Source organism: Atopobium sp. ICM42b, assembly GCA_000564995.1.
In the GTDB taxonomy this organism is placed as follows: Bacteria; Actinomycetota; Coriobacteriia; order Coriobacteriales; family Atopobiaceae; genus Lancefieldella.
Genome location: JDFH01000005.1, coordinates 1 through 57,671 on the forward strand (window position 1 = coordinate 1; position 57,671 = coordinate 57,671).

The window sequence follows — 57,671 nt, forward strand, 5'->3', positions numbered from 1 at the left end:
CGTGCCTTAACAACATGCGCGCCTGAAAAGTGCAAAGAATCTGTATTTTGAATACAGATTCTTTGACAAAATCAGGCAAATCCACAGATTCTTTTACTTATTTAGGCAGAAGTTACAGATTCTTTGAAGAAATCAGGCACGTTCTAACTAGGGTGCTGTCTCCAAATTTTGCGAGCCTGAAACCCCCACCATGTCTGAGTAAAACAGCTCAGACTTGGCGAGAAAAACCGGCAAATAGCTCAGACTCGGCGTGTTTTTCAGGCAAATCGTTCAGACTTGACGAGAAAATCAGGCTTGCAGCAGGCTCACACTCAGCTCACGCCACCCACCTGGCGAGAAACCCCATCCACTAGCAGCATTTACGCACAAGAAACCCGGCATCCACACGAAATAGATACCGGGTTGAAATCGACTTACGACCTGTACTCGCGCGCGTCCTAGCGCATCATCTTGACCAGGCGAACAATGGTACCGTTGCCGGAAGGTTTTTCCTGGATAGACACGGCGTCCATAAGCAGACGCATCAGCTTAACGCCGCGTCCACGCTCGGCAAACTGGCCGGTCTCGGGAGGCTCTTCCTCATCGGAGATGCTAAATCCACCACCGCAATCCGAGACGTCAATGACCACCCTGTCTGGATACGCGGAAACCGTGGTCAGCACGCCCTTCTCGCACGCGTGATCAACAGCGTTGCCAATAGCCTCGCCAACTGCAAGTTCAATATCAAACTTTTGATCCGAGGTAAACGGCAGCGTCTTCAGCAGCGCAATAGCCCTTGAGCGCGCATCGCACATTTTATTGGGATCAACTCTAAACGTTGTCTGAAACGATGGATGTGTGCCCGGTGCAAGCGGAGTCACGCGCGACTTAGCGGCGCAGGTACTTATAGGCATGAAATCGATAAGACCCATGCGCACCAAGGCCTTAAACGCCGTCGGTTGCACGTTGGTCAAGCTCATAAGACCGCCGAGCGTCTTCATGCGTCGAACAGCGCACACAATAAAGCCCATGCCGCAGGAATCAATGTACGAAACCTCCGCCATGTTCAGCACAATTCTTCTGCAGCCGCTATCAATGAGCTGCTCAATTTGAGCCTTCACGCGCGGGACTCCCCTCACGTCAAGGTCAGTATTGACTGAAACAACTGCTATGTTTGGCTGCGTATACATACGTTTCTTGTTCCCGCGCAGCAACAAGAATTTCAGATATCTACACTTTTTAGCGAGAAAATCGTTTCCTTGGCGAGAAAATCGTCTAGTTGTTCTTCTCGCCAGAGTCGCCGCTGCCAGACACGCCAGAGTCGCCGCTGCCAAACGCGATAGAGTCAGCGCCGCCGAGCGCGCTAGAATCGACGCCGCCAAGCTCGTCAAAGCGCAAGGCAACCATGGCAACGTCGTCGTCAAGCCTTCGGCCGGTATAGCGATCAAGCGTGCTCAAGAACCTATTGAGCAGACCATCAAAGCCACGAGGAACCTCGTTCATAATCATGTCTCGCAGGCCAGTTTCGCCAAAGAACGCGCCTTCGGGACTGCGAGCCTCTGTGGTTCCATCGGTGTAAAGCAGCAGGATATCGCCCTCGTGCAAGCGAATCGTACCGTTTTTGTACTCCATGTCGTGAAACGCGCCCACAACGCCCGACTGTACGTCCAAAAGCTCAGCGTCGCCCGATTGAGCAGACACCAAAATCGCAGGTGGATGACCAGCGGAGCAGTAGGTCAGCGATGAAGTTGTGAGGTCAACAATACCAACAAAGAGCGTTGCAAATGTTTCTACTCTCGAGAAGCCCAACAGGAATTCATTCAGCGTTGCCACCATACGAGCGGGAGTCCTTCCCTCCCACGCGTATGCGGAAAGTGCCGTTTTAACTGCGGACGAGATAGATGCTGCCTCAATACCCTTGCCAGAAACGTCACCCATAATAATGCACGCGCGACGACCTGGCAGCTTAATCATGCTGTAAAAATCGCCACCAACAAACGCGTCGGCGGTTGCAGATGAATAAATTCCCTCGGCAGAAATTCCTTTTACCTTCTGTAGGTCATTTTTCATGCCCGACTGCAGCGCCTGGGAGATATGCTTATTTTGCTGGCTCTCTTCGGCACCAACGGCCAGAGAATGAACCAGGAGCATCACGCGGTCCAAGAAATCAAGCTCAATGTCGCTTAAGGGCTCAGCGTTTTCTTCTCGCAAGAAAAGCCAGGTATGCTGTTCTCCTGCAAACTTACCCAAGAAAAGCACAGCTCCCTTGCAGGGCAAACCTTGTGCAGCAAGCGCGCGACTCAGCTCAGATTCAAGCTCAACCTCTTTGACTGACGCCTCGCCCTCTCCTGTCTTGAGTCCCTCAACCGTCGATGGAAGCGCAATCTGGTTGCCGCCGGCCTCCGCCGCAGCCTGTGCGCCACCGGCCTCCGCTACGGCCTGTGCACTGTCTTGCGCACCGTCCTGAGCGTCGTCAAACGCTTGCTCAGCACCAAGCGCATGGAGCGTAATGTTGCCTGTAACCTCACAGCAATCTACCGAGAAAACCTGTACATTTAGATCGGTACCCACCGACCTCATAACCTGCTGTAATCGCTCACCAGAGATCTTCTCGCCTTCTGCAGCGCTGTGGAGAAGTCCTTGGCGCACGCGAGCTAATGCCTCGCGAAGCGTGTCTCTACGCTGCGTTCTCATGGCCGACAACGCGCCTACAAGCTGCACCGAGAGGTAATTTGCAATGGAGTCCAGAAGTCTTGCGTCTTCAACCAGAAGTGCACGTTTGCGCTCCCAGCCCACTTCAATCAGGGCAACAATGTGTCCACCAAACCACACTGGCACCACAAGAAAGCTGGTAAACGGAGGCAAATGACTTGCGTCAACGGTTATGACCTCACGAGTTTCTTCGTTAACAAGGTTGCGCTTTTTAACTCTTCCCTGCTTGAGCGCTCTAGAGTTCAAAGGCATGGTATGCAAGCGAAGTGCGTGCTCGGAATAAAACGTCAAACGCTCCAGAGAGCTGTTAAATGCAAAGTAGCGAGGAATTCTATCCAATGACGCACTTCTCAAAGACTCCGTTGCACCATGAAGGTGGTACCCGTCTTGCTCAGCAAGATAGATAAGCGCACCATCAGCCTCGACAGTCTCTGAGAGCTCTTCTAACACGCGCTCGATAAGCTGACCCATATCTTCCGAGTCAAGCGTGTCCAAAACAATCTGAAGCGCTCCTGAGAGCCTCTTATTGGCTCGGCGAAGGTCCAACACCATTCGTTCATCATCGTGCATAGGGCTAGCCATGTCACGAAGCTTAGAGGCAGTCAAAACAATAGCTTGTGTAGGCGCACCAACATAATCTGCACGCACACTCAAAACCTGCGACGTTCCGTCATGAGCAGGAGCAGCCACCATGGAAGTGGAGCCATCAATCGCAAACGGCAACAACTCTACAGAAAACGGCTTCTGCAAGTTTTCTTGATTTGCAGGGGTAAACAAAAAGCGAACATCCAGACCAGCAATGGTGCCGTCTTCCTTAGCAAATAGGCTTTCGGCCTCTTCATTGGCGAGAAGAACCATGCCCTCCATATTAAAAACAATGACTGCATCGCTGGTCAGGCGCAGCAACTGAGACAGAGTTGCGGCAACGGTTCCGTCGACAACTCCCTCAACACGCCTTACACTCAGCTTGTTATCTGCCACAGTCACTCCTTACCAACAAGGAAAAACAAATCACATTGCCTAAGTATACGAAAAAGGCGGACCTCCGAAGAGATCCGCCGAAATTTCGTGGTGTCGGAGGCGGGACTTGAACCCGCACAACCGTTAGTAGGTCACTAGCACCTCAAGCTAGCGCGTCTGCCAATTCCGCCACTCCGACTTGCTTTGCAGCGAGGGATATACTAACACATCTTCAAGCAACTTTACTGAGAAAAATTAAAAACTTTTCTCAAAAGAACTTTGCGAGAAGATCGCCTTGTCCCTTGCTTACTTCTGCCAACCAACAATGGTTGCTGGTGTGCTCTGGAAGAGTGAAGGACCAAAGTTAGCAAGACCCTTCTTGACAACGTAGCAGTCTGGACCAGTGTAGACAGGAAGATATGCGTAAGTCTGCATCATCTTCTTCTCAGCCTCATTCATGAGCTTCATGCGCTCATCAAAGTCCTTGGTAGAGACAACCTTTGCAAACATCTCATCGGTCTCTGCGGAGCCCTGCTGACCAAAGTTGGAACCAGACTCAGAACCATAGAGCTGGCCACCGTTGTTGTAAGAAGTTGAGGAGCCAACCCAACCAAAGAGGCAGACATCCCAAGAGCCAGAGGTAAGAACATCAGAGAACTCAGAAGATGGGTGAGAATCAAGGGTAAGGTTAATACCAGCATCCTTGCACATCTTCTGGATTGCAGCAGCACGGTTCTTGACAGTAGTACCGTCACCGAACAGTGTGTAACTAAAGGTTACCTGCTGACCGTCCTTCTCGTAGTAATCACCATTGAGCTTATAGCCTGCGTCCTCAAGGGTCTTCTTTGCAGCAGCCTTGCGCTCGTCAGCAGACTTGAGATTCTTGATATCGTCTGGGAGGTTATTGTCATAACCAGCTGCCCAGTAAGGCCAAAGCATAGAACCTGGTGCATCCTCTTTCCAGTTAACACCCTGGAAGACAATGGAAACGATAGTTGCAGGATCAACAACCTGGCAGAATGCCTTACGAACTGCAACATCCTGAAGAGCACCGCGAGTAGAGTTAAGCTCGATAACAGCAATAGACATACCAAGACCACGACGAATCTGAGCCTTATCACCAAGACCGGTGAAGTTAGAGAGGAGCTCAGCAGAACCTGCGACGGAAGTACCAGTAGTATCAGTCTCTTCGTTCTTGAATGCGTTAATGGAAGCCTGGGTATCCATCTGCTTGTAGACAAGGGTATCAAGCTTAGGAGCGTCACCCCACCACTTTGGATTTGGCTTGAAGGTTACAGCAGAGTCATCGAAAGAATCAACAATATAAGGACCAGAACCAAGCTCGTTGTGTGGCTCATTGTTGTAACCATTGTTGAAGAAGTCTGGATCCTGAAGCTTTGGGTGCAGAGCATAGCTCAAGATGCTCTCGATTGGATAGACTGCCTCCTTCATGGTAATAACAGCAGTCTTAGCAGTATCACCCTGCTCAACAGACTCATACTTGTCATAACCATCAGTTGAAGAAACCGCAAACTTTTTATTCTGACCACACATAGTGATGAATGCGGTCTGAATTGCGGTCCAATCAATAGCGGTACCATCGTTGAAGGTGGCCTGATCAGTGAAGGTCAGGGTAGCAACCTGTTTGCCGTCCTTCTCCTCTACCTTGAAGTCCTTGATGTAATCCTTGTTTGGCTCAAACTTATCGCCATCAGCATTGTTAAGGAACAGGTCACGAGGGTTGATAAGACCGTGAAGGATGTTCATGTAAGAGGTATTACCAGCAAGTTGGTAATAATTCCACTGTGGACCAATCTCGTTGATTGGCTGAGTCAGAGTACCGCCATCCTTAACCTCATCACGAGACTTAGGATTGTTGTACGTCTTGCCCTTCTCTGGAAGTGGAAGCTGATCCAGAGGAGTGTTTGCAGGAGAGCCGTCCTGTGGCTCAGTACCTGTGGTGGTAGAGCTGCTCTGAGGATTTGATGGAGCACAACCAGCAAGGCCAAGACCTGCGGCGGTGATTCCAGTCAGAGCAAAGAACGAACGACGGGAAAAACTGTCAGCCATATGATCACCCATTTCGTTAAAGGCCTACAGATATTCACTTAACTATACGAAATTGCCTGAAAATACTCCATAGCAGAAACATTCCCGTAACAACCTCGTTCACTATTTGTAACAAAGAAAAACCCACACCTAGTTTTAAGTGCGGGTTTTCAGAAAATTTATTGAATCTTTGTTACTCGTTAGAGATGTGAGTAGCAGGAACCAGCTTACCATCCTGATAAATCATGCGCTCACGGGTACGCTCAATCTTTGGATCAGGAATTGGAATAGCCGAGAGAAGCGCCTTAGTGTAAGGATCTTGTGGGTTAGTAAAGACGTCTTCAGTCTCACCGTACTCAACAATCTTGCCCAGGTGCATAACAGCAACCGTGTCAGAAATATGACGAATAACAGCAAGATCGTGAGCAACAAAGAGATAAGAAATCTTCAACTGAACCTGAAGATCCTCAAGGAGGTTAATAATACCTGCCTGAATGGAAACGTCCAGAGATGCAATTGGCTCGTCCAAGAGAAGAATCTTTGGACTTGTTGCAAGAGCACGAGCAATAGCAATACGCTGACGCTGACCACCAGAGAACTGGGATGGGAAGCGGTCAACATAGTCTGGGTTGATACCAACCAGACGCATAAGCTCGCCAATACGAGTATTAATATCCTCTTTGTTCCAACCCTGTGCCTGAAGTGGCTCAGCCAAAACGTCATAGACAGGCATACGTGGGTCCAGAGAACTCATTGGATCCTGGAAGATAACCTGAAGATCTTTACGCAGCTCTCTACGCTGTGCAGCGTTCTTAAGCTCAGCAACATCTTTGCCAAGGACCGTAATACGACCATCCTCAGGCTTCAGCAAATCCATAATCTGCATCAGAGTTGTTGATTTACCAGAACCGGACTCACCAACCAGTGCAAGAGTTTCTCCCTCATGGATCTCAAAGCTTGCACGGTCAACAGCAGTCATAGTGCCCTTGCTGCGCCTAATAAAGCCCTTACCCTGAACAGGGAAAGTCTTGGTAAGATTCTCAACCTTGAGTACAACAGGACGCTCGTTACGAGGTACATCAACCCACTTTGGAAGGATTGGCTCAAAGTCTGGATACACCTCAGCGTAAGTGAGGTTCTTCTCGCAAATCTCCTGAAGGTGATGGCAAGATGCCAAGTGACCCTCGGCAGCATTTGCAGGAAGCAGCACTGGCTCTTTCTTGGAGCATTCCTCGGTAGCCATAGGACAACGTGGGTTAAAAGGACAACCAGTTGGAATAGCAGCAAGTGATGGTGGATTGCCCTTAATAGGAACAAGCCTATGCTCTGCCTGAAGGTGAGGTTTTGGAACAGCACCCAGAAGGCCCATGGTATAAGGATGACGAGGCTCAGCAAAAAGCGTATCAACACTTGCGCGCTCTACGCCACGACCTGCATACATAACCATAATGTCATCAGCGGTACCTGCAACAACACCAAGGTCGTGAGTAATCAGAACAACTGCTGCGCCCGTCTCTTTCTGTGCAACCTTCAAGACGTCAAGAATCTGAGCCTGAATAGTTACGTCAAGAGCGGTGGTTGGCTCGTCTGCAATGATGATGTCAGGATTGTTTGCAATTGCAATTGCGATAACAACACGCTGGCGCATACCACCAGAGAACTCATGTGGGAAAGAATCCAGACGATTCTCTGGATCAGTAATACCAACAATGGAGAGAAGCTCAATACAACGCTTACGAACGTCTGACCTGCTCATATGAGGATTGTGGGTAAGCAGAGCCTCTGCAAGCTGATCTCCAATAGAGAACATTGGGGTCAAAGCAGACAGTGGATCCTGGAAAATCATAGAAATCTTAGTACCACGAAGCTCTGACATCTCTTCGTCGGTCTTACCAATGAGCTCCTCATTACCAAGCTTAATAGAGCCGGTAACGTGAGCATTGTCATCAAGAAGACCAATAAGAGACAGAGCGGTTACTGATTTACCAGAGCCAGACTCACCTACGATACCAAGAGTACGGCCGCCCCAAAGGTCAAAGTTAACACCGCGAACTGCGTCTACACGACCAGCCTCAGTATTAAAGGAAACCTTAAGGTTACGAACAGAAAGAACTGGATCTCCTGTTGGAGCACCCTTTGGACCGTTTGACTCAAGCAGCTCGTAGCGAAGGACATCGTCCATCTCTACACTTCCCTGCTTTGTTGAAGTAGTAGTAGTGTCAGACATTATGCACGCTCCGTAGTTTCTTCAGAAACGATGCTACCCTCAAGATCGCCGAGCTGAGCGTCATCCTTGGAAGAATCCTCTTCCTGATCTTTGACGCTACCAGCAGCGCGTGAATAAGGGTCAAAGGCATCGCGAAGGCCATCGCCGATGAGCTGCAGGCCAACACAAACAACAATCAGAAATGCCGATGGAATCAGAATCATCCATGGAGTAGTAAGCATTGCAGAAGAACCAGCACTCAGAAGGTAACCAAGAGAAGTATCTGGTGCTTTGATACCAAGACCCAAGAAGCTGAATGCAGTCTCAGAGTTTACGCCGCCAATAACAGCCAAGACCAAGTCAATAATAAGAATTGAACCAAGGTTTGGAATAAGGTGACGAACAATGATGGTAAATGGTGGAACACCCATATACTTAGCAGCCTTGACGTAATCTCTCTCACGCAAAGACAGAGCCATGGTGCGGATAGTACGCGCGCGGCCAATCCAACCAAAAGCAGTCAGACCAAAGATAAGCATGAGCCAACCAGACTCACCACCTGCTGCACGAACAATCATAGCAACCAGCAAGAAGCTAGGAATGACCATGAGCATATCAAGAAGCCACATACCAATCTTCTCTGGAATGCCGCGGACATAGGCAATGGCAGTACCAATAATTGCAGAGATGATAGTAGTCAAGATTGCGTAGCTAATACCAATGGTCAACGAACGACCAAGGCCGTGGACAACGCAGGCATACAGGTCAATGCCAGCACCATCAGTACCAAACCAATGCTTTGCATTAGGAGCCATGTTAATTGCAGTAAAGTCAGCATCTGTGTAATTAAACGGAGTGGCATATGGTCCAAAAACTGCAATGAGAACCATAATTCCAAGAATAATCAAACCGATTACTGCAGAACGCTGGCGGAAGAAACGCCTTGCAATCAGGCCAGCATAGCTAATTCTTTTAACTTCTTTATTGTCAGACTTAGCATCTGCCTGAAGCTCACGCTCAGCGTTAGTAAGACCTGCATCAATGGAGACGTTTTTCTCGTCTTTGTTCTGAAGCTCTTCTTTAGACATGTCCGCCTCCTTAGCTCATCTTAATTCGTGGATCAAGAGCAGCAGCAAAGAGGTCAGCCAGAAGAGCGCCAACAAGAGTCATTGCGCCAGAGAATGCTGCAACTGCAACTGCACCGTGAATATTGTTGTTGTTAATACAGTTAATGAAGTACTCACCAAGACCGTGAATTGCAAAGACCTTCTCGGTCATAACAGCACCTGTGAAGATACCTGCAAGAGAGAAAGCAACTGAAACAGCGGTTGGAATCAAAGAAACGCGAAGAGCGTGCTTACGAATTGCCTTCTTACGAGTAAGTCCCTTTGCGCGAGCAGTACGGACATAGTCTGCGTGCATCTCGTCAAGCAGGTACGTACGCTGAGAGAGGTGGTAACCAACGGAGCTTACGATAGTAAGAACAATGGTTGGAAGAATAATGTGCTGGAGGAAGTCAATGAGCCAAGTGAAGAAGTTTCCGGTATCTCCACTGGAAAGATCGGTAACGTAGAAAATACGAGAACCGGCACGTGCGTTAATCTCGATTGCTGCAAAAACAATCAAGATTGCCATAACAACGGTTGGAATAACCAGCAAAACCGAAGCAACACCACTTAAGAAGCGGTCCTGCCACTGATACTGACGTTGGGCGGTATAAACGCCCAGGCTAACACCAATAACAACTGACAAAATAGTTGCTGGAGTCATGAGCTCAATGGAAGCCATAAACTTTGAGCTCATCTCACGGTTAACATTATCGCCTGTTGGAGTCATACCAAGATCAAACTTGGTAAATAGATTGGTAACCCAAACCTGATAACGTTCAATAACTGGAGTCTTATCATTCAGATTAGTCCTATACAGGTTTTCCTCAATAGACTCCTGTGGAGGACGTGGAGTACGCTGCTCAAAGTTGGAGCGTGGGTTCATAAATGATGATGCGAGGAAGAATGTGAGCGAAGTTGCAACAAAAATCATCACAATGTAGCTCAAAATCCTCTTTGTAACGTACCAAACAAACCGTGCCATTGACTCTCCTCACCGCCTTGCGCTTATCCACCCGATAAGCGAGGTTTTCTCGGTATGGCAACCTAGCATTCCTACAACAAACATGCCGTGAATACACAGCAAAGTGCAATTTTACCATGGATAAGCTGCTTAACCCAAAAAATATCTCTTAGATAAGCAAGATTATGCATACCAATCCCAGTAAAACGTATCCACATATAATGACTGTTTGACTCCAGCGTACAGGTCACAATCAAATTTGTTTACATATGAGAAACGTTATTGAAAATTCTGTTAAGAAGTAACAGATAACTTCTATCTGCCGCACACTGCTTTTTTTGCTGGTATTCCTAACAGCAAATTTTCACATACTCCGCAGACTACGAATAAAAAATGCCGAGAAACTCGGGTTTCTCGGCAGGTAATTCAAAAGTAAAAGGAGCTGCTTAGCCAATAGCGCCAACAGGGAACGTCAAAGCCATCACAATAGCACAGACCAAGAAGATGGTTGTAGTGATGACGGTAAGGCGATCAAGGTTCTTCTCCATAATGCCTGAACCAGCGCTTGCGTTATACATAGATGCAGCAATCATGTCAGAAACGCCGGTGCCCTTTCCGGAGTGTGCCAAAACAAGCAGCACCGTCAAAATGCCAGAAAGTACAAACAGCACTAAAAGAATTGTATTCAGAACGCCCACGAGGTTCCCCCTCTTGCTGGCGAGAAGATCCAGCCCTAGTTATTTTCACGTACAAGAGAAAAGAATAGCACACGCCACTCCCCTTTGGGAATGACGTGTGCCAAGTTGCAAAACAAACAAGAACTTAACAGATGGGAAAACCACCTCACCGGTGGTAAGAAGCTTTGCCAAAGTTTAGTTCATTGCGCTCTTTACCATTGCAACGAAGGAATCGGCTTTGAGAGATGCGCCACCAACAAGTGCGCCGTCGACGTCCTCTTTCTCGAGGAAGCCACCAACGTTCTCTGGCTTTGCAGAACCACCGTAAAGAATACGGATACCGTCTGCAATTTCTGCGCCAAAGATCTCTACCAGGGTCTTACGGATTGCGCCGCAGACTTCCTGTGCGTCATCAGCAGTTGCAGTCATACCAGTACCAATTGCCCAGATTGGCTCATAAGCAATAACGTACTTGGAAGGATCTGTAATCTCTAGACCCTTGGTATCTGCCTTAATCTGGTCAACAACAAACTGAACGTGAGTACCAGCGTTGCGAACCTCAAGAGACTCACCGCAGCAAGAAATAGGAACGATGTCATGAGCCATCAGTGCCTTTGCCTTGCGATTAATGTCCTCGTCGGTCTCGCCAAAGTAGCCACGACGCTCGGAGTGACCAATGATGCAGTAAGCTGCACCAACAGAGGTCAGCATCGCTGGAGAGGTCTCACCAGTAAAGGCACCAGACTCCTCCCAGTACACATTCTGTGCAGAGAGAGCAACAGAAGAGTTGGCCTGGGTAAGAACCTCAGAGACGCCCTTAAGGTCTACAAGAGGTGGAGCAATAACAACATCAACGTTTCCGGTGCCGGAAGCAAGCTGATCGACAATTCCCTGAGCAAGCTCAACGCCCTCAGCGAAAGTCTCATTCATCTTCCAGTTACCTGCGATCATACGATTACGCATCGAGAAGCGCCTCCACTCCTGGAAGTGCCTTACCCTCAACGAGCTCCATGGAAGCGCCGCCGCCAGTGGAAATCCAGCTCATCTTGTCAGCAAGGTGGAACTTGTTAACTGCTGCAACGGAATCGCCGCCGCCGATGATAGAGGTGCAATCAGCATCTGCAACAGCACGAGCAACAGCCTCGGTGCCCTTTGCAAACTGGTCAAACTCAAAGACGCCCATAGGACCATTCCAGAAGACGGTCTTTGCGCCCTTGATAGCCTCAGAGTAAAGCTCAACAGTCTTAGGACCAATGTCCATACCCATGCGGTCTGCAGGAATCTGATCGGAAGGAACTACCTCGCCAACAGCGTCCTCACCAAAGTGATCGGTAACAACGTTGTCAACAGGAAGCAGAATCTTAACGCCCTTCTCCTCAGCCTTCTTGAGCATCTCACCTGCGCGCTCAATCCAGTCTGGCTCCTGAAGAGAAGTACCAACGGTATAACCCTTAGCCAGGAAGAAGGTGTATGCCATACCGCCGCCGATGATAAGGGTATCAGCGGAGTCGATAAGGTGATCAAGAACACCAATCTTAGAAGAAACCTTGGAGCCACCAACGATAGCTACAAGTGGGCGCTCTGGGTTAGAGAAGATAGAGGTAAGAGTATCAACCTCTTTCTCAAGCAGGAAGCCAGCATATGCAGGAAGGTAAGCTGCTGGTCCAACAACAGAGCCCTGTGCACGGTGAGCGGTACCAAATGCATCAAGAACAAAGATGTCACCATAAGATGCAAGGGTCTTTGCAATCTCTGGATCGTTCTTCTTCTCACGCTTGTCAAAGCGGACGTTCTCAAGAACAAGAACCTCGCCGTCCTTGAGTGCGTCTACAGCCTCACGGGCCTTCTCGCCATAGGTGTCCTCAACAAACTTAACCTCGTGGCCAAGAAGCTCAGCAAGCTTCTCTGCAGCTGGGCGCAGGGAAAGCTCTGGCTGGAAGCCGGTGCCATCTGGACGACCAAGGTGGCTCATCAGGATGACCTTTGCGTTGTGGTCGAGAAGATACTGGATGGTTGGAAGTGCAGCGCGAACGCGGGTGTCGTCAGTAACAACGCCGTCCTTTAGAGGCACGTTGAAGTCAACGCGCATAAGAACGCGCTTACCATCAACATCTGCATCGCGGACAGTCTTCTTTGTAAAAGCCATGTCACTCCTTTAAATACGTTTCCAACAAAAGAAGGCGCGATCGCGGCAGATGCTGCGACCGCGCCTAAGGCGTCTATGTAACTAGAACTTAAGCAACGAACTTCTCGAAGTACTTGATGGTGCGGACCATCTGAGAAGTGTAGGAGTTCTCGTTGTCGTACCAAGAGGTGACCTGAACAAGAGTGGTGCCATCGCCAAGGTCAGAGCACATGGTCTGGGTTGCGTCGAAGATGGAGCCGTGGGTCTCACCGACGATGTCGCGGGAAACAATGTCATCCTCGTTGTAACCAAAGGTCTCTGGGATGGTCTCTGCATATGCCTTCATTGCAGCGTTGACCTCGTCAACGGTGACCTTCTTGTCAACAACAGCATAGAGGTTGGTGAGGGAGCCAGTTGGCGTAGGAACGCGCTGAGCAGCACCAATAAGCTTGCCGTTGAGCTCAGGAAGAACAAGGCCGATAGCCTTAGCAGCACCAGTGGAGTTAGGAACGATGTTCTCTGCACCAGCACGGGAACGACGGAAGTTACCCTTGCGCTGTGGGCCGTCGAGGATCATCTGGTCACCAGTGTATGCGTGAATGGTGGTCATGATACCGGACTTGATAGTTGCGAAGTCGTTGAGGCCCTTTGCCATAGGAGCAAGGCAGTTGGTGGTGCAGGAAGCTGCGGAGATGATGTTGTCATCTGCAGTGAGGGTCTCATGGTTAACGTTGAAGACGATGGTTGGGAGGTCATTGCCTGCAGGAGCAGAAATGACAACCTTCTTAGCACCAGCGTTGATGTGAGCCTGTGCCTTGTCCTTAGAAGTGTAGAAACCGGTGCACTCAAGAACAACGTCAACGTTGAGATCGCCCCAAGGCAGGTTGTTAGCGTCTGCCTCCTTGTAAATAACAATCTCGTGACCGTCAACGATGATGGAGTGGTCAGTTGCCTCTACCTTGTGATCGCGGGAATAGTTGCCCTGAGTAGAGTCATACTTCAGAAGATATGCAAGCATCTCTGGAGAAGTAAGGTCGTTGATTGCAACAATCTCGGAACCCTCGTGACCAAACATCTGCCTAAATGCAAGGCGACCAATGCGGCCAAAACCGTTAATAGCAACCTTTACTGCCATACGTAATGCTCCTTTCGGTGACCCAGAGCCATTCTCCGGATTCATTAACATTTAAACCGTACACCGAGTATTTTACCGCACTCGCCGATAACTTATGCATCTTTTTCTAAATCCTGAACGATTTTTTCCAAACGAAGCAATCGGTGATACATAGCGGACTTGGATACGGGTGGTACAAACGACTCCCCTAGCGCTGATAACGACAGCTCAGGGTTATCTTTTCGTGCAAGACAAAAATCTCTGACCGCTGGCGGCAGAGCTCTGAGTCCAACGAGTTTCTCGGCCTTTTCTATGAGCGCTAACTGGTCTGCCGCTGCATTTGAAGACCGCGTTTGATTTGCCATCTCTGCGTTGACAACTCGGTTTACGTTGTTGCGATAATGCTTTTGTACGCGCGTAAACGCGATAGCGCGCGCCATGGTGGGCGCACCAATCTCTCGCAAAAACTTGATGATGTCGTCAGAGCTCTTAAGGTAGACGGCATAAATTTCTCTGGTACGCATGAGCGCATTGGTATGGCGGTTACGATGATTAAGACGCGCCTTTACACCAATGGATCCCATAAGTTTTACCAGCTCAGTGGCAAATCTTTCTCCCGAGACAGCAATCTCTAAGTGAAAATCTTTTAAGGGATCGGCCAAAAATCCGCCCGCCATAAACGCTCCGCGCAAAAAAGCTCGCTGCGCCTGTTTGGTGCGGATAACGCTTTTAGGAATGCCACTTACCAGGCCTTCTCCCGGTATATAAATGCCAAGAGCGGACAGTGCTTCTGCAAGTGAATCCTGGTTAGAAATCTCAAGCAAATAGTTACGTTTTTTATGCATGATAGAGCGACGGTACTCAACGGAAGTACCCAGATCAAACAAACGGCGAGAAGAACTAATAACGGTACGGGCAACCGTGCCAGTCTCGGTAACAATGCGAACGGCAAATTTACCAGGACCGTGCATCGATAACGTGCCGGAAACACGAATAAGCGCAGAAAGCTGGGCTAATTCACAGTCCGTCTGAAGTTCTGGTACGCTGACCAGCTCATTTTTTACCAAGGCAGTATAGGACATAACAGACTAACTTCTACTCAGCCTGCTGAGACTTCTTCTGAGCCGCATCAAGATCGCGATGGAAAAGCGTTACGCGATAGCCCTGGCTATTAAGGTGCTCTGCCGTAGCACGTGCGATTGCAACACTTCTATGCTGGCCGCCCGTGCAGCCTACCGCAATAGAGAGCAAGCTCTTGCCTTCCTGTACGTAACCAGGCATAACCACGTCAAGCAGCTCAAACCAAGACTTAAGGAATTTCTTGGTAGTGCCATGCGTAAGGACAAACTGAGCTACTGGCTCGTCAAGGCCGGTAAGTGGCCTGAGCTCTGGATCATAGTAAGGATTGGGCAGGAATCGCACGTCAATCATAAGGTCAGCCTCAACGGGCAAACCATTTTTGAAGCCAAAGGAAAACACGCTAACATCCATAAGCTGCTGTTCAGCAAGCTCTGAAAATGCACGACGAAGACGACTCTTGAGCGTATTAGTACGCATAGATGAGGTGTCTAGGACAACATCTGCCAGCGCTTTTATGTCTTGAAGCTGTGCGCGCTCCTTAGAAATTGCAGATGAGAGATGTTCTCCCTCCTGCGCTAAAGGATGACGACGGCGATTCTCGCTATAGCGACGCATAAGCACTTCGTCTGAGGAGTCCAGATAGACAATCTTGTAGGTGAGCTCGTGATCTGCAAGAGACTTCAGCGCTTCAGAAATGTCATCAAAAAGACCTTGCGAGCGCAAATCGCAGGTAACGGCCAAGTGGCGGCCAACACCCGTGTTAATGCCTACAAGGTTAGAAAGCTGCAAAATAAGAGCTGGTGGCAGGTTATCAATGCAGAAATAACCCATATCCTCAAACACGTGAAGCGCCTGCGTACGACCCGATCCAGACATACCCGTAATAATGACAATGTCGGGAATAACTGAAGATGTAGGATCGTTTTTCTTCACAGGCGCTCCTTAAATACGTGACGAGAAAACCTTACCGCTCCAAGCGTTAATCCTCAAGTGCTGCAGCAAACCAAGAGGTAATTGAAGTTGGATGTGTAATGGCTGTACCTGAAACAACCGCCCAAGCGCCTGCATCCAGAGCATCTTTTGCGTCTTGTGGTGTATGGACGTGACCCTCGCAAATAATGGCGATACCTGGGAATTCAGTAGTTGCCTGCTGAAGAAGGGCAATATCAGGGCCATCATCGAGCGTTGTATCAATAGCGGCCTTGTTGTGAGAAAGTGTAGTTGAAACAAGGTCACAACCAGCGGCAACAGCGCGACGGATGTCATCCATAGTCATGCAGTCAGCCATAATCAGCACGTCAGACTCTGCGCGCAGAGCTGCAACGGTCTCTTCAAAGGTTCTACCATCTGGCCTTGGACGGTCTGTTGCATCCAGGGCAACAACATCTGCGCCAGCGTGAATACAAGCACGCGCATGACGAAGCGTAGGAGTAATGTAGACGCCTTCGTGACCCTCTTTCCAGAGGCCAATAACAGGAATTTCAACCCTACCCTTAATGGCAGAGATATCAGACAAGCCCTGGCACCTAATAGCTGCAGCGCCGCCAAGCTCACAGGCGCGCGCAATCTGAGCCATGGTCTCTGGATGCCTCATAGGCTCACCAGGATACGCCTGGACGCTGACAATGAGCTTTCCTTTAAGTGACTCAACAAGCTCTGAATATGCCACGGTATTCTCCTCACAAGAATGTACGTACGTTAAAGGTGTGTGTCTTTACTGCGTGCTAGATCAGCAAGCCAAGTCAGCAAGCTTTTTTGTGACTTGGCGCCTCTTGCCTAAAGACGCGTCTCTAAATAGCCAGGTAGAACAAGGTTTTCTGCAGCTCCAATAAGAGGGGCTTCTCCACCAAGCGTGCCCTTCACAATAGGCGTTGCCTGAACAGGAGGCATGGCCTGCAACTTAAATGCAGCTTCAAGTGCCTCATGCCAGTACTTGCCACACTCTGCAACGGAGCCAGACAGAATGATGACAGAAGGGTCAAGCATGTTGCACATGCTGCCCAAGACCTCACCAAGTGCGCGGCCTGAGCGCTCCTCTGCAGCTTGAGCGATCTTCTCGCCATCAAGAGCCCTGCGGTCAATCTCTGCGCCATCAAGAGCGGATCCATCTTCAAGCGTATCGGAGCCTCCAAGACGGACGTACTCGCGGATAATGCCAGGACCTGCAGAAACAGGCTCGAGGTGAGAAGTTCCACCACAAGGGCAGTCAACGCCGGCTGCTGCTGGAGTTGCAACGTGACCAATGTGACCAGCCTCGTCGTGAGCACCCAGCATCAAGATGCCGTGGTTCACAAAGGCGCCACCAATGCCCGTGCCAACTGCTACGGTAAGAACGCTATCTTTGCCGTGACCAGCACCGTGGCGAGCCTCGCCCAGAGCGTGAGCATGAACGTCATTAAGAACGCTGCACGGAAGGCCAAACTCACTGGTAACTGCAGAGCCAAGAGCGGTTCCACCCCAGCCGGGCATAAGCTCATTTGCATAGGTGATGTCGCCCGTACGAGGGTCAACAACACCAGCAGAAGAAATACCCACGCCAGAGATAGTAAGGCCCAGCTCTTCTGCGCGAGCAAGTGCCTCTCTAATTGCCTGGAGAACGGTGGCAAGAACCTGCTTGCCACCCTCTTTTGCGTTAGTTGGGACCTTCTTTACGGACTGGACGTTTGGAACGTCAGTGCCGTTAAGGGTGACTATGCCACAGGCAATTTTTGTGCCGCCAATATCAACGGCGCAAACATGTGTTGGAGAAACAAACTTAGAGTCCATGGTGTCCCCTCTTGTTTAGAGAAGGCCGTTTGCAATAAGAACCTGCTTGACTGCCTCACGGTTCTGGCCATCAAGTGGCTTAACAGGGCGAGGCATCTGGTCAGAATCAAAAATGCCCATGAGGTTAAGTGCGCACTTGAATGCTCCAACGCCAGCGCCATAGCCCTGAACGCCTGAAGTGACATCAAAGATGTGGGAAATCTCGTTAAGTCGGTCCTGCTCACGCTTGACCTCTGCCCAGTTACCTTCCTGAGCTGCCTTCCACATGCGGACGTATCCCTCTGGCTCAACATTAGCAAGGCCAGGAACAGAACCGTCTGCACCAGACAGAAGAGCGCCGTCAACAACAATCTCATGGCCGGTCAGAAGGGTCAGAGGGTGACCGTTCTTCTCGTTTTCCTGAACAAGATACCTGAAGGAGACGTCATCGCCAGAAGAGTCCTTAACGCCTGCAAGAACACCCTCTGCGCCCAGACGAGCAAGCATCTTCCAAGGAAGCTTAGTGTGAACACAGACAGGAATGTCATACGCAAACAGAGGTGCATCCAGCTCCTGGTGAAGAATGCGGAAGTGCTCCTCAACATCAGCTGGGCCACCAAGTGCATAGAAAGGAGCGGTTGCTACAAGAGCATCTGCGCCCAGTGCGAGGGCACGGCGACCGTGCTCCAAGACACGCTCGGTCTCGGTATCGATGATGCCCACAAGGACCGGAACGCGGTGGTCAACAATGCGAACAGCCTCGCGCACAATCTGATCGCGACGCTCATCTGTTGCAAAAACAACCTCGCCAGAAGAGCCAAGGAAGAACAGGCCGTCTACGCCAGCCTCAATGAGACGATTAATAGAGCGCTCAAACGACACAACATCAAGCTGATGGTCTGGGGTATCTGGGGTTACAACTGGTGGAACAACACCGCTAAATGGTACGTTACTGGACATGCTTTATCCTTTCACACGTTGGAAAATCCAACTGGTTTCATACAACAATGTACTGAAGTAGCCGACCAAAGCATTGATCAAAAGCAACTTCAAAGAACCTACGTAATTATAGTCCGCTTAGTTATGACAAAGCCCTGATATAACCTCGCAGAGATAGTTGATTTGCTCGTTCTCAAACTGATTAATACGCTCGTGGCCAAACTTGGGATACACGCGCATTTCCTTCTGTCCTGGCAAGCGATTGTACAGCGCAAACGTTCCTTCAGTTGGAGCGCTCTGGTCCAGCAGGGCCGTACCGATAAGCGCAGGTACACGCACCAGCTCTGCCGCGCACGCGCTGTCGAGAAGACCGACCGCGTCGATAGCTGCATCTGACTGCGGGGTGTCTCCGCACCCGACATGCGCTCGCAGGGTTGTTGCGTTGTCGGCAAAGAGCGGGTTCAGTGCCATGGTAACGCTCACTTCCTTGGGCAGAAGCGCTGCTGCAAACAAAGCCTGCGAGCCGCCTAGACCTTCTCCCCAGGTGACGATTGTGCGCCCGAGGAAGCGCGATGCAACCGCGGCGGTTACCAGTGCGTCATCGATGAGCTGCTTGAGCGTGGAGGATGCGGCGTCATCTGGGTTGCTGAGCGCGCGGGCAAGCTCCTCTGCCGTCAACACTCCCCTCCAAGCGTCTTTGAGTGACGCTTCGCACGGGCGAGCCTCTAGGGCTACAACAGGCATACCAAGCGCCGAGAAACGCAATAGGTGCAGCCAGCTACGCACTCCCCGACCAAGATCGGAGAAGAGCACCACCACTGGTAGCTTTGCCGAGGCGGACAGCTCTGCCGAAGCTAGCGGTTCTGCCACCGATGCACCCGCTGGGAGAACGACGCGAGCACGCAGCTGCGTCTGGTCAGTTGAGGTGAATGTGATTCGCTTAAACGTTGCCGCCTGGGTAGCAGACGGAAGCTCAACCACACTCTCTACCTGAGCGTTTTGTGCAAACGTTACAGGCGTCTGCCAAAATGATTCAAAGTTTGATGGTCTAAGCCACGCACCGCGATAAGAACGGGCATCTTCAAGCCTTTGTGTTAAACCCCTCATGCTTTCACCTCGCCTTCTGCTTGAGCAGGAAATGACGAGTCCAGCGCTTCAAGAGCTTGCTCTCCCTTGTCTGAGCAGAAGAAATCAATGATCTTATCGTCAAAATCGCCAATCTCTTCATGCGCATATCCGGGATAAAGAAGATGTCTCTTTGGGCAGGTCAAGGCATTGTAAGCCGCAAACTGAGCCTCGGGAGGAACTACCGGATCATCAAGCCCAGTACCAAAAAGCACAGGACAGGTAACCAGGCGTGCAAAATTAGCTGAATCAATATAGGCAAGCTTTGCAAAGACCTCATCAGCGCGAGAACCATCTGCGTCAAACCAGCGGGAATAATAACGGATGCCCTCGTAGGCCACCTCATCAGCATTAAGCTCCCACACGCACCTAAAATCAGTGAGGAAGGGGTAAAGAATTGCCGCCCTATTAATCAGGTCTTGATTGAGTGCGCAAGTGGCAAGGCCAATTCCGCCTCCCTGCGAGGCGCCGTTTACAAAAACGCGGTCTGTATCAATTCCTTCGAGCTCGCGGACAATCCTGCAGAGCAAGTGAATGTTCTGATACAAATGAACAAAGTAAAGGTCCTCTACAGGTCCATCTAGTCCGAGCACCAAGTGACCAGAGACGGTAGTGCTCTTATATGAGCTTCCGTCCAAACTGCGGCCACCCTGCCCAGGATTATCAAGCGCAATCAGTGAGCAGCCCAAGCCTAGAAATGAGCTCTGCTCAAACCAACTGCGAGAAGCCCCTGGATAACCGTGGAACTGTAGAACAAGCGGAGTTTGTACGCCCGAGGCAGTCTGTGGGCGCAGATACTTTGCGTAAACTTCCGCGCCATCAATTCCCACAAACGTCAAATCAAAAAAATGAGCTGAAGCAGATGACGTGACTTCTGTTGAAGGTACAATCTGCCAGCTAAGAGGAGCGTTATCCGCTTCCTCCATACGTGCCTTCCAAAACGCCTCAAAATCTGAAGGATAAGGCGTCAGAGCATGAGCTGCCTTCAATTCTGCAAGCTCAAGCGTTTCTTGGTGCATTGATCCACCTAACAAGCTAAAAGAGCGCAGCCTAAGCTGCGCTCTGGTCAAACAAAAACGTAAGCGCTACTCACCCAGTTTAGGATGAAGCAAAGATGGCGCAGCACCCAAAAGCGTCTTAGTGTAAGGATCTGTTGGATGCTCAAAGACCTGCTTAGCAGGACCATCTTCCATAATCTGACCGTGATTCATGACAATGATGCGGTCAGAAACATAGCGAACGGTCTGGATATCGTGCGAAATAAAGATCATCGAGAGGCCCAGCTCAGACTTAAGGTCAGTAAGCAGGTTCAAGATTTGTGCACGAACAGAAACGTCCAGTGCGGAAGTAGGCTCGTCAGCAATGATTGCCGATGGGTTCAGAGAAAGCGCACGTGCAATAGCAACACGCTGACGCTGACCACCAGAAAGCTGACCAGGAAGGGCGCGAAGTGCCGAATGTGGAAGTCCTACCAGACCGACAAGCTCATTAATACGGGCTTCTCGCTCCGCCTCTGTGCCTACCTTATGCACGAGCAGTGGATCCATGAGCTGGTCTTTAACAACCATACGAGGGTTAAGAGCAGTTGCTGGGTCCTGGAAGACAACAGAGACAACGCGGCCAATCTGCTTCCTAAGCTCTGGAGTACGTTTGGTAACATCCATTCCCTTGAAGTACACATGGCCGGATGTTGGTGACTGAAGGCCACACATGACATTTGCGGTAGTAGACTTTCCGCAGCCAGACTCACCAACAATACCAATGGTCTCACCAGGCATAAGCTTAAGCGAAACATTTTGTACTGCGTGAACCTTATTAGGCTTAAAGATTGAGCCCGTACGCGTCTTAAACGTAACCGAAATATCGTCGAGGAAGATAATTGGCTGCTCTTCAGTTGTTGTAGCCATTTACCTCACCTCCTTTTGAGAACGCTCAAGGTAAGGCACAAGACCATGCTCCTTCAGATACTCATCAGGCAGCTCGGAGAAACGATGGTGCTTACCAGGAATCTCCTTAATAACAGGATGTACCTCAAGACCCAAGTCTGGATGGCTTGAACGAGGAGCAAACCTATCGCCTGTTGGGAAATCCTCTGGAGAAGGAACAGAACCTGGTACCTGGTGAAGTCTGGTACCGTCCTGTGCGCCTTCCTCAATGGAAAGAACAGAGCCGAGAAGACCGCGGGTGTACTCGTGAACAGGATTGGTCAGAAGCTCAGTAGTAGCTGCCTGCTCAATAACCTGACCTGCGTACATAACGGTAATCTCAGAAGCAACCTCTGCAACAAGTGCAAGGTCGTGGCTAACAAAAATCATTGCAAAGCCAAGGCGACGCTGGAGGTCATTCAAGAGCTTGATAACCTGCTTCTGAACAGTAACGTCCAGAGCGGTTGTTGGCTCGTCGCAGATAACCAGAGAAGGATCGCGGGTAAGAGCCATAGCAATCAGAACACGCTGACGCTGGCCACCAGAAAGCTCGTGTGGATAGGACTCAAGCGTACGCTTTGGATCCAGGCCTACAAGCTCCAGAAGCTCCTCTGCAGAACGGGTGCCTCCCCTGCTGGTAAGCTGCTTCATCTGAGAAGAGATAAGCATAGAAGGGTTCAAGGAAGACAGTGCGTCCTGGTAGACCATTGCAAGCTCGTGTCCAAGCAGCTTACGGTGCTCTTCTTTGGAGAGCTTCAGGAGGTCTTGGTCTTTGTAGAGAACCTCGCCAGTAATGGTTTCCTTTGGATCAGTCAGACCCATGATGACCTTAGTGGTAATAGACTTACCGCAACCAGACTCGCCAACCAGTGCCATGCACTGACCAGGACGAACATCAAAGCTTACGTGGTCAACAACCTTAACGTCTCCGTGAGACTCAAAGCTGATGCAAAGATCTTTAACACTCAGCAATGGCGCAACATCAAAGTCTGGCTTACGCCTATCAGTTCTGGAAAGCTCAACTTCTTTAAGTGCGTTGAGTCTGCGCTCAAGAGACTCCGCCTGCTCTGCGTAGGCACGAACTGGATCAGATGCAAGGATGTCATCTGCACGCCTGGAGTCAGAGTTCTCTGTATCAACAGGAGCGCCAGGTGCTGCTGCCATAGCGTCAGTAAGACCCTCGGAGAGGATATTCAGCGCCAGGCAGGTCATCATAATGGCTAGGCCTGGGAAGAATGCCTGCCACCAACGGCCAGCAAGAACGCCAGCACGAGCATCAGCCAGGATATTACCCCATGTTGGAGTTGGCTCTGCAATACCTGCACCAATGAAGGTCAGAGATGCCTCAAAGATGATTGCGTCTGCAACAAGCGTAACGGTAAAGACCATGATTGGAGCAATGCAGTTACGAAGAACATGCTTCCACAGAATCCATGGTGCACGAGCACCAGAAACAATGGTTGCCCTTACGTAATCCTCGCCGTACTCGCTTACGATGTTTGCACGAACAATACGCGCAATCTGTGGCGTGTACATAAAGCCAATGGCAAAGATGATTGAAGGAACGCTGTTACCAAGAATAGAAACAAAGACTGCTGCAAGAGCAATGCCTGGGAACGACATGATGATGTCGAGCACACGCATGATGACCTCAGAGACAGCCTTTCTAGAAACAGCTGCAATTGCACCAATAATTGAGCCACACAGCAGTGCCATACCCGTAGCGCCAAAGCCAATGACCAGTGAATACTGACCACCATAAAGCATACGAGAAAGAATATCGCGGCCCTTATCGCCAGTACCAAAAATGAATCCATTGCCTGGAGCCTGACGAGCGTTGAAAATCTCAAGTGGGTTATGTGGAGCAATAAAGTTTGCAAAGACAGAAGCAAGAACAACAAAGACAAGAATGACAAGAGCAATCTTGGAAGCTGTCTTCATCTTCTTAAAGCCACCAAAGGTTGAACCCTTTGCTGCAGCTTCTTCGAGCTTCTCGACTTGTTTTTTTCTCATTTGTACCATCGCACTACACCGTCCTAATGCGTGGGTTAATCAAGATGTACAACATATCAACAACAATGTTGATGATGATGAAGGACAGTGCAACGACAACAACAACGCCCTGAACAAGCATTGCCTCGTTACCCTGGATGCCCTCGAGAATAGCGGTACCCATGCCAGGAAGGTTAAAAATAACCTCAATGACAACGGCGCCACCCATGAGGTAACCAATCTTCAGACCAAGCGTGGTTACAGGGGTAATAAGAGCGTTGCGAAGTACGTTTCTTGCGATGACAATTCTCTCTGGAATACCAGCGCCGCGAGCAGTGCGGACGTAGTCCTTATCCAGCTCCTCAACCATTGCGGTACGAACAATACGGGTCATCTGACCAGACATTGGAACCGCAAGTGCAAATGCCGGCATAATCATACGAGCAAAGTAGCCGCCAAGATTTACCGTAGGATCTGGTAGTGCTCCAGAGGCTGGTAGCAGTTTAAGCGTAGACGCAAAGACCAGAATCAAAAGAACTGCCAACCAAAATGATGGCGTTGCAAGACCGGCAATTGAGAATACGCGGATGATTTGATCGGGCCATTGATCTCTATAGAGAGCCGCAATAACGCCCAACGTAAACGAAACTATTGCGCCAATAAAGAGACCCATAAAGGTCAACTGCATAGTTACTGGCAGAGCCTTTGAAATTCTTTCAGCAACTGAATAGTGAGAAGTGCCGTAGGTACCCAAGTTTCCATGAGCAACATCACCGATATAGCGTACATATCTCACAGGCCATGGATCATCAAGGCCATTCTCAATGTGATACTGCTGGATAGCTTCTTCAGAAGCAGACTCTCCCAAGGCATTGTATGCAGGATCAACATGCGAGAAAGACATTAGGAAGAATACGAGAAAGGTGACGCCTAGAGCCATAATCGGCAGCGCAATAAGACGGCGTCCGATAAGACGTAATAGGTTGTTCACTATCTCCCCCTCTCTCTTTAAAACAAACCGTACAAATAAAATTTGATGAGACTTTGCACATCTCAGGACTGAATTTTGCGAACAAGAGCCCGAGCGTTATAAGTAAAACGCTCGGGCCCCAATGTATGAGATGCTAAGCGCGTGACGACAACAAATTAGCTAGCAGTAACTGTGTTGACATCAATGAAGGACAGGCCGGTGGTTCCAATGCCCTTGAAGCCCTTGAGAGCAACGCCGTTGCTGTTTGGCTTCTCGCTCCAAGAAGCGGTGAAGGTCTTAGCAAAGAGAACTGGGTACAGAGGTACGTTCTCAGCGATAATGTCGAAGCACTCGTTCCAAGTGGACTGCTGATCAGCACCAGACTGGCCAAGAGCCTTGGTCATAAGATTGTGGAGCTTGGTCCACTCATCAGACTCCTTCCATGGGCAACGCTTGGTCATCCAGACGTTATCGCCATACCACCAGTTAAGCAGCAGGTCGACGTCTGCGCCGAAGCAGGAAGGATCGCCAGGGGCAAGCAGGATGTCCCAGGAACCGTCAACTGCGTCGATTGCAGCATAGGTTGCTGGAGAAGTATCGGAAACGATGCTTACATTAAAGCCAAGTGCATCAAGGTCGTTCTTGACCTGAGTTGCCATGGACTTAACCTGCTCGTTATCGGTGGTGCGGAGAACAACATCACCTGGAGTAATGCCAGAATCAGCAATGAGCTTCTTAGCCTTATCTACATCGTGTGCATAGACAGTAGATGCCTTGTGATAGTTAGCAAAGGAAGAAGGAAGGTAGCTGGTAGCAACCTCAGCCTGGCCAGAGAATGCGTTTGCAAGCATCTTGTCTGTATCAAGTGCATAGAGGCATGCCTGGCGAACCTTAACGTTGTCCCAAGGAGCCTTGCCAAGGTTGAACATTGCAAAGCGGACACCAAAGCCCTGAACAGCGTCAACGGTGCAGCCTGCGCCCTTGAGCTGATCTACAGCGTCTGCAGGAACCATTTCCATAGCAAGGGTGGTTCCGTCCTGCTGAGCGGTCAGACGAGCGGTTGGATCCTTAAGGACGTCATAGTGGAGCTTATCGTCCTTAGCAGGAGTTGCGCCGTTGTAGTTTTTGTTAGGAACAAGGTCAAGAGTGTTGTCAGAGATGGACTCAAACTGCCATGGACCAGAACCAACTGGCTGCTTCTTCATCTCATCCTGAGAGCTGCTTGCTGGAACAACGCGAACAATAGACAGGCGCTCCTTGAGGAGGGAGAAGTTAGCAATAGTGGTCTTAACGGTGACGGTCTTGTCATCCTTCTTCTCTACGGAAGCAATTGGAGCGAGCATTGGGACGTAAACGCTACCCTTAGCAGCGGAACGGTTGAAGGACTCAACAACGTCATCAGCCTTTACCTCGTTACCATCAGAGAACTTTGCGCCGTCACGGAGGGTAATCTCAAAGGTGTAATCGTCAACCTTCTTAGGATCAGCAGTAGCCAGCTCATTGAATGTTGAGTAGTCGTGGAAGTTAAGACCGTAGAGGCCCTCAACTACCTGCCAGTTAACACCAAGAGCAAGTGCTGATGAAGTAGTAGATGGATCATAGTTCTGGGTTGAATAAGCGGTACCAGCAGTAATTGTGCCGCCGCCTTCCTTTCCAGATGGAGCTTCAGCTGCCTTCTGCTGTCCGCCACCACAAGCGGTGAGACCAAGACCAGCTGCTACAGTTGCTCCGCCAAGGAAGCCGCGACGCGAAAGTGGACGGTTAATAAACTCGCTCATTTCTGCCTCTTTCTAAAAACTCTCCTTGCCACAACGTGGCACCAATGCCACTTGTGTGGCTTACATCTATATAACTATATGAAGAAAAGATATTTCCTCTGAACACAGTTCGCCCAACGGTATTAATTTCTCGCTCATTGGCTGCTCAAAATATGAAAACGTGTTTTGTTGTATTATTTACTGCATATAAATCTTAATAGCAGCTAAGAAGGCCCGCAGTTAGCGGGCTTTACTATTATTTTACCTTGTATAATATATAAATAATTTAACTAACTACATAAGTAGTAAGCAAAGTCAACTACCGTTTACCGATGTTTTACTACCGTTTGCCTTTAGAAATTACGGATATGTTGTGAAGATTAAACAAGAGTCAGCCCAAAATGAACTGACCCTTGCGTTAGAACAGCGAAAACACCGCAAAATTACTTGGTTAAATCCAGGATTCGTTCAGGATTTGCCATAAAGTCCAAGTGTTCTTCCCCTAATCGGAAGCTAATAATTTCCGATACGTGATATGCATCTTCTTTTATAACTTCGAAATCTCCGTCAGCTGGACTATAGCGGCCATAATAACCATCTGATCGGTAGCTTGGAGGCCATCCATTTTCTCCTGCAACTGACCAAACCAAGCACGGTAATTTTTGCTTATTCATTTCTTGTAACAGCCCAGCATTCCTTGTTTGAATCCACAGTTCTGATGAAGATCCCGTAAATGCGCTTATAGCAAAGACTCCCAAATCTTGCTCAACAGTTCCAATAAGAACTCCATGAGAACTTATTGTCCAATAGAGCGTTATGTTCATTACTACTGGGCCATCTTTGCTAACGCCCAAAAACGGGCCAGCAATCTCTGTATCTTCCAAGTTAATGTTATCAACAGAAGTAAAATCTGACTTTGAACCGTTTTTACAAGCATTATATTGTTGCACAACATACTGAGCTGCCTGCTTTTTTAACTCTGGCAGTCTCATAGTATTCAACTTAAAAATCCAGTTATTTATCAGCAAACCACAAATAACAAGAACTACCAATAATGACAGACCTTTTATAAATCTTTTTCTACGCTGCATCATCAGTCACCTCACTTAAGTCTGTAGTTGGCGCTAACACGGGAACAATATTTGGATTTAAGACTTTTCTAGCAATGCCTTTTTGATCAAATTCATACACAACACCGTCTATTCTTGCCTTTTGTCCAACTACCATTGAACCCTTAGGTCCACCGAAAGGAACATTTTTCTCAGTTCTAAAGAAGAGAAAACACCTCGAAATTACTTAACTAAATCTACAACACGCTCAGGATTTGCCATAAAGTCCAAGTGTTCTTCCCCTAATCGGAAGCTAATAATTTCCGATACGTGATAATCTTCTTTTATAATTTCGAAATATCCGTCATCTGGGCTATAACTTCCTAAATAACCATCAGCTAGATACGGTGGCGGCCATCCACTTAACCCTAAGCCACAAAAACTTCTAACTAGACATCTATAATTTCTATTATGCATTTCTTGTAACAGCCCAGCGTTCCTTGTTTGAATCCACATTTTTGGAGTTCCAAAATAAGACCCAATGGCGAATAGCCCCAAATCTTGCTCAACAGTACCAACAACCGTTTCTTGAGAGCTTATTACCCAATATAAATCTACATTCAACATAAGTAGGTTAGCTTGACTGACTCCTAAAAATGGCCCAGAGATAGTAGCGGTCTCTAAATCAATATTTTCTGCGGACCCAAAATCAGACTTAAGACCATTTTTCTTATTCTCATATTGTTGCACAACATACTGAGCTGCCTGCTTTTTTAACTCTGGCAGTCTCATAGTATTCAGCTTAAAAAACCAGTTGTTAATCAGTAAGCCACAAATAACAAGAACTACCAATAATGACAGACCTTTTATAAACCTTTTTCTACGCTGCATCATCTGTCACCTCACTAGAACTGCTTGTAGCGACTGAAGTAAAAGTAATAACTAGGTAGCTCTAATGATATTCCGTGCGAGTATGCTTTAGCAGTTCATCTGTCGGTTAATGGCTATATTTCAGCGATGAATGAAAAAAAAATAAGAATGGCATCTTAATACGTCATAGCTGCCATTCTTATTACAAATAACTCTATCGCTTGATTTGGTTTTAGAGATTGTGCTTCTTCATCCTTTGCTCAAAGAGCTCGTTGATAATCTTTGCCATCTCTTCAACTTGTTGAGCACTAGGTTCACCCTCAAATGTAGCGTATAGCTCTGGATGCTTCTGAGCAATATATTCGCAAGACTTGCTTGTTGCATGACCACGAACAAAGAACGGAATACGCTTAATGTAGTCAGGATTTACCAGTGCCAAGATTTTCTCGTCTGCTGTTTTACTCATGAGTTCCTCCCCTTGCATCTAACTCCTCATGTACAGTTGTTGAAGATTCTTCCCAAGCTTTGAGTTCTTCATAAATAGTTTCTGCCAAGTTCACAGAAACACCTTTTACCTGAGAGATGTCCTCAACACTTGCAGCCTTTAAGCGCTTAAAAGAGCCAAAATGGCGCATGATATCTTTTTTGCGTTTAGGTCCTACACCAGGGATTTCGTCCAGAATAGAGACGGTCATTGCCTTATCTCTAAGCTCACGATGGAACGTAATTGCAAAACGGTGAGACTCATCACGGACTTGCTTGATGAGATACAGAGAAGCTGACCCCGTAGGCAACACAATTGGTGTGTCGTCCCAAGGTACAAAGACTTCCTCATCAGACTTAGCAAGGCCACAGACGGGAATATCCAACCCCAGCTCATTAAGCTGATTAATTGCGGCGGTCAGCTGAGGTTTGCCGCCATCAACCACCAGCAAATCAGGTCGTGAGCCAAAGCGCTCATCTGCCATGCGTTCCGGGCTATACCTTCTGCCCAGGACTTCTGTCATTGAGACAAAGTCGTTAGCTTCATCAAGCTCAGCGCGAATCTTAAAGCGGCGATACTGGCTTTTATCAGCCTTTCCATTAGTAAAGACCACCATAGACGCAACGGTAAAATTGCCGTGAAGCGTAGAAATATCAAAGCACTCAATACGCAGCGGGGGTGCATCAAGCGCAAGTGCACTTTCCAACTGAAGAAGCGCCTGGTTAGTGCGGTCGTCAGCATAGCCTGTGCGAATCATGTGGCGCATCAGCGCATGACGAGCGTTAGCAGAAGCCATCTGGAGAAGACGGAACTTCTCGCCACGTTGTGGGTGATGAAGCACGCAGTTGTGGCCTCGTTTTTGTGTCAACCACTCGGACAAAACCTCTGCGTCGAGAAGATCGATGGGCAGGTTAACCTCTGCGGGAATGTCAGCGGTTTCATCGTAGTAGCGCTTCAAGAAGCCCGAGACCAGCTCCTCCTCGGAAACGTCCAAGCCTTTGTCCAGGATAAACTCAACCGAGCGGATGGTACGACCTTCTCGCACAACAAACACGCAGGCAGCGGAGATAGTTTCTTCTCGATAAATGCCAATGAGGTCAATGTTGACTGAGGTAGGAAACGTGACTTGCTGGCGGTCATCAAGATCAGAGAGTGAAGTCAGACGGGACTTGAGCCTAGCTGCCTTCTCAAAATCCAGGTCAGCGGCGGCTTTTTGCATCTGGTCTTTGAGCTCAGAGACAATCTCGGAGCGATTTCCGCGGAGGAAGTTCTCTACCTGCCTGACGTTTTTTGCATAGGAAACGGTATCAATGGCGCCTACGCACACACCAGGACCCTTGCCTACGTGGTAGTCAAAACAGGGACGCCCCTTCTTTGCCAGCAGCAGGTTAGCAACGGCGGCGCCGTCAGGGTCTTTTTCTAGCAGACGTTTAGCGCGCTTCCACTCTACGCACGTAGCGGAGCAGATAGGTACTACTTTTCTGAGTGTCTCAATAGTCTGGCGCGCAGCGTAGGAATCAGTGTAGGGACCAAAATAACGTGTCCCCTTCTTGTGTTTCTCGCGCGTGTATTTAATTGCTGGGAAGGTATCTGACTCGGTAATGGCAATGTAGGGATAGCTCTTATCGTCTTTAAAGTCTACGTTGAAGTAGGGACGATACTGAGCAATAAGATTGCGCTCCAGCACCAATGCTTCGTGCTCGTTTTCTACCACGATGTAGTCAAAACTACGTACGACCTGCATCATCAGAGGAATCTTGGCACGGTCATCTTGAAGCGTAACGTACTGCCTCATGCGAGCACGCAGGTTTTTAGCTTTGCCTACATAGATAACCTTGCCGGAACCATCTTTCCAGAGGTAACAACCTGGATTAGTAGGAACCTGATCAACCTGTTCTCTGATGGATACCAGGTCATCTGAGGGCTCAGAAGAAAACGACGGCGCAAGTCCTGGCGCGCCCGAAGGCACGTAGTTGGGGTCAAGATTGTTTTGAGAGTTATCTTTGCCGCCCTTGGCACCGCTTTTGGCCATGCTATGACCTTACGCGAGAAACCAGTGCACGAAGCATGGTGGACTCTGGTGATTTGAAGAGGATTGCCAAGCCATAGGTAACTAAAACAGCTGGAATACCTGCAAAGATGCAATACAGCACGCCGTAAAGCGCTCGTCCATCTGGTACGCCAATAACGACGCGTAGACCCACCATAATCAGAAGTGCTGCCGCTGATCCTGCAAGGCCAAAACCAACCGAGCGTACAAACGCAAATACCATGGACGTAAGTCCAATCTGACCAAGGTGTTTACGCAGGCTAATCAACATAATGGTGTCAATGACCACGTAGAAGATGGCCGAGGTAGTTGCTACAAACATCATGCCAAAGTGAGAAGTACCCACCAGCAGCACCAAAACCTGCACGACAGAACCGAGTGTTGCCGAAACAGCATAGAGTGTCATACGACGCATAGCAGAACAGACTTTTTGCAGGTACATACCAATGCCATACAGAGGCAAAGCAAGCGACTGACCAATCAAGAATTGCTGGGTTAGCAGCAGCTGATCTTCAGTGAACTTGCTTGCTCCAATAATAGAGACAAGGGGCATCGAGAAAATCATCAGATACATCATGAACGGCACGGTAAAGAAAAGAATCTGGTTAATACCGTGCTTAAAGTCCTTCTTGAACTGATCCATATTCTCTTTTGCCCAGCTATCGGACAGCTCCGTAAAGAGGGCTGTGGTAATAGGTACCGTCAAAATGGAATATGGCAGCGTGTACCAAAGACGAGCGTATGCCGCAATGGATGCACCAGACGCGGAAACGCTGAGCTGCGAGCTTGTCTGCACCGACATAGTTACAAACGTGGCAACCACAACAATCAGAGCAGGCGCGCCAATCTTAAGCGTCTCTTTAAGCGCGGGGTCTTTAAGGTTAATTCTCCACGAGAGCTTAATCCCCTTGCGCTTAAGTGACGGAACCTGAATCAGAACCTGAATCAGAACGCCCAGAGGATTTCCCAGTGCAAGAATAAGTAGACCGAGCTCAGGATTAGTGTTAACCAAGAAAGCATACGCAAAGAACGATGCTGTAGTCACAAAGTTATTAAAAATAGGTGCCGCCGCTGGCCAGAGATAGTCTCGCTCTGCATTCAAAACACCAGAGAAAATGGTGGAGAAACAATACAGCATAACCTCAATAACAAAGAACCTAAAGAAGTACACTGCCAGCGTTGGGTCAAAATCAGCACCTGCCGAGAAGGACTGTGTATACACCACTTCTGCGGCAAAGAAGAAGCCTAGAACCGCAACAAGTCCGGTTGCGACAACAACAATGGAAAGCAAGTTAGAGGTATAGGCATTTGCCTCATCCTGTCCAACCTTCTTCTTAATAGAAAGATATACTGGCAAAAAAGCCGTAGTGAGCATTCCCGCACCAACAAGCTCATAGAGCTGGTCAGGAAGGGTGTTCGCAATGGAGTAGCAACTAGCAAGAACGGTAGCACCCATAGCAAATGCCTGAGCCCAGGTTCTTAAAAAGCCCGTAATACGGCTAATCAGAACGAGCACGCTCATCATAGAAGTAGAACGACTCAAATCTTTCTGCTTAGACGCATCTTCTTCATCAGAAGAAGCCTCTTCACTATAAGGATTACCTGCGTCGAAGTTGCCGTCTGACACAGAGCTGTTATCTGCCTCAGAGTTATCCTCTTCAGCAGCGGCCTCTTCGAGTTTCTGGCTTACAATCTGCTCAAAGGCTTCATCCTCAATTGGTTGATGAAACGTCTCTGGAACAACAATGTTGTCCACTACAGGAGGCTCATCGAAGGTCTGATCAAGAGCCTTGCTCAGAGTTTCTTCAGATAAGGTTCCATCAGAAGACTCTGCTGAAAGTCGCATATGTTTGGGCTGATATGCCACTAGTGCACCTCGCGAACAATATCTGCAAACGTAGCCGATACAAATGAAGCTAGATCTTCTGGAGAAAGCGTCAAACTGAGTCCACGTTTTCCACCAGAGATATGAATGAGCTCAAAAAGCTGAGCAGTCTCGTCAATTATAGTGGGAAACTGCTTTTTCATACCAACGGGAGTGCAGCCGCCACGAACGTAGCCCGTTAAACCCTCAAGCTCTTTAACGGGCAGCATGGAAAGGTTCTTTTGACCGGATGCAGCTGCTGCTTTTTTAAGATCAAGCTCTTGATCTACTGGAATGCAGCACACCACATGCTCTCCACTTGAAGACACGCAGACAAGCGTTTTGAATGCAGCGTCTGGATCTTCTCCAAGCATCTCTGCAATATGAGTACCCAACTCTCCAGAAGGAACGTCTTCGTCTACCTCATAAGATTGGAACTCGTAAGCAATGCCGGCAGCATCAAGCTCCCTCATTGCATTTGTCTTTTGGACCTTGACCGTTTTTCTCGCCATATTATGCGCGCTTCTTCTGAGCTTTTTTCTCTGCAGCTAGACGTGCGTTATCGCGGTCAAGAATCTCTTTGAGGAACTTGCCTGTGTGGCTTTCTGGTGTTGTCGCAACCTTTTCTGGCGTACCAGAAACAACTACGGTTCCACCGCCATCGCCACCTTCTGGACCCATGTCAATAATGCGATCAGCCATCTTGATGACATCCAAGTTGTGTTCAATAACAAGAACGGTATTGCCTGCATCAACAAGACGCTCCAGAACAACAATAAGCTGTCTGACATCCTCAAAATGAAGGCCAGTTGTTGGCTCATCCAGAATATAAAGAGTTTTACCAGTCTGCTGACGGTGAAGCTCTTTTGCAAGCTTGACACGCTGTGCCTCACCACCAGAGAGCGTGGTTGCTGGTTGACCAAGGTGAATGTAGCCAAGGCCTACATCGTGGAGAGTCTGCAGCTTGTTTTTAATACGAGGAATGTTTGCAAAGAACGCTAGTGCCTCGTGAACCGTCATATCAAGCACGTCGGAGACGGACTTGCCGTGATAGAGAATCTCAAGCGTCTCACGATTGTAGCGCTTACCGTGGCAGACCTCGCAAGGAACATAGACGTCAGGCAGGAAGTTCATCTCAATCTTGATTTGGCCGTCGCCCTTACAAGCCTCGCAGCGGCCTCCCTGGACGTTAAACGAGAAACGACCGGCCGAGTAGCCGCGTGCGCGGGATTCTGGAACTGAAGCATACAGTGCACGCAAGTCATCCCAAAGGCCAATATAGGTTGCTGGATTAGAACGAGGTGTTCTACCAATAGGACTCTGATCAATATCAATGACCTTATCGATAAGATCGACGCCTTCAAGCTTTTTATACTCTCCCACCACACGCTTTGAATGCTGAACTGCATTAGTAAGCGCGGGCGCAAGGGTGTCGGTAACCAAAGAGGACTTACCAGAGCCAGAAACACCTGTGACTACTATCAATGTGCCCAGCTCGATAGCGGCGGAAACGTTCTTAAGGTTGTTAGCGCTAGCTCCTGTAATCTTGATTTTTCCGCGACCAGGCTTACGACGAGCCTCTGGCAGCCTAATCTGCTTCTTTCCCGTGAGATACGCACCTGTGATGGAATCAGGGTTTTCAACAATCTCTTCTGGAGTGCCAGCAGCAACAACGTGACCACCAAGCTCACCGGCGCCGGGACCCATGTCAATAACGTAGTCTGCTGCACGAATGGTATCTTCATCGTGCTCAACCACAAGCACGGTATTACCGCGGTCTCTAAGCTGCTTAAGCGTCTCAATAAGACGGTTGTTGTCTCTTTGGTGAAGACCAATAGAAGGCTCGTCCAGAATGTAAAGGACGCCCATAAGACCAGCACCAATCTGAGTTGCCAAGCGAATACGCTGGGCTTCTCCACCAGAAAGCGATGCTGCTGCACGAGAAAGCGTGAGGTAATCCAAGCCAACGTTTACCAAGAACTGTAGCCTTGCCACAATCTCTTTAACAATAGGACCTGCAATAACCTTCTGACGATCAGTAATAGTCAGCTGCTTGAAGAACTGGAGCGACTCTTTACAGGAAAGTTCACAGACCTCCCAGATGTTTTTCTCGCCAACCGTAACGGAGAGAATTTCTGGCTTTAAGCGAGCTCCGTGACAGGTTGTACAAGGCATCTCGCGAATGTACTTCTCAAGATGCGTCTTCATATTTTCTGACGTAGTCTCTTGGTACTTGTCAAAAAGAATCTTTCTGACGCCAGAGAAGGTGGTAAACCAGTGCGTATTGCGACCGTCGCGCGTCTTGTAGTCAACGCGAATCTTAGTTGAACCAAGGCCACCGAGAAGGGCGTCCTGCACCTTCTTGGGCAGCTTGTTCCAAGGTGTTGTATCAGATACGTCAAAATGCTTGCAGACTGCAGACAAAATCTGAGGATAGTAATTGGAGTGGCCAAAGAGGCTTCCAAAAACACCCTCTGATACGGACAGTTTTGGATCTGCAATGAGTGCTGCAGCATCAATAATTTTACGAGTTCCTAGACCATCACAGTCAGGACAGGCACCGTAAGGAGCATTGAAGGAAAAGTCGCGAGGCTGCAGATCATCCATAGAGTGACCGTGAATAGGACAAGCAAGCGCCAGTGAGTACTGCAAAAGCTCTTCTGGCATAGTTTCTGGGCTGGACTTATCGGCCAGGAGCAATATGCCTACCTTACCCTGGGCAAGCTTAGTTGCCTGCTCAACGCCCTCAACAATGCGGCCCAAAGAATCAGGACGAATAACAATACGGTCAACGACAACCTCAATATCATGCTTGAGCGTTTTACCAAGCGTGATCTCTTCATCAAGTTCACGTACAACGCCGTCAACACGAACGCGAGAAAATCCTTCTTTGCGCAGGTCCTCAAAAAGCTTAACGTACTCACCCTTGCGGCCCAAAACAACAGGAGCCAAAACATAAGCTCTGCGTCCCTGGCCAGCCTCGAGGATTTTATCGGCAACCTGATCTGTTGTCTGGCGCTCAATAATGCGACCGCACTCAGGGCAGTGAGGAGTACCCATGCGAGCATACAAAAGACGCAGGTAATCGTAGATTTCTGTAACGGTGCCCACGGTAGAGCGAGGATTTCTGGAAGTGGTCTTCTGGTCAATAGACACAGCTGGAGAAAGGCCATCGATAGAGTCAAGGTCTGGCTTATCCATCTGTCCCAAAAACTGACGGGCATAGCTGGACAAGGACTCAACATAGCGGCGCTGTCCTTCAGCGTAAATGGTGTCGAAGGCAAGGCTCGATTTACCCGAACCAGAAAGTCCCGTAATAACTACCAGCTGATCACGAGGGATATCAATATCAATGTCTTGCAGGTTGTGCTCTCGTGCACCACGGATAGCAATTTTGCTTGAAGCCATAGTTCCTCACATAACCAGTTTGACGTGCGCGCTTCTTGTTACATGACTACCGTCAAACAATAGAAAACAGCATCAGTACACACCGATACAATTTGTGCGTACTGATGTTCTAGTATACCCAAGATAATGCCGCCAAAACACGGCAAGCACGCTTCCCTATTTAATGCGAACCTTCATCACAGCTTTTTTGAGCTTTGAGCCAGATTTCTCCAGCGTACAGCCTGGTTTGTGAGCATCAGATGGAGGTGTCACCAGAAAATCACCTGCGTACAGGGTTACCCATGTCTCTTCCCCAGGATTGGTGTAAGCGCCAAAATCAGCGTCAGCATTAAACTCACCCTTAAGAACACACTGCTCAAGAGGGGCAACGGCGATGCTTTCGGTACCAGAAATAACTACGTGAATATCGGCGTAAATCTTATGAGCTTCATAGTCCTTCTCGCCAGGAAGAGCAGGCTCAAACTCCATGACGTTCACAAAAACGTTATCTCCATCAATTTCTGTTTTGCCTAAAGGCAGCTCATCCAGATTGTGTGTTGCTAAAAACTCCGCAGCACAAGCCATATATTTCTGACCAAAGTCATTCTCAGATAAATTCTTAATTGACGAGAAAATCATGTGAACCTCCTACGTTCAGCTAAAGTGCGCCGAAAAGATTATAGCTATCTCGTTTGCCATAAACTTCTATGGGTAGAATTAAGTAGTTACTGCATACAACTGCTACATAAGGAGAGACATGGCAGACGTAGATATTGATCGTGAGGCGCTTCGTAAAGAAATTGACGCCGCACTTCACGGCAAAAAGAAAGAGCCACAGCCACCTGCAGGCTTTGAACTCAATCAACACTCAAGCGTTAAGCACGTTATTGGCGTTGTTTCTGGCAAAGGCGGTGTTGGTAAGTCTTTTGTCACCGGCATTCTTGCTACTAACCTCGCTCGCGCAGGTAAGCGCGTTGGTATTCTTGACGGCGATATTACCGGACCTTCAATTCCTCGTATGTTTGGCATCTCTGATGAGCGCTCTTACGGCGTTGAAGAGCAGCTTATTCCTATCGAGGATGCAAACGGTATCAAGATTATGAGCGCCAACCTGGTGCTTCAGAACGAGACCGATCCAGTTCTCTGGAGAGGCCCCGTTGTTGCTGGCGCTATCCAGCAGTTCTACAGCCAGTGTAACTGGGGTGACCTGGATTACCTGCTGATTGATATGCCTCCAGGAACAGGCGACGTTGCACTGACGGTATTCCAGTCCCTCCCTGTTGAGGGTGTTGTGATTGTTTCTTCTCCACAAGATCTTGTTCAGATGGTTGTGGGCAAGGCAGTGCGCATGGCAGAAATGATGCATGTACCTGTGCTTGGTTTGATTGAGAACATGGCATATATCACCTGCCCTCACTGTGATGAGCGTATTGAGCCTTATGGTCCATCAAAGCTTGCTGAAACTGCAGCGGCATTTAACCTCAAGCCTTTGGGACAGCTGCCTATGGATGCAACCTTTGCGCAGATTGCTGATAAGGGAACCTTTAGTACCGAGCTTCCTGAAGGCCTTGTTCCTGACGCAACACAAAGCGTTCTTGACCTGTAAGTTCTAGCTTCTAGAAGTTACAAAACACAAAAGGTAGTTCTTACTATGGCTCAAACAGCGCGCGTTAAAGAACGTCAAGCAGCACAGGCTCAGCGCATCAAGCAGGCTCAGGCATTTATGGTGCCAAACCACATTGATGTTGCAATTCTTGGTGGTGGCGCAGCAGGACTCTGCGCTGCCATCACTGCTGCCGAAGCTCTTGGCGCCAACAAGCGCGTTGTCGTCTTTGAAAAAGCACTGGAAAGCGGCAGAACCATTCTGGCAACAGGTGGCGGTCGTTGTAACTTCACCAATGCAAATTTGAGCTTTGAGAATTTCTCTCATCCAGAGTTTGTCCAGGCTGTCTGCAAAGATAAGGACATTTTCCTGGCAGACATCCTGACTTTCTTTAGGTCCAGCGGTCTTGCTTGGGCAACTGAAGACGAAGGCAGAATGTACCCACTTACCAGGCAAGCAAGCTCCATCCAATCACTGCTGCTCAAGCGAGCCCAAAAAGCTGGCGTGCAGTTTGCTCTGGGACGAGAAGTCACATCGGTAAAGCCCCAGCACAACGGCTTCATCGTTACCTTCAAAGAATGCTTTGCTGGCGAGAAAACCTATAAGGTCCATGCATCATCAGTAGTTCTAGCTACTGGTGGACTCACAACCACCAAACTTGCTGAGAGCCTTCAGCTGCAGACCACCTCACTGCGACCAGGACTCTGCGCGCTCACTTGCACTCCTCAGCCGCCAACAAGTCTTGATGGAAAGCGCGTACGAGCACACGCAACCCTTGTAAGAAACGGCGCGGTGCTCAAAGAGGAGTCTGGCGAGCTGCTTTTTAGGTCATTTGGACTCTCGGGCATCATGATTTTCAACTTGTCTCGCACAGCCTTGCCTGGCGACGTACTTGAGATTGATCTTCTCCCTCAGCTTAGGGAAGAGGAAGTTGCGGCAGCTGTAGAAGCTCACACCACCAACGGTCTTCTCGACCCACAAATTGCTGCTTACCTGGGTGCTCATGACTCAGTTGAAGCTACAGTTGCCAAGGCTCACAAAATGGCCTTTACCGTTACGGGTACGTCTTCCAAAGTTGTCCCTCAGGTCTGTATTGGTGGAATTTCCATCAATCAAGTAGACTCAATCACTCTTGAAGCGCATGACATTCCTGGTCTGTTTATTGCAGGAGAAGCTCTTGATATTGATGCTCAATGTGGAGGATTTAACCTCTCGTGGGCGTGGAAAAGCGGTATGGTAGCTGGTCTAGCTGCCTCAAAAAGCACTGGTCAAAACCATGCGTCACTGAAAGAGGACAACTAACATGCTGGAAGTATCAAACATTAAAGTTCATGTTGCACCTCTTCGTAAGCATCCTGCTAAAGAATCAAAGGTAGGGTTTGACGCGCTCCTTCGCACTCTCCGAGTCTCTGCGGATGAAGTTACCTCATACGAGCTGTATAAGCGCTCAATTGATGCGCGTAAAAGAAATGATATTGTTCTTATCCTCACTTACCACGTAAACCTTAAAGGTGGGCCTGCAGCGGAGCAAAAACTTCTTAACAAGATTCAAGGTAGGCCTGCAGCAAAGCATATAAAGCTTGCTGAGCCAAATACTTTTGCGCTTCCCAAAGCGAAGCAACCTGCTCCTTCAGAGAATCGTCCCGTTGTTGTAGGAGCGGGATGTGCAGGCTTGTTCTGTGCGCTTACGCTTGCCAAAGCTGGCCTCAATCCCCTGCTTATTGAGCGCGGAGATGACGCAGCACGAAGAACTGCAGCGGTAGAGCATCATAACCAAACGGGTCAGCTAGATCTTGAGAGTAACATCCAATTTGGTCTTGGTGGTGCTGGTACATTCTCTGACGGCAAGCTCAACACGGGTACCAAAAGTGCTTCTCATCGCTTTATTCTTGAGACTTTTGTTAAAGCAGGCGCACAGAAAAATATTTTGTGGGACGCAAAACCCCACGTAGGAAGTGATGTTCTTCCCGCCGTGGTGACCAACATTGTCAAAATGATTGAAGACGCTGGCGGAACTGTTGCGTTTAGGACAAAACTCGCCTCCCTAGAGCGAGCCTCAGACGATTCTCTTTCTACAATTCAGGTTGAGAAGACCAATCCAGATGGCTCAACTCAAACTGAAACCATACAGACTCGCACGGTGATTCTTGCAACTGGGCACTCAAGTAGAGACACGTATGTCATGCTCAAAAATAAAGGCATCTCCATGGAGAGAAAGACCTTTGCTATGGGTGTGCGAATTGAGCATCTTCAGTCTCAAATCAATAAATCGCTGTACGGTCCCGAAGCAACCAATCCTGTACTAGGAGCGGCACCCTACAAGCTTTCTGTTCACCTTCCCTCTGGTAGAAGTGCCTTCTCGTTCTGCATGTGTCCCGGCGGCTATGTTGTTTCTGCAGCTAGCGAGAAGGGCGGCGTAGTCACAAATGGCATGAGTCTGTCTGACCGCGCAGGACAAAACGCTAACTCTGGCCTCTTGGCTAACGTCTATCCAGACGATCTTCCGGGAGATGACGTACTTGCCGGAATTGAACTACAACGCAGCTGCGAGCAAGCAGCCTTTAAAGCGGGCGGCGGAGCTTATGTTGCCCCTGCTCAGCTTGTAGGTGACTTCCTCAACAAAAAAACTTCTGCTGGACCTCGTTCGGTAAAGCCAACCTACCCACGTGGTGTTACCTGGACCTCGCTTGAAGACTGTCTTCCACCCTATGTCTTACAAACCTTGCGAGAAGCCCTTCCGGTCATGGACAAAAAACTTCATGGCTTTGCGCATCCCGATGCTGTGCTTACGGGTGTTGAAACACGGTCAAGCTCTCCCGTAAGAATTACCCGCGATGAAACAGGACAGAGCATTAACACACCAGGAATATGGCCTGTAGGTGAAGGTGCCGGCTACGCCGGTGGCATTATGAGCGCCGCAGCTGATGGTATTAGGATGGCCGAGCTTATAGTAGAGCACTACAACAATGCCTAATGTTTGCCTCTGTAACGCCTACGAGTAGCGTGAGTACTACCCTTTCTAGCACCAGTTTTAAGCCTCTTGATAACATCATCTGAGGTAGTGCCTTCAAGCTGGCTTCTAATGGCAACAATCTGATCTCTGAGTTCTGCTGCATGCTCATAATCCATAGATGCAGACGCCTCTGCCATCTCTGCTTCCATACCAGAAAGCATTGCTTCAACCTCTGTGCGAGGAAGATTTTGTAGCTCTTCAGCAAGCAACTCTGCAGGCATTTCAAGAATTGACTCTTGCTGTTCTTCAAGCGAATCCTCGTCATCAGAGGCGGTATAAAACTCTCCGTTTTTGCGTTTACGTTTATCAATGTTCTCTGAAGCCTCAGCAATAAAGCCTGCAATATCAGTAATAGATTTCTTAACGGTTTTAGGCACAATACCGTGCTCTTTGTTAAACGCTTCCTGAATTTCTCGACGCCTTCTTGTTTCATCAATGGCAATACGCATAGAATCAGTGATTTTATCGGCGTACATAATGACCTGGCCAGAAGCGTTTCTTGCTGCTCTACCCATAGTCTGAATAAGAGACCTTCTGTTTCTTAAGAAGCCCTCTTTATCTGCATCAAGAATAGCTACAAGAGAAACCTCTGGAATATCAAGTCCTTCTCGCAAAAGATTGATTCCAACAAGCACGTCAATTTTTCCCTGACGTAAATCTCTAATGATTTCTACACGGTCAAGCGTAGCCGTATCTGAGTGCATGTAGTTAACTTTGATACCCTCATCTAGCAGGTGATCTGTAAGATCTTCTGCCATTCTTTTAGTAAGCGTAGTAACAAGAACGCGCTCTTTTTTTGCTACTCTCTCTTTGACCTCTGAAATAAGATCATCAATCTGACCTCTTACTGGTCTGACATCAATCTTTGGATCTAGAAGGCCAGTTGGACGAATAATCTGCTCAACCTGTTGCTGGGCAACCGTCTCTTCGTAGTCTCCAGGAGTTGCAGAAACGTAAATAAACTGTGGAATACGTCCCTCAAATTCGTCAAATCTGAGCGGCCTGTTATCAAGTGCAGAAGGAAGTCTAAATCCGTGATCTACCAGCGTAACTTTACGAGACCTATCGCCCTCATACATACCTCTTATTTGAGGAACGGTAACATGTGACTCATCAATGATGCAAATCATGTCTTTAGGGAAATAATCAATGAGCGTATAGGGAGGCTCACCGGGAGCACGCCCATCTAAATGGCGCGAGTAGTTCTCAATACCATTGCAATAACCCATAGTCTCAAGCATCTCTAGATCATAGTTTGTCCTCTGAGCAAGACGCTGAGCTTCTAGCAATTTATCGTTTTCTTTAAGCTCTTTAACACGAGCTTCCATCTCTTCCGAGATGGTTGTAAGAGCATGGGTAATCTTTGGACGCTCAGTAACGTAGTGAGATGCTGGCCAAATTGGAATAGCATCAAACTCTCTCAGCACTTCTCCCGTTACATTGCTAACCTCTGAAATACTTTCTACTTCATCACCAAAGAACTCAATACGCAGCGGGTTTTCTGCATACGGCGGGAACACATCAACAACGCCTCCACGAACCCTAAACATACCGCGCTGTAGATCGTAATCATTTCTATCGTACTGAACATCAATAAGATCTTTAATAAAATCATCGCGCTCAAGAGGAACGGATTTATCTACATTAGGTGCAAGACCTGCATAATCTTGAGGGCTACCAATACCATATATGCACGATACAGATGCAACTACAATGACATCTCGTCTAGATAGAAGCGATGAAGTTGCCTGGTGACGGAGCTTCTCTACCTCTTCATTGATGGAAGCATCTTTTTCTATGTACGTATCAGACTGCGGAACATATGCCTCTGGCTGGTAGTAGTCATAGTACGAGACAAAGTACACAACAGCGTTGTTAGGAAAGAGCTCCTTCATCTCTGAAGCAACCTGAGCAGCTAGTGTTTTATTAGGCTCCATAATAAGCGTGGGGCGGTTGAGCTTCTCGATAGTTTTAGCCATAGAGAAGGTCTTACCCGAACCCGTAACACCTAAGAGCGTCTGGTACCTGAGCCCGTCTTCAATTCCTTGGGCAAGCTTTTCTATTGCCTGTGGCTGATCACCTGCAGGCTCAAAAGGAGATACTACCTGAAGCTTCTCTTCTCCTGCTTCACGACCAAATCGACGCAGTTCAGCACCTATATATTCTTTATGTTGATCTTCAGCATGAGATGCATCCATGAGATTCTCCTTTTCTCGTGAAAGTAGTATACCCCACTTCTCAAAACTGAAACACTTGTTCTATACTATTTATAAATTGCGGTATAGTTTCAAAGTGTGACGGGTAAAAAATAAATTACCTATATGCGCTAAACTAGCATTTAAATAAACAAGTTACATCAGATAAAGGAGATACCTTGGGCGTCTCAGATCTTTTCTCGCTAAATAAAGCTTCAAAGCAATCTCAGGGTTCTACCCTAGAGAATATTTTGCTGCGCTCAAATAATGTCATCGCCTCTCTTAAAGACCTTGTTGCAAACAATCAGATTGCAGAGGCTGGTCTTCAAGAGATGCTTACGCGCTCTAAAAATCTCGAGAATACCAATCTGCCCAAAGGTGACGTCCATAAGCTGGACAGAACAGGCCGTTGGTGGTTCAACGCTAACACGATGGAGTGTGCACCAGAAGAGTACGACGCATTTATTGCAACTGAGGCAATCCTCAACATTTCACAAGATGTTGAGGCCCTAAAGAATACGCATGCTTCTGAGACAGATCTTCAGCTTGTTCGTACTACCCTCTCGCAGGTAGCAAGCCTCATGCCAAAGTCAGTTTCTCTTTCTGAGCAAGTTGCTCCTTTTAGTGGTAACGCTGACGGCAGCTCAGACTGGATGAAGCGTCTCTGGTTTGCCAACTATGTTGAGAACACGCCATTCCCTTTTAGGATGGTGTACAACTTCTCCTACAATCCACAACTTGATATTTTGGTATTTGAGTTCTTTGTAGCTCGTCCTCGCTGCTTTAGCTTCTTATCTGCAGAAAAGTCAGAGCAAATTGCAGCAGCACGCGCTTACGCACTACGTGCTTCTCTTTGCGTGGCTCGTATGGCACTTCAGAGCTGCAAAATCTCTCGCGTCTGCATCAATGGCAGCTTGCGCGGAGAAGAGCGTATTGTCCTATCTATGGACTTAAACGAGGCTGCACTTGCCCGCCTCTTACCTACTGCAGCAAATACTCAAATTGACGGCAATAGCTTCCCACAAGACCCTGCGCTCAGAGTTTCTTTTGACTCTGAAGGTTGGTTTAGTGAAGTTGAGCCTTTTATGAAGCAAACGGATGAGTGGGTTTCTCCTCGTAGCTTCTTTGAGATGCCAGATTTGTCTGATCGTCCTTGTTCACCAGCAGTTACCGCAGTTTGTGGAGCTCAAAAGGTAAGCGATCTTGGATACTCTGAGGCATCCCGCCGCATTAGGCTTTGGAACACCACTCTCAACAACATTCCAAAAGATGCTTCTACCGCGGATGCAGTTGGAAAATTTGAGGAAGCAAAAGCTTCAACTTCTGATATTTACGCCATTGAAGGCTTTGATAGAGTCATCCATGGCCTGGTCGAAGGCACTATTGATTTCTCGGACAGAAGGTCCATGGCCGAGAAATTCCTCTTTGGTTCGCCTTTGCAGAAAACGCTTCAATCCATAAATAACATCATGGACGGAGAGCCAGACCCAGATGCTCTAGAAAAGACACTTGCAGAGCTTGAGTCTCAGGTTTCACCAACCCTTGATATGGGCCTGTACCTGGACGATTCAGATTCTATTTACAGGTATTTTGATTCCCTCTCAGAGCGCGTAGCTTATAACCTTGCATTCCCAAATGAGCCAAGAAAACTGGTGCTTATTCCAGATACGTACTTTATGTCTTTAGCAAGAATGGCTCGCGCCTACAACCTGCTTGAACAGCCAGAAAAAGCAGAGCGCTTCGCACAAGAAGCCCACAGGATTTCTCCTTTGGGCGTTGATGCAACGCTACTATTAGTAAGAACATTAGAAGACCAGTCAAAAGTCTTTGAAGCTGCAAAGCTGCTCAAAGACCTTATCGAGCACCTTTTCTCCGCATCAGATGTTGCGCTAGTGTACTATCGCCTAGCCTATATGGAGTGGAAGCTGGGACGCTCTGATCTTTGTGCAGCTTGCTATCAAATGGCTATGATCATCGGTGGTAGTGTTGCTCAACCTGCAAAAGAAGAGCTTGAAGACCTTCTCAAGGCAGACGCTTCTGTTAAGAAACTAGATACTCCTCAAGAGGTTTTCTCATTCCTTAAGCAAAATGGTGTTCCTGTCTTTGACCAGAAAGCTGTGTTTAACAAGGCAGTTGCTATTGGCAGCGCATGTGTTAACGATGGCATTTATTGTGTTGGCCAAAACATGCTCAAGAACTGCCTAGAGATTACCTTTGATGATGCCGCTGCCAAGGTAGAGAGTTCACTGAGGACACCTTTCTAGAGTCCGCACACGAAAGCTATACCCTATTACTCAGAGCTTTGGTTGAACCGAGCGTTTAACCAAAGCTCTACCTGTGCTTTAAGATCATCGAGACCTTCAGAGTTCACAAACACTGTATCCGCCTGATTACGCAAGTAATTATCAGAAGGCTGATGCGCTATACGTTGCTCAAACTCCTGGCGAGAAGATCCTCGCTGTTCAGCGCGTTCTGCTCTCAGTTCCAAAGGCGCTACAACAACGACAACCTCATCAACCAGCTCAAGCAAGTCTTCAACGCGGTCAAGCAGCGGAACCTCTACAAAGCAGAACTGAGCATCTGCACAAGGAACCTCTTTTGTCAGGAATTGACGCATATATTCCCTGATAAAAGGCATCTCTAGGTCTTCTAAGAGCTCAGCTGATTCACTGGTAGCAAAAGCCCTACGACCAAGCTCTCGTCTATTGATCTCGTGAGTAACAGGATCTAGCAAATCGTTTCCAAAAGCCTCCGCCACGCGATACGTACATTCGCATCCAGGGCGTAAAAGCTTTCGAGAAACCTCATCAAGGTCAAAGCGCAGACCACCTGCTGCTTCAAACATTTTAGAAACAGTTGATTTGCCAGACGCCATTCCGCCGGCGAGAATTACCTTGTACATGTAGTTCACTCCTATAACTGCAGTGCTGTATAAGAGCCTAGCAGTTTTACTTCTTCAGGAGTATGAGTTACCCAAATTACAACTTTTAATTCAATGAACGGTTTGATAAAGGCAATAACCTGCTGCTTAAGCGCTTCATCTAATCCCTTAAGCGGCTCATCAAAGAGCAAGATGTCTGCATCTGCAAAGAGTGTACGCAAAAGTGCAACGCGTCTCTTTTGTCCACCAGAAAGCTCACAGACAGGCTTATTTTCTGTTCCTTCAAGTCCCACCCCACAAAGCACCTCTTTAATACGCTCTCGAGCGCTTTGTTTTTGCTCCTTTGAGTGCAACTGTATAGCAAGCATGATATTTGCCATAACGCTCAAGTTTTCTAGCAGTCTATCTTCCTGAAACATCATGACCGTTTTAGTGTCAGGCGCTTTAAGCACTGTGCCTGAATCAGTCACTTCAAGACCACAAAGAATACGAAGAAGTGTTGTTTTACCTGCTCCAGAGGGCTCAGAGAGTACGTACACTCCCCTCTCAAATTTGTAGGAAAAATCATCAAGCACAACCGTATTACCAAACGATTTAGTGATGTTTTTTACCTCAAGCAACTGCTCGGTTGCATAGGCACAATTAGTTGTATTCATACTCATGAGCAGCTCTTTTCTAGCCTTGCAGCGGCCCATGAAACTAACCGCATCACGATCTTCTCGCCAAGTGCGCTCATCACAATAACCACAAGCGTCCACGCAAAAAGGGCTGGCGTATCCAAATACACTTTAGCGTTATAGAGGTGCTCGCCAATGGAGAATGTGGGAAGGCCAATGACCTCGGCAGCAATTCCCGACTTCCAGCAAAATCCCATGGCAAGTGAGGTGGCTGTCTTAAGCGAGGGCATAAGCTGCGACAAATAAATTGCTTTAATGCGATGCCAACCGTGAATTTGGTATACGTCGGCCATCTCAATAAGCTGCTGGTCAGTGCTGAGAAGCCCCTCAAGTACTGCAATGTAGATGATGGGAAGTGCCATCAAAAATGAAATTGAAATTGAGAGGTAGGGCGTGCGAACCCAGATTAGTAGCAAGATGACAAACGATGCCACGGGAATTGATTTGATTGTAGAAATAAGCGGCTCAAAAAGAATCTTGATCAACTTGTACTTAAAACTCAAAAACGCCAGCAAGGAACCAGCCGTAAAAGCAAGTGCTCCACCAGCAAAAATACGCAAAAGAGAAAGACCAATAGAAACCCAAAACTCGCGTAGTTGAGCTAGCGAGAAAAGCGTCTGAATGGTCTGAATAGGTGAAGTTAAAACAATATCTTGATTGATGACAACCGCAGCTATCTGCCACACGACAAGCCAAAATACCAGTGCGCCTAAACGTGCTCCCCAGCTAGAAGCAACTTTGCGCACAGTCGGTTTGCCTTGCACGCGGCCCGAACCTTGGGTCTGACCTGCGCTTTGGGCCTGATCGTTTTTCTCGACAGAAAAATCTGCCGAGGCAGCGCCTTTCTCGGCGCTACCTCGGGCAGAAATACTATCTTTTATGTGCGGGTTATGCGCCAAAGTAGAAATCGTCTCCAGGAACCTGTCCGCCTACTGCCTGAGAATTAGCCTCAGCCAGAATGCCTAAGTAACTTGAAAGCGCGCTCTTCATATCTGCGCCATCAATATACGTAATATTACACTTAGGCAACGCAACCTTGGCAATAGGCTCTGGAACAATACCGTATTTACCTACAAGCGTAGCAGCCTCATCTGGATGATCAACAGCAAACGCAACAGAGTCTTTGTAGTGAGAAAGCAAAGCGGTCACAGCATCTGGAGAATCTGAGATGAGCTTTGAAGAAATAATGGTCACGCCAGCAATCAGCTTACTCTGAGGATTGACAGCCTCCCACTCAGCGCCAAGGTCGATTGCAATGCGAATCTGGCTGTTCTTGCTTTGTGCCACCGTAACAAAAGGCTGTGGGAGCAGCGCAATTCCCTCTGGGTCTTGAGCTAGAGCAGCAACACACTCGGTATGTTCGCTCTTCCACTCTACCTGGACGTCCTCACCAAGTGTCATACCATTTTTGCTCAACAGGTAGGACAATGTGTACTCTGGAACGGCACCCTTACCAGAAGCGTAGAGCGTCTTTCCTTTGAGGTCAGTAAGCTTAGAGATAGCACTACCCGTCTCAACAATGTAAAGGACGTTCAGTACGTTAAGACAAGCTACCTTGTAAGCGCCCTTAGTCTTGTTAAAGAGCGTAGCTGCAAGGTTTGCCGGAATAGAAGCAACGTCTACATCGCCCTGGGCAACCTTAGCAACTACCTGATCAGGAGCATCCAAAATCTCAAACGAGTAGTTGTTATCGGTAATGTTTTGTGCCTCAACCTCGCTCATGAACTTAACCAAGCCCATGGCGGTAGGCCCTTTAAGTGTTGCAACTTTTACCGCAACAGGATCAGATTTCTTAGCCTCATCTTTTGTGGTGTTCTGAGACTTCTCTTGGTCTGTTCCCTTGCAGCCAAACAGTGCTGTAGCTGGAATAAGACCTGCAAGTTTAAGGAACGAACGTCTATCCATGAATCACTCCTGACTCGAAAAGTTAACTATGGCTACCTTATCACGTCTACGGCAAAATTTATACGATATACAGCATATCTTGCAAACTCTTTGATACATCCATAAGAGCAAGCTGCACCCATGGCGAGAAGAACTAGTTCTTCTCGCCATATCCAAGGACGTACGCGCGGCACAGGTTCTCGGTGCCGATGATTGCATCGATGTGGCAGCGCTCACGACCGTGAGTGTTGAGGCAGGCTGGACCAAATGCGCCGCTCTTAAGATCGTTGCCGGAGAAGTACGCAGCATTTGCGTCAGTTGAGAAGTGGAAGGCAACCTGCTGATTCCACTTTTCTGGCTCAACAACCTCCTGAGCGCAGGCAATAAGTTTGTTGGAAACTTCCCAATCGTAAGGCGAGCGAATATCAGAAACAATGATGCCTACGTGGTGCTCGTTTGAATTGTAGTCAGGGCCAATAAGGGTAATGTCCAGCGATACGTACTCATCCACCTCAACAGGCAAGAATGCGCCGCCGTGACCAATCTCCTCGTACATGGGGAATGCAAACAAGGTGTTATAGAGGGGTTTCTCGCCAGATTGCGCCAGCCAACGGAGTGTATGAAGCTGTGCGGCAACACAAGCCTTATCGTCGATAAAGCGAGAAACCATATAGCCGTTGTCATACATCTCAAAGTGAGGGTCAATGGCAACAACTGCACCCTCTGAGACACCCAACGCACGAGCTTCCTCAGGGGAAGAAACGTCAGCGATAAGCGAGATGGACATGTTGTCCTCGTTGCGCTCCATAGTTCGAGCGTCTTCAAAGACGTGTACGGAGTGGTGGTTGCAGATTACCTGGCCATCAACAACGGAGCCATCTCTACAAACAACGTGGCAGGTCTCACCCTCAATGCTGTGGTAGTTGATGCCGCCCAGCTGACGGACGCGCAGTGTGCCGTCTGAGTTGAAGCCTCGAACAATCAGACCAATAGTGTCAAGGTGAGCATTAACGCCAACAGTCTTGCTGGTATCCTTGCCTTCTACCAGGACGTATGCTGTAGCTTTGTTGTCAATTTGAAGCTCATAGCCTGCCTCAGCAACAAGCTCACGGAGCAGCTCGTGAATACGCTCATAGTAGCCAACAGGACTATCGCACTCAACAAGTTTCTTTGTTGTGTCAATCAAATACTGTGTATCAGTCTCAAAATGAGTCATTAAAATCTCCTAGTTTTGTGGATGGGTGTAGAGCTCTACCAGGTGCTCCAGCATGTCAACCATGCTCTCAAGCTCTGGGACAGGAACAAACTCTCTGACGCCGTGAGCATTGTAGTAGCAAGCAGAAAGATTAGCGCACGGGAATCCTCTAAAGGAAAGTTGGGATCCGTCGGTGCCGCCGCGCATTGGAATGCAGGTCATCTCTACACCGGTCTTCTTGTATGCAGTACGAGCGTTCTCAATTAAGTGTGCATACTCGGACTTGAGGACAATATCAGCCAAGTTGTGATACTGATCGTGAATCTCAACGGAGAGTACCTCGGAGCCAATCTGCTTGTTGACATACGCTGCAGCGTCAACCATCAACTGCTTGCGACGCTCAACTTTTGACTGATCATGGTCACGAATGATGTAATCAGCGCGAGCAGACTCGCAATCACCATTGACGCGCTCCAGATAGAAGAAGCCATCATAGCCCTCAGTGAACTCAGGACGCTCCGCAGGTGGAAGCAGCTCGTGGAAGCGCATGATTGCCTCAGATGCATTGATCATCTGGCCTTTTGCGGTACCTGTGTGAACCGAAAGTCCGTGAGCGCGCACAAACACCTCAGCAGCATTGAACGTCTCGTAGCAGAACTCACCAAAGGGACCGCCGTCAATGGTATAGCCATACGCAGCACCAAAGGTATCAAGGTCGAGAAGAGCGGCGCCGTGGCCAATCTCCTCATCAGGAACAAACGCAAGCGCAATACGTGGATGCTTGAGCTCTGGATGCTCCTTGTAGCGAGCAAGTAAGCTTACCAGCATGGCAATACCTGCCTTGTCATCGCCGCCAAGCAGCGAAGTGCCATCAGTAGTAACAAGCTGCCAGCCAACCATGTGCTCAAGCTGAGGATTAGTCTCTGGGCTAATGTAGACCTCTCTACCCTCGCGATCGGAGCCAACTACCAGCTTGCCGCCCTCATATGTAACAACCTGAGGATGAACGGGATTGCCCCAAGACTGCCAAGCCGTATCAATATGGCAGCAGAAACCAAGAGTAGGAAGATCTTCCAGACCCTTACTTGCTGGCCAATGAGCAACCACATAAGCGTGCTCGTCGACGGTTACATTTTCTGCGCCAAGCTCACGAAGATCGGCCGCAACAACCTCAGCCATCTGGAACTGAGACTCAGTTGAAGGAACCTTATCTGCGGTCAGCGGATTAGACTGAGAAGAAACCTTGCAATACGAAATAAATCTATCTAGCACGTCACTCATAAAACTCCCTTACAAAAAACTGCGCTAACCATATAGTCAACGCAGTTTAGAGTATCAATATATTAACGAGAAGACCGCGAGGCTTGCGAAGCTGTAACAAAGGATTTCCAAAGTTCGCAATCAGCCTTGCTGTAATTCCATCCATATTCCGGATGCCACTGTACGCCTATAGCGAACGTCTTCCCCTTGACCTCAGCGCCTTCAATAATGCCGTCTGACGCATAGGCAACTACCGTAAGTTCTGAAGACACCTTTCGGAGCGCCTCATCGTGGTATGAATTTGCCTGAATGTCCTCTGCCTGGCCTAAGGCGTTGTAAAGCAAAGAGTCTTTTTGAACATGAACAGCATGAGCTGGATGATACAGATTTGCTGAATGAGTCCAGAAAGTATGATTTTCTGCTGGCTCCATGGTATGCAAATCTTGTACAAGCGTACCGCCCAGCACAACATTTAAAAGCTGAAGGCCACGGCAAATAGCAAGTAAAGGTTTATCTGCAGCAAGTACCTGCTTTACCAGCTCAAACTCAAGCGCATCTCGTATAGGACACAAACGATTAAGGTCGCGTGGTTCTTCTCCCCAATTACGAGGATCAACATCGTGACCTCCCGTAAGGCAGAAGCCATCACACATCTCAACAAACTGAGCAATAACCTCTGGGTCTTCTGTGAGAGGCATCATGATTGGAATGCCGCCAGCTGCAAGAATGGCGTCAAGCTGAATTTGTGCTACAGAAGCAGAATCAGAAAAATTTTCTTCAGGCATCCAGCGAGGAGTCACACAGATAAGAGGGCGCTCAGAAGCAGGAAGCTTGGGAACATCATTAAATGCATCTTTGACAATTTCTGGAATAACCACAAAATCCTCTTAACACTCAGCTCTTCAAACAACATAACAGTAAAGGTTGACCTTTACTGAGTCTTTGACTTTATCGCTTTTGCGCTTTTCGTGCCACTCTAGCAAGCCCTCCTCCACAATGTTTTTTCATTAATGAAACATTTTTCTGTATTGCGTACAATTAATTTGGGTATTAAGAAGCCAGTTCTTTACATTTAAAGCTTCGTATTTCGAAGATGCAAACGGAAGGCGCCCTATGAAAGAGCACGTATTTAATAACCTTTCCCGTAAATCATTTTTACGTGGATCTTTGGCGGCTGCCGTTGCCGCCGGTTCTGCTTCACTACTTTCTGCTTGTGGCGGTTCAGGTGGCGGAGACGCAGAGAAAAAGGTGTTGCGCTTTGGTGTAAACAACCCAAAGGTAACCTTTGATACTCAGAAGACTTCTGGTTCTGTTGGTGTATCTGAGGCAGTTGCAGAGTCTTTGCTGGTACTTAATCCAGACACAAAAGAAATTGAGCCAAACCTGGTAACTGGCCTTCCAACTGTCTCTGATGATGGTCTTACCTACTCATATGAGCTTAAGGATGGCGTCAAATTCCACAATGGAGAAACCCTTAAGGCATCTGACGTTAAGTACACCTTCACTCGTATGTTCTTGCCTGCTACCAAGGCAACCTCAATTGACTCCTATGCGTACATTGAGGGCGCTAAAGACATTATTGCTGGTAAAACTGAAGAGCTTTCTGGCATTGTTATTAAGGACGACCGTCACTTTGACATCAAACTGACACAGCCTTATTCAACCTTCAACGCAATCATGGCTCAGTTCTACGCAGTTATCTACCCAGAGAAAGCCTGTAAAGAGGCTGGTGAGGCATGGGGCACTGAGACCAACTTTATTGGTACTGGTGCTTTCAAGCTTGTCTCTAATGACAGCACCACAGAAGTTGTTCTTGAGGGATTTGCTGATTACCATGAGGGTAAGCCTGGCCTGGATGAGCTCAGATTTGTCTACATTGACGATGCCAACACCCGTATTCTTAACTACAAGAACAACGATGTTGACCTGGTCTTTATTTCTCAGTCTCTTATCCAGCAGTACCAAAATGATGAGTCTATCTCCAAAGAGATTGTCAACTACACCCCTGCATCTACGCAGTTTGTAAACTTGAACCTTAAGAGCGAGAATCTCAAAGATGTTCGCGTCCGTCAGGCGCTCTCTATGGCAATTGACAGAGATACTATTTGCAGCACCATTCTTTCTGGTGTTGCCAAACCTGCAAAGTCGTTTATCCCATCTTCTGAGACTGGCTACAATGAGTCCGCTCCAGAGTTTGAGTACAACGTAGACAAGGCAAAGCAGCTTCTTGCACAGGCAGGTGTTTCTAACCTCACTCTTAACGCACAGGTCAGAAGCCAGGATCAGAACCTCATGGTTGCCCTTCAGGATGCTTGGTCCAAGATTGGCGTTACCTGTAACGTAAGCGTTATTGACTCTGGTGTTTGGAGCGACGCACGTACTAATGGTGACCTTGAAGTCACTCTTGTTACCTGGTCTACCCTCTCCTTCCAGGGTGTTGAGCACATGGGCTCTTACTTCCGCTCTGACCGCGCTGCAAAGAAGTCTTCCTTCTACAACAGCACCGAGTTTGACAGCCTTGTTGATCAGGCTCGTTCAACCGTTAATGACAACGATAAGGTCCTGGAGCTTACTCGCCAGGCAGACAGTCTTATGACTCACACAGACTATGCTTGCCTGCCTATCGACTGGCCTCAGATGCCTTACGTCTTGAAGCCAGAGTTTACCGGCCTCACCGTTTTGGTTAACCCTCACTTTGATAAGGTTAAGAAGAAGTAGGCGTTTCCTTCATACAAAACAAGGGCGAGAAGATCAATTGGTCTTCTCGCCCTTTTGTGTTTGTAAGCCGTTTTAAGACACGACAATAAAATACGCTACTCGGAAATCTTCTCCTCAAGGCGCGCTTCTTCTACGGCCTTCTGAGCCGCCTCAATAGCATGCGCAACCTGAGGTGTGCGGTCGGCATCGGAAAGTGACGCATCGTACAGGTGGCAGGCGCAGAAGTGACCTGGCTCAGCCTCGATGCGCTCAGGAATGCGCTCGGAGCAAACCTTCATTGCCTTAGGGCAGCGCGTGTGGAATACGCAGCCTGAAGGTGGGTTAGCAGGACTTGGAACATCACCTTGAAGAATGCGCTTTTCCTGGATACGCTCGTGGCGAATACGAGGAATAACGTCCAAAAGTGCCTGAGTGTATGGGTGCAAAGGACGCTCAAAGAGGGCATCTTTAGTGGCAAACTCCATCTGGTGACCCAGATACATGACCATAACAGTATCAGCAATGTGGCGAACAACGGAAAGGTCATGGCTAATAAAGATGTATGCCAGACCGTGGTCCTTCTGAAGCTCTTCAAGCAAGTTGATTACCTTGGCCTGAACAGAAACGTCCAGGGCAGAAACAGGCTCATCGCAGACAACAATTTCTGGCTCAAGCACAATAGCGCGAGCAATACCAATACGCTGGCGCTGACCGCCCGAGAACTCGTGAGGGTAGCGGTACTTGAACTCAAGGTTAAGGCCAACTTCCTCCATAACCTCTTCAATGCGAGCGTCGCGCTCCGCCTTTGTTTTATAAGTACCTGCAATATCAATAGGCTCGCCAATGATATCCATGACCGTCATACGAGGGTTCAGTGAGCTGTACGGATCCTGGAAGATAAGCTTCATCTTCTGACGGGCTCGCTTGAGGTCTTCTCCCTTAAGTGAGGTGAAGTCTTCTCCATCAAGCTCAACTGTTCCAGAGGTTGGCTCGGTGAGGCGCAGTACGCACTTGCCTGTTGTGGACTTTCCGCAGCCAGACTCACCAACAATAGCCAAGGTCTCTTTACGCCTAAGGTCAAACGAAACATCCTCAACAGCATGAACTGAAGCATTAGAGCGCCCAAATACACCATTTTTGATGGGAAAACGCTTAACAAGATTCCTTACGGACAAGATGGTTTTCTCGCCAGAAAGGTCTTTAACGTCCGTGTTATTCTCTTCTACCATGACTACTCACCCCACTCATCAGTGTATTTCCAACAGCTGACAGTATGGCAATTGTCTTCACCAACAGCAGTCAAGCTAGGACGACGATTCTTACAAATGTCCTTAGCAAACGGACAACGTGGATGGAATGGGCAGCCAGAAGGCATATGCGAAAGCATAGGAACGCTACCAGGAATTGCATAGAGTTCCTTGGTGCGCTCGTCAAACGATGGAATGGACGCAATCAAGCCCTGAGCATAGGGATGCAGAGGGTTAGTAAAGAGCTCTGCAGACTGTGCATACTCAACGCGATGACCAGCGTACATGACAAGAACCCAGTCGGCCATCTCGGAAACAACGCCCATGTCGTGTGTAATCAACATAACGGCGGTACCCAGGTCCTGCTTCATGCGGTCAATAATCTGCAGAATCTGTGCCTGAACCGTTACGTCAAGCGCGGTTGTTGGCTCGTCGCAGATAAGCAGCGATGGCTGACACGCAAGTGCCATAGCAATCATGACACGCTGACGCATACCACCAGAAAGCTCATGAGGATATGACGAGAAGACCTTCTCTGGTGCAGGAATACCCACCAGTTTGATCATATCAAGGGCCTTCTGATCTGCCTCCTGTTTGCTCATGTTGGGATTATGAACAAGGATGCCCTCACGAATCTGAAGACCGGACTTCATAACAGGATTCAGAGAGGTCATGGGCTCCTGGAAAATCATGCCAATGCGATTACCGCGGAAGTCACGCATGCCACCACGAGGAAGCTGCGTTAAATCAGTTCCCTCAAAAATAATTTCTCCGCCAGTAATCTGCGCAGGAGGTGTAGGAAGCAATCCCATGACTGACAATGCCGTCATGGACTTACCGCAGCCAGACTCTCCTACTACCGCAAGAGTCTCGCCTTTACGCATAATAAACGAGAGGTCACTTACTGCAGGAAGTGCGCCATCTTCGGTGAAAAGCGTAACGTCAAGATGATTAACGTCGAGAAGGACGTTCTTCTTGCACTGCTCTTCTCGCTCCTTTTGAGCGGTTTCTTGTGCAAGTTTGCGCTCCTCAAGGCTGCAAAATTGCACAGACTGTCCATTTGGACCCTCGATAACGTGCTCAAATGTTGCATCTGTATTTTCTGCCATAAACGTAACCTCCTTTCTAAGAACGCATCTTTGGATCAAGGGCGTCACGAAGTGCATCGCCAAGCAAGTTAAAAGACATAACCGTAATGATGATGACAATACCTGGAGCAATACTGTAGAGAGGCTGTGATGCAAGGAATGGCTGAGAAGCTGCAATCATTTGACCCCAGCTTGCATCAGGTGGCTGAACGCCCAATCCCAAGAACGAAAGCGTTGCCTCAGAAAGAATTGCACTTGGAATGCCCAGGGTAGAAACAACGATCAGCGTAGAAATGCAGTTAGGAAGCAAATGCTTCATGATGATGCGGAAGCTGTTACCACCAGACAAAATACAAGACTGAATGTATTCAGAATTCTTCAGGCGCATGACGTCGCCTCGAATCAGCCTTGCCGTAGTTGTCCACATCAGAAGACCCAGTGCAATATAGAGGTTAATAAGACCTGGGCCCATAACAAACATAATCAAAATTGCAAAAAGCAAGAATGGGAAGCTGGAGAAAACCTGAATGATAAAGGAAACAACTGCATCAACCCAACGGCCATAATATCCGGCTGCAACTCCCGCAACAAAGCCAATAAAGAGAGCAATAGCCTGCGAAATAATACCAACAGACAGAGAAATCTGGCAGCCGTAAATAATACGAGAAAGGATATCTCGTCCATATTCATCGGTGCCTAAAAGGTGCTCTACTGTAGGGTTTTGATTCATAATTGCAAGGTTTTGATCCTTGTAGCTGTAAGGAGCAATCACAGGAGCAAGAATTGCAATAATCGCAAGGGCCAAAACAATGCCTAAGCAGATCATGCCCAGTTTGTTCCTCTTAAAAATGTTCCAGCTAACCTGCCAGTAGCTCTGAGCACGAACCTTTTTAGTGGCAGCCTGCTCCTCTTCTTGAGCCTTGGCGGCATCCTCAAGTACAGCTTCAGTCTTTTGGACCTTCTCGCTATTTTTATCACTCGTAAACAAAGCCATTACTCTGATGCCTCCTCTCCAAGACGAATGCGTGGATCAACCACTGCGTACAAAATATCAACAAGCAGATAGATAACAACGCAGATAATTGCCACGTACATGACGCTACCTTGAATAAGCGGCAGGTCACGAGCATTAATTGCATCGATAAGCAGCTTACCCATACCGTTCATGTTGAAGATCTGTTCAATGATGATGGAACCAGTAAGGATGTCTCCCAGCTGAGATCCAGCAATGGTAATAATTGGGATAAGAGCATTTCTGAGCGCGTGCTTCAAAACAATAGCGGAGCGCTTTAAGCCCTTAGCTTCAGCGGTTCTAATGTAGTCCTGATTTAATACGTCCAGCATGCTAGTCCTGGTAACACGAGCAATACTTGCTGCATAACGAGAACCCAGCGCAATAACTGGAAGAACGTAGGCGGATGGTGTTTTAACGCCTGATAGCGGGAACCACTTAAGCGTCATAGCAAAAATAATCTGCAGTACTAATGCCACCCAGAATGAAGGGGCAGAAATACCAAAAATTGCAACTGACATAAGTGTTCTATCAAGCCATTTTCCATGGTTTACTGCGGCGAGAATACCCATCAAAAGACCAAATACTATGGCAAAAAGATACGCAAACACTGCTAAGCGTAGCGTAACTCCCAAAGCCTTAGTCAGAAGTGCAATGACAGGTCGCTTCTGAGTGTAAGAAGTTCCAAAATCTCCACCAAGCATTTTTACAAACCAGTTTGCGTACTGCTCTGGAATTGGCTTATCAAGACCCATGGTGTGACGGACCTGTTGAACAGTAGCCTCATCAG

At 48.2% G+C, this 57,671-nt stretch carries 47 protein-coding genes and 1 tRNA gene (1 of these 48 running past the window's edge); 5 read left to right on the forward strand and 43 right to left on the reverse strand.

Features of this window, described 5'->3' with window-relative positions:
* Positions 1-437: 437 nt before the first annotated feature.
* The 31 genes from HMPREF1493_RS01550 to HMPREF1493_RS01695 all read right to left on the reverse strand — a co-directional run bounded on the left by HMPREF1493_RS01550 (position 438) and on the right by HMPREF1493_RS01695 (position 36,768).
* Entirely contained in the window at positions 438-1,169 is a 732-nt protein-coding gene (locus tag HMPREF1493_RS01550) for an anti-sigma factor antagonist (protein ID WP_035427277.1), read from the reverse strand.
* An 85-nt stretch (positions 1,170-1,254) separates the two neighbouring features.
* On the reverse strand, positions 1,255-3,672 hold the full coding sequence (locus HMPREF1493_RS01555; protein ID WP_232215484.1) for a GAF domain-containing SpoIIE family protein phosphatase: 2,418 nt from the start codon (positions 3,670-3,672) through the stop codon (positions 1,255-1,257).
* Between the two features lie 88 nt (positions 3,673-3,760).
* Positions 3,761-3,850, reverse strand: a tRNA-Leu gene (locus tag HMPREF1493_RS01560).
* Between the two features lie 107 nt (positions 3,851-3,957).
* Entirely contained in the window at positions 3,958-5,721 is a 1,764-nt protein-coding gene (locus HMPREF1493_RS01565) for an ABC transporter family substrate-binding protein (RefSeq protein WP_035427280.1), read from the reverse strand.
* A gap of 172 nt (positions 5,722-5,893) precedes the next feature.
* Positions 5,894-7,927, reverse strand: a complete 2,034-nt coding sequence (locus HMPREF1493_RS01570) for a dipeptide ABC transporter ATP-binding protein (RefSeq protein WP_035427281.1) — start codon at positions 7,925-7,927, stop codon at positions 5,894-5,896.
* Positions 7,927-8,994, reverse strand: a complete 1,068-nt coding sequence (locus tag HMPREF1493_RS01575) for an ABC transporter permease (RefSeq protein WP_035427284.1) — start codon at positions 8,992-8,994, stop codon at positions 7,927-7,929. The genes HMPREF1493_RS01570 and HMPREF1493_RS01575 overlap by 1 nt, the downstream gene beginning before the upstream one ends.
* A gap of 10 nt (positions 8,995-9,004) precedes the next feature.
* The gene (locus HMPREF1493_RS01580) at positions 9,005-9,997 is read right to left on the reverse strand and encodes an ABC transporter permease (protein WP_035427285.1); all 993 of its coding nucleotides are present in this window, start codon (positions 9,995-9,997) and stop codon (positions 9,005-9,007) included.
* Positions 9,998-10,422: 425 nt separating this feature from the next.
* Positions 10,423-10,674 (reverse strand): preprotein translocase subunit SecG, encoded by a 252-nt coding sequence (gene secG, locus HMPREF1493_RS01585; protein WP_035427287.1) that lies wholly within the window; start codon positions 10,672-10,674, stop codon positions 10,423-10,425.
* Between the two features lie 174 nt (positions 10,675-10,848).
* On the reverse strand, positions 10,849-11,616 hold the full coding sequence (tpiA, locus tag HMPREF1493_RS01590) for a triose-phosphate isomerase (protein WP_035427289.1): 768 nt from the start codon (positions 11,614-11,616) through the stop codon (positions 10,849-10,851).
* Positions 11,609-12,799 (reverse strand): phosphoglycerate kinase, encoded by a 1,191-nt coding sequence (locus tag HMPREF1493_RS01595; protein WP_035427291.1) that lies wholly within the window; start codon positions 12,797-12,799, stop codon positions 11,609-11,611. Before HMPREF1493_RS01595 ends, tpiA begins: the two co-directional genes overlap by 8 nt.
* An 88-nt stretch (positions 12,800-12,887) precedes the next feature.
* Positions 12,888-13,913: a type I glyceraldehyde-3-phosphate dehydrogenase gene (gap, locus tag HMPREF1493_RS01600; protein ID WP_012809010.1), complete on the reverse strand. Its 1,026-nt coding sequence runs from the start codon at positions 13,911-13,913 to the stop codon at positions 12,888-12,890.
* Between the two features lie 92 nt (positions 13,914-14,005).
* Complete coding sequence (whiA, locus tag HMPREF1493_RS01605; protein WP_035427295.1) at positions 14,006-14,974, reverse strand: DNA-binding protein WhiA; 969 nt, start codon at positions 14,972-14,974, stop codon at positions 14,006-14,008.
* A 13-nt stretch (positions 14,975-14,987) separates the two neighbouring features.
* Positions 14,988-15,905, reverse strand: a complete 918-nt coding sequence (gene rapZ / locus HMPREF1493_RS01610) for an RNase adapter RapZ (RefSeq protein WP_035427296.1) — start codon at positions 15,903-15,905, stop codon at positions 14,988-14,990.
* Positions 15,906-15,951: 46 nt separating this feature from the next.
* The gene (locus tag HMPREF1493_RS01615) at positions 15,952-16,641 is read right to left on the reverse strand and encodes an N-acetylmannosamine-6-phosphate 2-epimerase (protein ID WP_035427297.1); all 690 of its coding nucleotides are present in this window, start codon (positions 16,639-16,641) and stop codon (positions 15,952-15,954) included.
* A gap of 107 nt (positions 16,642-16,748) precedes the next feature.
* The gene (locus tag HMPREF1493_RS01620; RefSeq protein WP_035427299.1) at positions 16,749-17,738 is read right to left on the reverse strand and encodes an ROK family protein; all 990 of its coding nucleotides are present in this window, start codon (positions 17,736-17,738) and stop codon (positions 16,749-16,751) included.
* 15 nt (positions 17,739-17,753) lie between these two features.
* Positions 17,754-18,677, reverse strand: coding sequence for a dihydrodipicolinate synthase family protein (locus HMPREF1493_RS01625; RefSeq protein WP_035427301.1), 924 nt, complete (start codon positions 18,675-18,677; stop codon positions 17,754-17,756).
* Positions 18,678-18,794: 117 nt separating this feature from the next.
* Complete coding sequence (locus HMPREF1493_RS01630) at positions 18,795-19,763, reverse strand: acetylxylan esterase (RefSeq protein ID WP_051485210.1); 969 nt, start codon at positions 19,761-19,763, stop codon at positions 18,795-18,797.
* Positions 19,760-20,800, reverse strand: a complete 1,041-nt coding sequence (locus HMPREF1493_RS01635) for an acetylxylan esterase (RefSeq protein ID WP_035427303.1) — start codon at positions 20,798-20,800, stop codon at positions 19,760-19,762. Before HMPREF1493_RS01635 ends, HMPREF1493_RS01630 begins: the two co-directional genes overlap by 4 nt.
* Positions 20,801-20,866: 66 nt before the next feature.
* Entirely contained in the window at positions 20,867-21,688 is an 822-nt protein-coding gene (locus tag HMPREF1493_RS01640; RefSeq protein WP_035427304.1) for an ABC transporter ATP-binding protein, read from the reverse strand.
* Positions 21,689-23,728 carry a dipeptide/oligopeptide/nickel ABC transporter permease/ATP-binding protein gene (locus HMPREF1493_RS01645; protein WP_035427306.1) on the reverse strand — a complete coding sequence of 680 codons (2,040 nt, stop codon included), beginning with the start codon at positions 23,726-23,728 and terminating at the stop codon, positions 21,689-21,691.
* A 4-nt stretch (positions 23,729-23,732) separates the two neighbouring features.
* The gene (locus HMPREF1493_RS01650; protein WP_035427308.1) at positions 23,733-24,689 is read right to left on the reverse strand and encodes an ABC transporter permease; all 957 of its coding nucleotides are present in this window, start codon (positions 24,687-24,689) and stop codon (positions 23,733-23,735) included.
* A gap of 155 nt (positions 24,690-24,844) precedes the next feature.
* Complete coding sequence (locus HMPREF1493_RS01655) at positions 24,845-26,446, reverse strand: ABC transporter substrate-binding protein (protein WP_035427310.1); 1,602 nt, start codon at positions 26,444-26,446, stop codon at positions 24,845-24,847.
* Between the two features lie 422 nt (positions 26,447-26,868).
* Complete coding sequence (locus HMPREF1493_RS01660) at positions 26,869-27,519, reverse strand: hypothetical protein (RefSeq protein WP_035427312.1); 651 nt, start codon at positions 27,517-27,519, stop codon at positions 26,869-26,871.
* A complete protein-coding gene (locus HMPREF1493_RS07005) occupies positions 27,506-27,652 on the reverse strand; it encodes a hypothetical protein (protein WP_156095542.1) in 147 nt (48 codons plus the stop codon). The genes HMPREF1493_RS01660 and HMPREF1493_RS07005 overlap by 14 nt, the downstream gene beginning before the upstream one ends.
* Positions 27,653-27,717: 65 nt before the next feature.
* On the reverse strand, positions 27,718-28,368 hold the full coding sequence (locus HMPREF1493_RS01665) for a hypothetical protein (RefSeq protein ID WP_035427314.1): 651 nt from the start codon (positions 28,366-28,368) through the stop codon (positions 27,718-27,720).
* A gap of 208 nt (positions 28,369-28,576) precedes the next feature.
* Entirely contained in the window at positions 28,577-28,810 is a 234-nt protein-coding gene (locus HMPREF1493_RS01670; protein WP_035427315.1) for a hypothetical protein, read from the reverse strand.
* Positions 28,803-30,860 carry an excinuclease ABC subunit UvrC gene (gene uvrC / locus HMPREF1493_RS01675; protein WP_232215485.1) on the reverse strand — a complete coding sequence of 686 codons (2,058 nt, stop codon included), beginning with the start codon at positions 30,858-30,860 and terminating at the stop codon, positions 28,803-28,805. Before uvrC ends, HMPREF1493_RS01670 begins: the two co-directional genes overlap by 8 nt.
* Position 30,861: 1 nt before the next feature.
* The gene (gene murJ / locus HMPREF1493_RS01680; protein WP_232215486.1) at positions 30,862-32,745 is read right to left on the reverse strand and encodes a murein biosynthesis integral membrane protein MurJ; all 1,884 of its coding nucleotides are present in this window, start codon (positions 32,743-32,745) and stop codon (positions 30,862-30,864) included.
* A complete protein-coding gene (ybaK, locus tag HMPREF1493_RS01685; RefSeq protein WP_035427317.1) occupies positions 32,745-33,254 on the reverse strand; it encodes a Cys-tRNA(Pro) deacylase in 510 nt (169 codons plus the stop codon). The genes murJ and ybaK overlap by 1 nt, the downstream gene beginning before the upstream one ends.
* 1 nt (position 33,255) lies before the next feature.
* Positions 33,256-36,150 carry an excinuclease ABC subunit UvrA gene (gene uvrA / locus HMPREF1493_RS01690; protein ID WP_035427318.1) on the reverse strand — a complete coding sequence of 965 codons (2,895 nt, stop codon included), beginning with the start codon at positions 36,148-36,150 and terminating at the stop codon, positions 33,256-33,258.
* A 156-nt stretch (positions 36,151-36,306) separates the two neighbouring features.
* Positions 36,307-36,768 carry a NanQ anomerase/TabA/YiaL family protein gene (locus HMPREF1493_RS01695; protein ID WP_035427319.1) on the reverse strand — a complete coding sequence of 154 codons (462 nt, stop codon included), beginning with the start codon at positions 36,766-36,768 and terminating at the stop codon, positions 36,307-36,309.
* A gap of 118 nt (positions 36,769-36,886) precedes the next feature.
* Between HMPREF1493_RS01695 and HMPREF1493_RS01700 the strand changes: the two genes are divergently transcribed.
* The 3 genes from HMPREF1493_RS01700 to HMPREF1493_RS01710 are packed head-to-tail and all read left to right on the forward strand — an operon-like array spanning position 36,887 to position 40,706.
* Positions 36,887-37,735 (forward strand): Mrp/NBP35 family ATP-binding protein, encoded by an 849-nt coding sequence (locus tag HMPREF1493_RS01700; protein ID WP_035427320.1) that lies wholly within the window; start codon positions 36,887-36,889, stop codon positions 37,733-37,735.
* Positions 37,736-37,780: 45 nt separating this feature from the next.
* Complete coding sequence (locus HMPREF1493_RS01705; protein WP_051485211.1) at positions 37,781-39,034, forward strand: NAD(P)/FAD-dependent oxidoreductase; 1,254 nt, start codon at positions 37,781-37,783, stop codon at positions 39,032-39,034.
* Position 39,035: 1 nt separating this feature from the next.
* Positions 39,036-40,706, forward strand: coding sequence for an NAD(P)/FAD-dependent oxidoreductase (locus HMPREF1493_RS01710; protein ID WP_035427321.1), 1,671 nt, complete (start codon positions 39,036-39,038; stop codon positions 40,704-40,706).
* Here the strand turns inward: HMPREF1493_RS01710 and uvrB are convergent.
* Positions 40,703-42,943: an excinuclease ABC subunit UvrB gene (gene uvrB / locus HMPREF1493_RS01715; protein WP_035427322.1), complete on the reverse strand. Its 2,241-nt coding sequence runs from the start codon at positions 42,941-42,943 to the stop codon at positions 40,703-40,705. The genes HMPREF1493_RS01710 and uvrB overlap by 4 nt on opposite strands.
* A gap of 176 nt (positions 42,944-43,119) precedes the next feature.
* Between uvrB and HMPREF1493_RS01720 the strand changes: the two genes are divergently transcribed.
* Positions 43,120-45,204 carry a tetratricopeptide repeat protein gene (locus HMPREF1493_RS01720; RefSeq protein WP_035427323.1) on the forward strand — a complete coding sequence of 695 codons (2,085 nt, stop codon included), beginning with the start codon at positions 43,120-43,122 and terminating at the stop codon, positions 45,202-45,204.
* A 26-nt stretch (positions 45,205-45,230) separates the two neighbouring features.
* On the opposite strand, the gene coaE is transcribed toward HMPREF1493_RS01720, so the two are convergent.
* The 7 genes from coaE to HMPREF1493_RS01755 form a co-directional block, all read right to left on the reverse strand.
* A complete protein-coding gene (gene coaE / locus HMPREF1493_RS01725) occupies positions 45,231-45,842 on the reverse strand; it encodes a dephospho-CoA kinase (RefSeq protein ID WP_035427325.1) in 612 nt (203 codons plus the stop codon).
* Positions 45,843-45,853: 11 nt separating this feature from the next.
* Positions 45,854-46,483 (reverse strand): ATP-binding cassette domain-containing protein, encoded by a 630-nt coding sequence (locus HMPREF1493_RS01730; RefSeq protein ID WP_198013749.1) that lies wholly within the window; start codon positions 46,481-46,483, stop codon positions 45,854-45,856.
* Positions 46,480-47,244: an ABC transporter permease gene (locus HMPREF1493_RS01735; RefSeq protein WP_232215487.1), complete on the reverse strand. Its 765-nt coding sequence runs from the start codon at positions 47,242-47,244 to the stop codon at positions 46,480-46,482. Before HMPREF1493_RS01735 ends, HMPREF1493_RS01730 begins: the two co-directional genes overlap by 4 nt.
* A 142-nt stretch (positions 47,245-47,386) precedes the next feature.
* Positions 47,387-48,403 carry an ABC transporter substrate-binding protein gene (locus HMPREF1493_RS01740; RefSeq protein WP_035427326.1) on the reverse strand — a complete coding sequence of 339 codons (1,017 nt, stop codon included), beginning with the start codon at positions 48,401-48,403 and terminating at the stop codon, positions 47,387-47,389.
* Positions 48,404-48,536: 133 nt separating this feature from the next.
* On the reverse strand, positions 48,537-49,598 hold the full coding sequence (locus tag HMPREF1493_RS01745; RefSeq protein ID WP_035427327.1) for a M20/M25/M40 family metallo-hydrolase: 1,062 nt from the start codon (positions 49,596-49,598) through the stop codon (positions 48,537-48,539).
* A 9-nt stretch (positions 49,599-49,607) separates the two neighbouring features.
* Positions 49,608-50,858, reverse strand: a complete 1,251-nt coding sequence (gene pepT / locus HMPREF1493_RS01750) for a peptidase T (RefSeq protein WP_035427328.1) — start codon at positions 50,856-50,858, stop codon at positions 49,608-49,610.
* Positions 50,859-50,920: 62 nt separating this feature from the next.
* Positions 50,921-51,715 (reverse strand): gamma-glutamyl-gamma-aminobutyrate hydrolase family protein, encoded by a 795-nt coding sequence (locus tag HMPREF1493_RS01755; protein ID WP_051485213.1) that lies wholly within the window; start codon positions 51,713-51,715, stop codon positions 50,921-50,923.
* A 235-nt stretch (positions 51,716-51,950) separates the two neighbouring features.
* Here HMPREF1493_RS01755 and HMPREF1493_RS01760 point away from each other — a divergent pair, with 235 nt between their 5' ends.
* Positions 51,951-53,555 carry an ABC transporter substrate-binding protein gene (locus HMPREF1493_RS01760; protein WP_035427329.1) on the forward strand — a complete coding sequence of 535 codons (1,605 nt, stop codon included), beginning with the start codon at positions 51,951-51,953 and terminating at the stop codon, positions 53,553-53,555.
* A gap of 95 nt (positions 53,556-53,650) precedes the next feature.
* Here HMPREF1493_RS01760 and HMPREF1493_RS01765 read toward each other — a convergent pair whose 3' ends face one another.
* The 4 genes in view from HMPREF1493_RS01765 to HMPREF1493_RS01780 are tightly spaced (at most 16 nt apart) and all read right to left on the reverse strand, a layout consistent with a single transcriptional unit that may run on beyond the window.
* The gene (locus tag HMPREF1493_RS01765) at positions 53,651-54,763 is read right to left on the reverse strand and encodes an ABC transporter ATP-binding protein (RefSeq protein WP_035427330.1); all 1,113 of its coding nucleotides are present in this window, start codon (positions 54,761-54,763) and stop codon (positions 53,651-53,653) included.
* Positions 54,764-54,765: 2 nt separating this feature from the next.
* A complete protein-coding gene (locus HMPREF1493_RS01770) occupies positions 54,766-55,890 on the reverse strand; it encodes an ABC transporter ATP-binding protein (RefSeq protein WP_051485214.1) in 1,125 nt (374 codons plus the stop codon).
* Between the two features lie 16 nt (positions 55,891-55,906).
* Positions 55,907-56,863 (reverse strand): ABC transporter permease, encoded by a 957-nt coding sequence (locus tag HMPREF1493_RS01775; protein ID WP_084058279.1) that lies wholly within the window; start codon positions 56,861-56,863, stop codon positions 55,907-55,909.
* Positions 56,863-57,671, reverse strand: the 3' portion of a protein-coding gene (locus tag HMPREF1493_RS01780) for an ABC transporter permease (RefSeq protein WP_035427332.1). Its footprint extends 127 nt past the window's final position; the window shows 809 of its 936 coding nt (coding positions 128-936); the start codon falls outside the window, past its right edge; it ends in the stop codon at positions 56,863-56,865. Before HMPREF1493_RS01780 ends, HMPREF1493_RS01775 begins: the two co-directional genes overlap by 1 nt.

What these genes read in the sequence shown, in the direction of transcription:
- HMPREF1493_RS01550 (WP_035427277.1), bottom strand. Translation starts at nt 1,169, where the DNA reads ATGTATACGCAGCCAAACATAGCAGTTGTTTCAGTCAATACTGACCTT.
- HMPREF1493_RS01565 (WP_035427280.1), bottom strand. Translation starts at nt 5,721, where the DNA reads ATGGCTGACAGTTTTTCCCGTCGTTCGTTCTTTGCTCTGACTGGAATC.
- HMPREF1493_RS01570 (WP_035427281.1), bottom strand. Translation starts at nt 7,927, where the DNA reads ATGTCTGACACTACTACTACTTCAACAAAGCAGGGAAGTGTAGAGATG.
- HMPREF1493_RS01575 (WP_035427284.1), bottom strand. Translation starts at nt 8,994, where the DNA reads ATGTCTAAAGAAGAGCTTCAGAACAAAGACGAGAAAAACGTCTCCATT.
- HMPREF1493_RS01580 (WP_035427285.1), bottom strand. Translation starts at nt 9,997, where the DNA reads ATGGCACGGTTTGTTTGGTACGTTACAAAGAGGATTTTGAGCTACATT.
- tpiA (WP_035427289.1), bottom strand. Translation starts at nt 11,616, where the DNA reads ATGCGTAATCGTATGATCGCAGGTAACTGGAAGATGAATGAGACTTTC.
- HMPREF1493_RS01595 (WP_035427291.1), bottom strand. Translation starts at nt 12,799, where the DNA reads ATGGCTTTTACAAAGAAGACTGTCCGCGATGCAGATGTTGATGGTAAG.
- gap (WP_012809010.1), bottom strand. Translation starts at nt 13,913, where the DNA reads ATGGCAGTAAAGGTTGCTATTAACGGTTTTGGCCGCATTGGTCGCCTT.
- whiA (WP_035427295.1), bottom strand. Translation starts at nt 14,974, where the DNA reads ATGTCCTATACTGCCTTGGTAAAAAATGAGCTGGTCAGCGTACCAGAA.
- HMPREF1493_RS01620 (WP_035427299.1), bottom strand. Translation starts at nt 17,738, where the DNA reads ATGGACTCTAAGTTTGTTTCTCCAACACATGTTTGCGCCGTTGATATT.
- HMPREF1493_RS01625 (WP_035427301.1), bottom strand. Translation starts at nt 18,677, where the DNA reads ATGTCCAGTAACGTACCATTTAGCGGTGTTGTTCCACCAGTTGTAACC.
- HMPREF1493_RS01630 (WP_051485210.1), bottom strand. Translation starts at nt 19,763, where the DNA reads ATGAGGGGTTTAACACAAAGGCTTGAAGATGCCCGTTCTTATCGCGGT.
- HMPREF1493_RS01635 (WP_035427303.1), bottom strand. Translation starts at nt 20,800, where the DNA reads ATGCACCAAGAAACGCTTGAGCTTGCAGAATTGAAGGCAGCTCATGCT.
- HMPREF1493_RS01640 (WP_035427304.1), bottom strand. Translation starts at nt 21,688, where the DNA reads ATGGCTACAACAACTGAAGAGCAGCCAATTATCTTCCTCGACGATATT.
- HMPREF1493_RS01645 (WP_035427306.1), bottom strand. Translation starts at nt 23,728, where the DNA reads ATGGTACAAATGAGAAAAAAACAAGTCGAGAAGCTCGAAGAAGCTGCA.
- HMPREF1493_RS01655 (WP_035427310.1), bottom strand. Translation starts at nt 26,446, where the DNA reads ATGAGCGAGTTTATTAACCGTCCACTTTCGCGTCGCGGCTTCCTTGGC.
- HMPREF1493_RS01660 (WP_035427312.1), bottom strand. Translation starts at nt 27,519, where the DNA reads ATGATGCAGCGTAGAAAAAGATTTATAAAAGGTCTGTCATTATTGGTA.
- HMPREF1493_RS07005 (WP_156095542.1), bottom strand. Translation starts at nt 27,652, where the DNA reads ATGGTAGTTGGACAAAAGGCAAGAATAGACGGTGTTGTGTATGAATTT.
- HMPREF1493_RS01665 (WP_035427314.1), bottom strand. Translation starts at nt 28,368, where the DNA reads ATGATGCAGCGTAGAAAAAGGTTTATAAAAGGTCTGTCATTATTGGTA.
- HMPREF1493_RS01670 (WP_035427315.1), bottom strand. Translation starts at nt 28,810, where the DNA reads ATGAGTAAAACAGCAGACGAGAAAATCTTGGCACTGGTAAATCCTGAC.
- uvrC (WP_232215485.1), bottom strand. Translation starts at nt 30,860, where the DNA reads ATGGCCAAAAGCGGTGCCAAGGGCGGCAAAGATAACTCTCAAAACAAT.
- ybaK (WP_035427317.1), bottom strand. Translation starts at nt 33,254, where the DNA reads ATGGCGAGAAAAACGGTCAAGGTCCAAAAGACAAATGCAATGAGGGAG.
- uvrA (WP_035427318.1), bottom strand. Translation starts at nt 36,150, where the DNA reads ATGGCTTCAAGCAAAATTGCTATCCGTGGTGCACGAGAGCACAACCTG.
- HMPREF1493_RS01695 (WP_035427319.1), bottom strand. Translation starts at nt 36,768, where the DNA reads ATGATTTTCTCGTCAATTAAGAATTTATCTGAGAATGACTTTGGTCAG.
- HMPREF1493_RS01700 (WP_035427320.1), top strand. Translation starts at nt 36,887, where the DNA reads ATGGCAGACGTAGATATTGATCGTGAGGCGCTTCGTAAAGAAATTGAC.
- HMPREF1493_RS01705 (WP_051485211.1), top strand. Translation starts at nt 37,781, where the DNA reads ATGGCTCAAACAGCGCGCGTTAAAGAACGTCAAGCAGCACAGGCTCAG.
- HMPREF1493_RS01710 (WP_035427321.1), top strand. Translation starts at nt 39,036, where the DNA reads ATGCTGGAAGTATCAAACATTAAAGTTCATGTTGCACCTCTTCGTAAG.
- uvrB (WP_035427322.1), bottom strand. Translation starts at nt 42,943, where the DNA reads ATGGATGCATCTCATGCTGAAGATCAACATAAAGAATATATAGGTGCT.
- coaE (WP_035427325.1), bottom strand. Translation starts at nt 45,842, where the DNA reads ATGTACAAGGTAATTCTCGCCGGCGGAATGGCGTCTGGCAAATCAACT.
- HMPREF1493_RS01730 (WP_198013749.1), bottom strand. Translation starts at nt 46,483, where the DNA reads ATGAGTATGAATACAACTAATTGTGCCTATGCAACCGAGCAGTTGCTT.
- HMPREF1493_RS01740 (WP_035427326.1), bottom strand. Translation starts at nt 48,403, where the DNA reads ATGGATAGACGTTCGTTCCTTAAACTTGCAGGTCTTATTCCAGCTACA.
- HMPREF1493_RS01745 (WP_035427327.1), bottom strand. Translation starts at nt 49,598, where the DNA reads ATGACTCATTTTGAGACTGATACACAGTATTTGATTGACACAACAAAG.
- pepT (WP_035427328.1), bottom strand. Translation starts at nt 50,858, where the DNA reads ATGAGTGACGTGCTAGATAGATTTATTTCGTATTGCAAGGTTTCTTCT.
- HMPREF1493_RS01760 (WP_035427329.1), top strand. Translation starts at nt 51,951, where the DNA reads ATGAAAGAGCACGTATTTAATAACCTTTCCCGTAAATCATTTTTACGT.
- HMPREF1493_RS01765 (WP_035427330.1), bottom strand. Translation starts at nt 54,763, where the DNA reads ATGGTAGAAGAGAATAACACGGACGTTAAAGACCTTTCTGGCGAGAAA.
- HMPREF1493_RS01770 (WP_051485214.1), bottom strand. Translation starts at nt 55,890, where the DNA reads ATGGCAGAAAATACAGATGCAACATTTGAGCACGTTATCGAGGGTCCA.
- HMPREF1493_RS01775 (WP_084058279.1), bottom strand. Translation starts at nt 56,863, where the DNA reads ATGGCTTTGTTTACGAGTGATAAAAATAGCGAGAAGGTCCAAAAGACT.